The sequence below is a fragment of the Ruegeria sp. C8 genome, assembly GCF_056537565.1.
On the sequence record NZ_JBQFRV010000004.1, the window covers coordinates 1 to 56,336 of the forward strand.

General features: G+C 59.2%; 53 protein-coding genes, 1 tRNA gene and 1 pseudogene (1 of these 55 running past the window's edge). 19 read left to right on the top strand and 36 right to left on the bottom strand.

Translation table 11 applies throughout. The features are described 5' to 3' along the window. Positions 1-314 (top strand): annotated as a pseudogene (glyA, locus tag ACR0KL_RS06915) (serine hydroxymethyltransferase); the annotation flags it as partial. A 72-nt stretch (positions 315-386) separates the two neighbouring features. On the opposite strand, the gene ACR0KL_RS06920 reads toward glyA, so the two are convergent. Next, on the bottom strand, positions 387-761 hold the full coding sequence (locus tag ACR0KL_RS06920) for a hypothetical protein (RefSeq protein ID WP_170677271.1): 375 nt from the start codon (positions 759-761) through the stop codon (positions 387-389). Positions 762-850: 89 nt separating this feature from the next. Between ACR0KL_RS06920 and ACR0KL_RS06925 the strand changes: the two genes are divergently transcribed. Beyond that, a complete protein-coding gene (locus tag ACR0KL_RS06925; RefSeq protein WP_170677269.1) occupies positions 851-1,609 on the top strand; it encodes an alpha/beta fold hydrolase in 759 nt (252 codons plus the stop codon). A gap of 9 nt (positions 1,610-1,618) precedes the next feature. Here the strand turns inward: ACR0KL_RS06925 and ACR0KL_RS06930 are convergent, their stop codons facing one another. The 5 genes from ACR0KL_RS06930 to ACR0KL_RS06950 form a co-directional block, all read right to left on the bottom strand. Beyond that, positions 1,619-1,996, bottom strand: coding sequence for a rhodanese-like domain-containing protein (locus ACR0KL_RS06930; protein WP_170640219.1), 378 nt, complete (start codon positions 1,994-1,996; stop codon positions 1,619-1,621). A gap of 72 nt (positions 1,997-2,068) precedes the next feature. Next, positions 2,069-3,421, bottom strand: a complete 1,353-nt coding sequence (locus tag ACR0KL_RS06935) for an HlyD family type I secretion periplasmic adaptor subunit (protein ID WP_170378100.1) — start codon at positions 3,419-3,421, stop codon at positions 2,069-2,071. A 2-nt stretch (positions 3,422-3,423) separates the two neighbouring features. Continuing rightward, positions 3,424-5,640 carry a type I secretion system permease/ATPase gene (locus ACR0KL_RS06940; RefSeq protein ID WP_170677267.1) on the bottom strand — a complete coding sequence of 739 codons (2,217 nt, stop codon included), beginning with the start codon at positions 5,638-5,640 and terminating at the stop codon, positions 3,424-3,426. A 38-nt stretch (positions 5,641-5,678) separates the two neighbouring features. Beyond that, positions 5,679-7,610 (bottom strand): type I secretion protein, encoded by a 1,932-nt coding sequence (locus ACR0KL_RS06945; RefSeq protein ID WP_480776815.1) that lies wholly within the window; start codon positions 7,608-7,610, stop codon positions 5,679-5,681. A 132-nt stretch (positions 7,611-7,742) separates the two neighbouring features. Beyond that, positions 7,743-10,325, bottom strand: coding sequence for a beta strand repeat-containing protein (locus ACR0KL_RS06950; RefSeq protein WP_480776816.1), 2,583 nt, complete (start codon positions 10,323-10,325; stop codon positions 7,743-7,745). Positions 10,326-10,927: 602 nt separating this feature from the next. Between ACR0KL_RS06950 and ACR0KL_RS06955 the strand changes: the two genes are divergently transcribed. Beyond that, positions 10,928-11,680 carry a helix-turn-helix domain-containing protein gene (locus ACR0KL_RS06955; protein ID WP_480776817.1) on the top strand — a complete coding sequence of 251 codons (753 nt, stop codon included), beginning with the start codon at positions 10,928-10,930 and terminating at the stop codon, positions 11,678-11,680. After that, positions 11,655-12,170, top strand: coding sequence for a hypothetical protein (locus ACR0KL_RS06960; protein WP_170691295.1), 516 nt, complete (start codon positions 11,655-11,657; stop codon positions 12,168-12,170). Before ACR0KL_RS06955 ends, ACR0KL_RS06960 begins: the two co-directional genes overlap by 26 nt. A gap of 11 nt (positions 12,171-12,181) precedes the next feature. Here the strand turns inward: ACR0KL_RS06960 and ACR0KL_RS06965 are convergent. The 5 genes from ACR0KL_RS06965 to ACR0KL_RS06985 all read right to left on the bottom strand — a co-directional run bounded on the left by ACR0KL_RS06965 (position 12,182) and on the right by ACR0KL_RS06985 (position 16,096). Next, positions 12,182-12,267, bottom strand: a tRNA-Leu gene (locus tag ACR0KL_RS06965). Between the two features lie 120 nt (positions 12,268-12,387). Then, entirely contained in the window at positions 12,388-13,506 is a 1,119-nt protein-coding gene (locus ACR0KL_RS06970) for an alanine racemase (protein WP_480776818.1), read from the bottom strand. Next, positions 13,503-14,750: a D-arabinono-1,4-lactone oxidase gene (locus tag ACR0KL_RS06975; RefSeq protein WP_170677257.1), complete on the bottom strand. Its 1,248-nt coding sequence runs from the start codon at positions 14,748-14,750 to the stop codon at positions 13,503-13,505. The genes ACR0KL_RS06970 and ACR0KL_RS06975 overlap by 4 nt, the downstream gene beginning before the upstream one ends. 88 nt (positions 14,751-14,838) lie before the next feature. Then, the gene (locus tag ACR0KL_RS06980) at positions 14,839-15,360 is read right to left on the bottom strand and encodes a DUF2478 domain-containing protein (RefSeq protein ID WP_170677255.1); all 522 of its coding nucleotides are present in this window, start codon (positions 15,358-15,360) and stop codon (positions 14,839-14,841) included. A gap of 70 nt (positions 15,361-15,430) precedes the next feature. Then, positions 15,431-16,096, bottom strand: coding sequence for an NnrU family protein (locus ACR0KL_RS06985; RefSeq protein ID WP_170677253.1), 666 nt, complete (start codon positions 16,094-16,096; stop codon positions 15,431-15,433). A 162-nt stretch (positions 16,097-16,258) separates the two neighbouring features. On the opposite strand from ACR0KL_RS06985, the gene ACR0KL_RS06990 reads away from it, so the two are divergent. After that, on the top strand, positions 16,259-16,924 hold the full coding sequence (locus tag ACR0KL_RS06990) for a hypothetical protein (RefSeq protein ID WP_480554766.1): 666 nt from the start codon (positions 16,259-16,261) through the stop codon (positions 16,922-16,924). 4 nt (positions 16,925-16,928) lie between these two features. Here ACR0KL_RS06990 and ACR0KL_RS06995 read toward each other — a convergent pair whose 3' ends face one another. Beyond that, on the bottom strand, positions 16,929-17,333 hold the full coding sequence (locus ACR0KL_RS06995) for a c-type cytochrome (RefSeq protein WP_170665542.1): 405 nt from the start codon (positions 17,331-17,333) through the stop codon (positions 16,929-16,931). Positions 17,334-17,431: 98 nt separating this feature from the next. Between ACR0KL_RS06995 and ACR0KL_RS07000 the strand changes: the two genes are divergently transcribed. Beyond that, positions 17,432-17,869 carry a DMT family transporter gene (locus tag ACR0KL_RS07000; protein ID WP_170461979.1) on the top strand — a complete coding sequence of 146 codons (438 nt, stop codon included), beginning with the start codon at positions 17,432-17,434 and terminating at the stop codon, positions 17,867-17,869. Here ACR0KL_RS07000 and ACR0KL_RS07005 read toward each other — a convergent pair. From ACR0KL_RS07005 to ACR0KL_RS07015, 3 genes are all read right to left on the bottom strand, one after another. Beyond that, complete coding sequence (locus ACR0KL_RS07005) at positions 17,853-18,539, bottom strand: ABC transporter ATP-binding protein (protein ID WP_170677232.1); 687 nt, start codon at positions 18,537-18,539, stop codon at positions 17,853-17,855. The two genes, ACR0KL_RS07000 and ACR0KL_RS07005, sit on opposite strands and share 17 nt — an antisense overlap. After that, entirely contained in the window at positions 18,532-19,827 is a 1,296-nt protein-coding gene (locus ACR0KL_RS07010) for a lipoprotein-releasing ABC transporter permease subunit (protein WP_480776819.1), read from the bottom strand. The genes ACR0KL_RS07005 and ACR0KL_RS07010 overlap by 8 nt, the downstream gene beginning before the upstream one ends. A 79-nt stretch (positions 19,828-19,906) precedes the next feature. Continuing rightward, positions 19,907-20,893: a DUF6492 family protein gene (locus ACR0KL_RS07015; RefSeq protein ID WP_170677228.1), complete on the bottom strand. Its 987-nt coding sequence runs from the start codon at positions 20,891-20,893 to the stop codon at positions 19,907-19,909. 331 nt (positions 20,894-21,224) lie between these two features. On the opposite strand from ACR0KL_RS07015, the gene ACR0KL_RS07020 reads away from it, so the two are divergent. Next, positions 21,225-21,581, top strand: coding sequence for a hypothetical protein (locus tag ACR0KL_RS07020; RefSeq protein WP_170677226.1), 357 nt, complete (start codon positions 21,225-21,227; stop codon positions 21,579-21,581). Here ACR0KL_RS07020 and ACR0KL_RS07025 read toward each other — a convergent pair. After that, on the bottom strand, positions 21,578-22,459 hold the full coding sequence (locus ACR0KL_RS07025) for a glycosyltransferase family 2 protein (RefSeq protein ID WP_170677224.1): 882 nt from the start codon (positions 22,457-22,459) through the stop codon (positions 21,578-21,580). The two genes, ACR0KL_RS07020 and ACR0KL_RS07025, sit on opposite strands and share 4 nt — an antisense overlap. Next, positions 22,443-23,783, bottom strand: coding sequence for a proline--tRNA ligase (proS, locus tag ACR0KL_RS07030; RefSeq protein ID WP_170677222.1), 1,341 nt, complete (start codon positions 23,781-23,783; stop codon positions 22,443-22,445). Before proS ends, ACR0KL_RS07025 begins: the two co-directional genes overlap by 17 nt. A gap of 168 nt (positions 23,784-23,951) precedes the next feature. Here proS and ACR0KL_RS07035 point away from each other — a divergent pair, with 168 nt between their 5' ends. The 5 genes from ACR0KL_RS07035 to ACR0KL_RS07055 all read left to right on the top strand — a co-directional run bounded on the left by ACR0KL_RS07035 (position 23,952) and on the right by ACR0KL_RS07055 (position 29,737). Continuing rightward, positions 23,952-25,316, top strand: a complete 1,365-nt coding sequence (locus tag ACR0KL_RS07035) for an FAD-dependent oxidoreductase (RefSeq protein WP_480776820.1) — start codon at positions 23,952-23,954, stop codon at positions 25,314-25,316. After that, positions 25,316-26,290: an isopenicillin N synthase family oxygenase gene (locus ACR0KL_RS07040; protein WP_170677218.1), complete on the top strand. Its 975-nt coding sequence runs from the start codon at positions 25,316-25,318 to the stop codon at positions 26,288-26,290. The genes ACR0KL_RS07035 and ACR0KL_RS07040 overlap by 1 nt, the downstream gene beginning before the upstream one ends. 89 nt (positions 26,291-26,379) lie before the next feature. Beyond that, complete coding sequence (locus ACR0KL_RS07045) at positions 26,380-27,453, top strand: AI-2E family transporter (protein WP_170378059.1); 1,074 nt, start codon at positions 26,380-26,382, stop codon at positions 27,451-27,453. Further along, positions 27,454-28,143, top strand: a complete 690-nt coding sequence (locus ACR0KL_RS07050) for a GTPase domain-containing protein (RefSeq protein WP_170462002.1) — start codon at positions 27,454-27,456, stop codon at positions 28,141-28,143. A 49-nt stretch (positions 28,144-28,192) separates the two neighbouring features. Then, positions 28,193-29,737 (top strand): Ppx/GppA family phosphatase, encoded by a 1,545-nt coding sequence (locus ACR0KL_RS07055; protein ID WP_170677216.1) that lies wholly within the window; start codon positions 28,193-28,195, stop codon positions 29,735-29,737. A gap of 7 nt (positions 29,738-29,744) precedes the next feature. On the opposite strand, the gene ACR0KL_RS07060 is transcribed toward ACR0KL_RS07055, so the two are convergent. The 6 genes from ACR0KL_RS07060 to scpA all read right to left on the bottom strand — a co-directional run bounded on the left by ACR0KL_RS07060 (position 29,745) and on the right by scpA (position 35,328). Next, complete coding sequence (locus ACR0KL_RS07060; protein ID WP_480776821.1) at positions 29,745-30,119, bottom strand: hypothetical protein; 375 nt, start codon at positions 30,117-30,119, stop codon at positions 29,745-29,747. A 37-nt stretch (positions 30,120-30,156) separates the two neighbouring features. Beyond that, entirely contained in the window at positions 30,157-31,149 is a 993-nt protein-coding gene (locus ACR0KL_RS07065) for an endonuclease/exonuclease/phosphatase family protein (protein WP_480776822.1), read from the bottom strand. Between the two features lie 3 nt (positions 31,150-31,152). Then, positions 31,153-31,833, bottom strand: a complete 681-nt coding sequence (locus ACR0KL_RS07070; RefSeq protein WP_170677212.1) for a TerB family tellurite resistance protein — start codon at positions 31,831-31,833, stop codon at positions 31,153-31,155. A 9-nt stretch (positions 31,834-31,842) separates the two neighbouring features. Further along, entirely contained in the window at positions 31,843-32,367 is a 525-nt protein-coding gene (locus tag ACR0KL_RS07075; RefSeq protein ID WP_170677210.1) for a GNAT family N-acetyltransferase, read from the bottom strand. After that, positions 32,364-32,966 (bottom strand): VOC family protein, encoded by a 603-nt coding sequence (locus ACR0KL_RS07080; protein WP_480776823.1) that lies wholly within the window; start codon positions 32,964-32,966, stop codon positions 32,364-32,366. Before ACR0KL_RS07080 ends, ACR0KL_RS07075 begins: the two co-directional genes overlap by 4 nt. Before the next feature lie 235 nt (positions 32,967-33,201). Then, complete coding sequence (gene scpA / locus ACR0KL_RS07085) at positions 33,202-35,328, bottom strand: methylmalonyl-CoA mutase (protein WP_170471781.1); 2,127 nt, start codon at positions 35,326-35,328, stop codon at positions 33,202-33,204. A gap of 165 nt (positions 35,329-35,493) precedes the next feature. Here scpA and ACR0KL_RS07090 point away from each other — a divergent pair, with 165 nt between their 5' ends. After that, positions 35,494-35,940, top strand: a complete 447-nt coding sequence (locus tag ACR0KL_RS07090; RefSeq protein WP_170677206.1) for a DUF4174 domain-containing protein — start codon at positions 35,494-35,496, stop codon at positions 35,938-35,940. A 76-nt stretch (positions 35,941-36,016) separates the two neighbouring features. Here ACR0KL_RS07090 and ACR0KL_RS07095 read toward each other — a convergent pair whose 3' ends face one another. Together ACR0KL_RS07095 and ACR0KL_RS07100 are read right to left on the bottom strand one after the other, a co-directional pair. Continuing rightward, entirely contained in the window at positions 36,017-38,062 is a 2,046-nt protein-coding gene (locus ACR0KL_RS07095; protein ID WP_170677204.1) for an acetyl-CoA carboxylase biotin carboxylase subunit, read from the bottom strand. 116 nt (positions 38,063-38,178) lie between these two features. Then, positions 38,179-38,382 (bottom strand): hypothetical protein, encoded by a 204-nt coding sequence (locus ACR0KL_RS07100; RefSeq protein WP_170677202.1) that lies wholly within the window; start codon positions 38,380-38,382, stop codon positions 38,179-38,181. Positions 38,383-39,032: 650 nt separating this feature from the next. On the opposite strand from ACR0KL_RS07100, the gene ACR0KL_RS07105 reads away from it, so the two are divergent. Next, positions 39,033-40,205 (top strand): DcaP family trimeric outer membrane transporter, encoded by a 1,173-nt coding sequence (locus tag ACR0KL_RS07105; RefSeq protein WP_170677200.1) that lies wholly within the window; start codon positions 39,033-39,035, stop codon positions 40,203-40,205. 81 nt (positions 40,206-40,286) lie between these two features. On the opposite strand, the gene ACR0KL_RS07110 is transcribed toward ACR0KL_RS07105, so the two are convergent. The 3 genes from ACR0KL_RS07110 to ACR0KL_RS07120 form a co-directional block, all read right to left on the bottom strand. Continuing rightward, complete coding sequence (locus tag ACR0KL_RS07110; RefSeq protein WP_170471789.1) at positions 40,287-40,637, bottom strand: hypothetical protein; 351 nt, start codon at positions 40,635-40,637, stop codon at positions 40,287-40,289. A gap of 130 nt (positions 40,638-40,767) precedes the next feature. Then, the gene (locus ACR0KL_RS07115; RefSeq protein WP_480554784.1) at positions 40,768-41,145 is read right to left on the bottom strand and encodes a DUF6497 family protein; all 378 of its coding nucleotides are present in this window, start codon (positions 41,143-41,145) and stop codon (positions 40,768-40,770) included. Positions 41,146-41,358: 213 nt separating this feature from the next. Continuing rightward, positions 41,359-42,891, bottom strand: coding sequence for an acyl-CoA carboxylase subunit beta (locus tag ACR0KL_RS07120; protein WP_170471793.1), 1,533 nt, complete (start codon positions 42,889-42,891; stop codon positions 41,359-41,361). A gap of 181 nt (positions 42,892-43,072) precedes the next feature. Between ACR0KL_RS07120 and ACR0KL_RS07125 the strand changes: the two genes are divergently transcribed. Continuing rightward, on the top strand, positions 43,073-44,278 hold the full coding sequence (locus ACR0KL_RS07125) for a multidrug effflux MFS transporter (protein ID WP_170677198.1): 1,206 nt from the start codon (positions 43,073-43,075) through the stop codon (positions 44,276-44,278). Positions 44,279-44,344: 66 nt separating this feature from the next. Next, positions 44,345-45,745: a helix-turn-helix domain-containing protein gene (locus tag ACR0KL_RS07130; protein WP_170378023.1), complete on the top strand. Its 1,401-nt coding sequence runs from the start codon at positions 44,345-44,347 to the stop codon at positions 45,743-45,745. Positions 45,746-45,801: 56 nt separating this feature from the next. Here the strand turns inward: ACR0KL_RS07130 and ACR0KL_RS07135 are convergent, their stop codons facing one another. The 6 genes from ACR0KL_RS07135 to ACR0KL_RS07160 all read right to left on the bottom strand — a co-directional run bounded on the left by ACR0KL_RS07135 (position 45,802) and on the right by ACR0KL_RS07160 (position 51,575). After that, positions 45,802-46,041: an HP1242/YdcH family protein gene (locus tag ACR0KL_RS07135; protein WP_170639396.1), complete on the bottom strand. Its 240-nt coding sequence runs from the start codon at positions 46,039-46,041 to the stop codon at positions 45,802-45,804. Positions 46,042-46,120: 79 nt separating this feature from the next. Next, the gene (betA, locus tag ACR0KL_RS07140; protein WP_170639395.1) at positions 46,121-47,779 is read right to left on the bottom strand and encodes a choline dehydrogenase; all 1,659 of its coding nucleotides are present in this window, start codon (positions 47,777-47,779) and stop codon (positions 46,121-46,123) included. A gap of 82 nt (positions 47,780-47,861) precedes the next feature. Further along, a complete protein-coding gene (gene betC / locus ACR0KL_RS07145) occupies positions 47,862-49,370 on the bottom strand; it encodes a choline-sulfatase (RefSeq protein WP_480776824.1) in 1,509 nt (502 codons plus the stop codon). Next, a complete protein-coding gene (betI, locus tag ACR0KL_RS07150) occupies positions 49,367-49,939 on the bottom strand; it encodes a choline-binding transcriptional repressor BetI (RefSeq protein ID WP_170378015.1) in 573 nt (190 codons plus the stop codon). The genes betC and betI overlap by 4 nt, the downstream gene beginning before the upstream one ends. 87 nt (positions 49,940-50,026) lie before the next feature. Beyond that, positions 50,027-50,935: a DMT family transporter gene (locus ACR0KL_RS07155; protein ID WP_170691254.1), complete on the bottom strand. Its 909-nt coding sequence runs from the start codon at positions 50,933-50,935 to the stop codon at positions 50,027-50,029. A gap of 40 nt (positions 50,936-50,975) precedes the next feature. Further along, the gene (locus ACR0KL_RS07160) at positions 50,976-51,575 is read right to left on the bottom strand and encodes a LysE/ArgO family amino acid transporter (protein ID WP_170677190.1); all 600 of its coding nucleotides are present in this window, start codon (positions 51,573-51,575) and stop codon (positions 50,976-50,978) included. 86 nt (positions 51,576-51,661) lie between these two features. Between ACR0KL_RS07160 and ACR0KL_RS07165 the strand changes: the two genes are divergently transcribed. After that, positions 51,662-52,579: a LysR family transcriptional regulator ArgP gene (locus ACR0KL_RS07165; protein WP_170677189.1), complete on the top strand. Its 918-nt coding sequence runs from the start codon at positions 51,662-51,664 to the stop codon at positions 52,577-52,579. A gap of 4 nt (positions 52,580-52,583) precedes the next feature. Next, a complete protein-coding gene (locus ACR0KL_RS07170; protein WP_480776825.1) occupies positions 52,584-53,273 on the top strand; it encodes a nitroreductase family protein in 690 nt (229 codons plus the stop codon). Positions 53,274-53,290: 17 nt separating this feature from the next. On the opposite strand, the gene ACR0KL_RS07175 is transcribed toward ACR0KL_RS07170, so the two are convergent. Together ACR0KL_RS07175 and ACR0KL_RS07180 are read right to left on the bottom strand one after the other, a co-directional pair. Beyond that, complete coding sequence (locus ACR0KL_RS07175; RefSeq protein ID WP_480776826.1) at positions 53,291-54,571, bottom strand: MFS transporter; 1,281 nt, start codon at positions 54,569-54,571, stop codon at positions 53,291-53,293. Positions 54,572-54,726: 155 nt separating this feature from the next. Beyond that, on the bottom strand, positions 54,727-55,467 hold the full coding sequence (locus tag ACR0KL_RS07180) for a YebC/PmpR family DNA-binding transcriptional regulator (RefSeq protein ID WP_170352472.1): 741 nt from the start codon (positions 55,465-55,467) through the stop codon (positions 54,727-54,729). A 110-nt stretch (positions 55,468-55,577) separates the two neighbouring features. Between ACR0KL_RS07180 and ACR0KL_RS07185 the strand changes: the two genes are divergently transcribed. Next, positions 55,578-56,336, top strand: partial view of an SLC13 family permease gene (locus tag ACR0KL_RS07185; protein WP_170677185.1) — the start only. The gene runs 1,014 nt beyond the window's last position; only the first 759 of its 1,773 coding nucleotides appear in the window; the start codon lies at positions 55,578-55,580; the stop codon falls past the right edge of the window.

Here is a 56,336-nt window from a genome sequence, read left to right on the forward strand (position 1 = left end):
ACCTGCGCCCCAAAGGCGTGAAGGGCAACGCGACCGAGAAGGCCTTGGGCCGCGCGCATATCACCTGCAACAAGAACGGCGTGCCGTTTGACCCTGAGAAGCCGACCATCACCTCGGGCATCCGTCTGGGCTCGCCCGCCGGCACCACGCGCGGCTTTGGCGAGGTCGAATTCCGCCAGATCGCGGATTGGATCATCGAAGTGGTCGACGGCCTCGCCGCCAATGGCGAAGACGGCAACGCCGAGGTCGAGGCCAAGGTCAAAGCCGAAGTCGCCGATCTCTGCGCCCGTTTCCCTATCTATCCGAACCTGTAATTCTTACCGGAAACCGAAAAAGAAAACGGCGCCAGAAAAATGGCGCCGTTTTTATTTGCAATATCGTTTTGGTCAGATGTACCCGCGCCAGCGCAGCACAATCATCGCCAATGCCGCCAAAGCGATCAGGCCCAACGCGACCGAGCCAAGAAAGCTCAGAAACCAACCCAATCGACGGTCCGCCAAATTGATGGCATTCAGATGGTTCTGCACTTCATCCGAGGCTTTCTCAAGCTTCGGCCCGTCCAGAACCAGACGCAGTTTCGGATGTTCTGCCATCGGTTCGGCTTGCGCCAACACCATGGCCTGCTTGTAAACATTGCGCGGCAAACGTCGCTTGGCGCGGCGTACCGAGGCGATCAGCGTCTTGTCCTTGACCCCCAGTTTCTTGCGCAGCAACTGAATGGTCTGCGCAATCTGGGTCTGGATGTCTGTTTCCTGGGTCATCGGCGCCTCCTGACGGGACAACTTAACCGCCCTGCGAAGGGGCGACAATGGGGCTGGTTGTTCGGTGCAGTCGCGCGTATCACAAGACTATGCTGAATACGATCATCCATGGCGACCCGACGGACAACCCACCCCTGTTGATTGCGCACGGGCTTTATGGCTCGGCCCGCAACTGGGGCGTTATCGCGCGGCGGCTTTCCGACGAGCGGCAGGTGATTGCCGTCGACATGCGCAACCACTCGCAGAGCCTGTGGAGTGATGAGCACGACTATCCTGATCTGGCGTCCGATCTGGCGGAAGTGATCGAGAGCCTTGGCGGATCAGCCGATGTGGTGGGGCATTCGATGGGTGGCAAGGCGGCCATGATGTTGGCTTTGCAACACGGGGATCTGGTTCGAAAAATGGTGGTCGCCGATATCGCGCCAGTGACCTACGGCCATAGCCAGATCCAGTTCATTGAGGCGATGCGCGCGGTCGATTTCTCGCGGGTTGCGCGCCGGTCCGACGCGGCGGAACAGCTGGCAGAGCAAGGGGTTGATCCGGCATTGCAAAGCTTCTTTACCCAATCACTGGATATCGAGGGGAAACGCTGGCTTCTGAACCTTGATGCTCTGGCATCGGAGATGCCCAAGATTATGGGGTTCCCCGAAATAGACGCCCATTGGGATGGCCCAGCGCTGTTTCTGGCCGGGGCCAATTCCGACTATGTTCTGCCCGAACACCGCGACAAGATCAAAACCCTGTTTCCCGCCGCGCGTTTTGCCAAAATCCCGGGGGCCGGGCATTGGCTGCACGCCGAAAAGCCCCGTGAATTTGAGGCCGCCGTCAGGGCTTTCCTGAACGCATAACCTGCGCCTTTAGGCGGACACAGTCTCGCCGCCGCCATTGACCCAATCTGCCAGGCCGCCAAGGTTGTAGACCTCGTCATAGCCCATATCCTTGAGGAGCTTCCCTGCCAGCGCCGCACGCCCTCCGGCGGCGCAATAGAGGATAGTGGCCCGGTCCTTTTGCAGCTCGGGATCATGGGATTTCAGCGTGTCATCGGCGCGGAACTCAAGCATGCCGCGCGGGATGTGATGCGCGCCGGTTGCACGACCCGACTGCTGAAGCTCGACCACGTCACGGACATCAAGCAGCAACGCGCCGTCCCCGATCAGCGCGTTGGCCTGATCCACACCGATACGCGGGACTACGGCATTAGCCGCTTCCATCATATCCTTGACTGTTAGTGGCATTTGCACCGGCCCCTAGTTGCCTACACATGCAAGGGTTAGCATGCGACGACGGGTTGGTGTAGCCAAATCGCCCTATTGCTCGCGAAATGCCCGAGACATGCTGTCTGAGACAGGTTTGGCGATATAGGCGGCAAAAGTGCGTTCTTCGGTCTGGATCATGATCTCGGCCGGCATACCCGGAGTGGGCACGAACCCCCGGACGCGTTTCAATTCCTCGGGTGTCAGTGAGATGCGCGCCAGATAGACCTCTTGCGGGACGCCTTGAGAATCCTCGACCAGCGCGTCGGCTGAGACATAGAAGACCTGACCGCTCAGAACCGGGGTTGTGCGCTGATTGAGCGCGATCAGGCGCACCGTCGCGTCCTGGCCGGTAACGACGCTGTCAATCTCGGTGCGGGGTATCTGCGCCTCGATAATCAGCGGGGCGTCGGCGGGCAGGATCTCGGCGATGGGCTCGCCGGTTTCGATCACGCCGCCGGGTGTGTGGTAGTGAAGGCGCACAACGGTTCCGGTGACGGGCGCGCGCACGACCGCGCGGGCCAGAACGCTGCGGGCTTGTCGGGATTTCTCACGCACACTTTCCAGGTCGGCTTCGATAACTCCCAGCTCATCTAGCGCTGCCTCGCGATAGGCTGAACGGGTGCGGGAGATCTGTTCCTCGTATTTCAACAGCATCTGGTTAATCTCGGCGGCTTCGGCCTGCAGGCGGGCCTGCTGACCATCGGCCTCGGCCTGAACTCGGCGGATCGTGTTAAGATCGCCTTTGCGCACCAACCCTTTTTCGAACAAGGCTTCCTTTGTCTCGAACTCTTCTTGCAAGATCTCCGAGCGTCTCTGCATGCTTTTCAACTGAGCCTCAAACCCGCTGGCGCGGATCCTTAAAGCCTCCATGTTGCGCGCCAGAAGCGCGACATCGTTCAGCAGCGTTTTGCGCGAGACATCAAAGCTGAGCCGTTGGCCATCGAGGATCGTCATCACCTCAACATCATTTGATGCCTCAATCAGGTCGGGGGAGAAGTTGAGCTTTTCGCGCTCGCCATATTCTGCCAGCAACCGCTCGGTCATTGCTTGCAGGCGGATCTTGCGAATGAACAGCTCTCTCTCATTGGCCTCAGCTGAGGTCTGATCCAGCGTCATAAGTACCTGACCGGCCTGCACGGCCTCACCTTCCGAGACTTTGATATCCTCGATAATCCCACCCTCAAGGTGCTGGACGATCTTGTTCCGACCGGTGGCAACAAAGCTGCCTTGCGCGATGACGGCGGCCGCCAACGGCGCGCTGAAGGCCCAGACGCCGAAGCCACCGAAGCATACGACAAGCATCACGAACCCCACCACGATCAGACGATTGATTGAGCGCGGCACTTCGGAATACCAGACGGTCGGCTCGGACGGAGACGTATTGACGGGTACGATATCGTTCATGATCAGCCCCCCTGCTGGCCTTCAATGCCAGGTTGTTTTCGTGGCGCATTCAGTTGCTGCAGTACCTGTTCACGCTGGCCGAACAAGGCGACACGCCCATCGGTCAGCAGCATGATCTTGTCCACCACATTGAGAAGTGTCGGCTTTTGCGTAATCACAACGACAGTGATCTTGCTGTCCTTGGCCTGCGCAATCGCCCGTGCCAGCGCCTGATCCCCCGCCACATCGAGGTTCGAGTTCGGCTCATCCAACACCACCAGACGCGGATTGCCAAAGAAGGCGCGCGCCAGAGCAATGCGCTGTTTCTGCCCGCCCGACAGGGGCGATCCGTCAGCGGCGACCACGGTTTCATATCCTTGCGGCAGGGTTGCGATCATGTTGTGGACATCGGCCAGAACGGCAGCGTCGTGGATCTGTTCGTCCGTCGCGTCCTCTCGCATCCGACCGATATTGTCCTTGATGGTACCGGGGAACAGCTGCACGTCCTGCGGCAGGTAGCCGATGCTTTCACCAAACTGGCGCGGGTCCCAGTTGCGGATGTCCATCAGGTCCAGCCGCACACTGCCCGAAGTCGGCAGGATCGAGCCCACAAGCGTCTTGCCTAGCGTCGTCTTGCCCGCGCCGGAATTGCCGATGATCGCCAGCGTCTCACCGGGATTGAGCGCGAAGGTGATCCCGTTCAGCACGACGCGTTTAGTCCCTCCGGGAACGTAAAGCAGGCGTTCGACATCCAACCGCCCTTCGGGACGCGGCAGGCGCAGTTTTTCGAACTGAAGCGCGGAATTGGACAGGAGCGCGTTGATCCGCCCATAGGCCCCACGGGTTAGCAGGAAGCCGTTCCACCCTTCAATCGAGCCTTCAATAGGAGCAAACGCGCGCCCGGCGATGATCGAGGCTGCGATGACCATGCCGCCGGTGATCTCACCTTGCAGCGCCAGAAACGCCCCCCACCCCAAGATGGCGATCTGAGTCAGCAGACGCACGGCCCGCGAAATGGCGGCGAAGATCACGTTGCGATCCTGCGCACGCACCTGCCAGGTCAGCGATTGCGCGGTGTCGCGGCCCCAGATCCGGACGGCCTCAGGGATCATCGCAAGCGCGTTGATGATCTGACTATTGCGCGACATCGAATCCAGATGCTGGTTCGCCATGGACTGGGCCTTATTAGCCTCGGCAAACGGTTTCGCGGTCGTTTTCTGGTTGATCAGGGCAATCGTCATCAGCAACAGGGCCGTTACGACAACGATCATGCCAAGCTGCGGATGCACCAAAAAGATCATCAAGATGAAGAGTGGTGCAAAGGGCACATCAAGAAATGAGATCAACGTGCCCGAGACCAAGAAACCTCGCACCTGCTGCAGATCACCCAGCGTCTGATACTCGCGCCCGTTCCCATGCAATGAGGCATGGGCCGCAGCGCTCAGCACCGGGGCACCCAACCGTGCGGCCACTTCTACCGCCGTGCGCATCAGCATGAACCTACGGACCGCATCAAATGCCGCTTGAAAGATCACCGCACCGGCAACGATCGTGGTCAGCATGATCAGCGTATCTAGGGACCGGCTGGTCAGGACCCGGTCGCTGATCTGAAAAAGGTAGATCGGAATAGCAAGGATCAAAATATTGGTGGCACAAGTCAGCACCAGAACGAACACCAGATTACGGTAGATCGCGCGCATCGAAACCCGCAACGTGCGCCGGAAATCCTCGGGCGGGGTTCGCTTGTGAAAGGTGTGGGGTGGCCCATTGCCGTCACCACCACCAGATTTGGTCGGCGGCAACGGCTCGTTTGCCTTGGCCTCAATCGTAGTGCCTATGCGATCCCCACCATCTGTGCGCGCAGAGGGGGTCTTACGCGCTTTGGGTATGTTGGTGTCAAAAGGATCAGAGGCCTCGGCTTCGGCCACCCCAGCGCCGCCACCTTCAGAGGTCGTATCTTGCGAAGGTTGCGGCTGTTCGCGCCGAAGGGGAGAATCGGCGCGGTGAGTGTTCTTTGGTTCTGCAGTACAAGACTTAGCTGCCATTTGCTCCTCGCCCCGCGACGCGTCTGGCGTATCGACGCGCAGCGCATCATGCAGCAGAAGCAGGGTTGAATCTTTGGGTTCTTGCGGCGTATTCGATCCCTTTTCGGTACGCGGCGCCTCGGACACGGCAACGCCGCCATTTCGATCCAAAGGGCTGGAACAGATGGTGCGGCGCGACGAAAACACAATCGACATAAACTAACCTTTCGGTCACTCGCTAAAATTACGGGAAATCACGCCAGCATGGTCTGCAGGCCGTCGTCAGCGCCCGCCATCTCGGTCGGGGCTGTTTGTTTGGCGACGGTTTCGTGGATCTTGGCCAGCTCGCTATTGGCCTCTTCCATCAACACGGCGATGGCATCATTTGTCAGCTCAGAGACGCCCTCCTGATCCGGCACATCATACAAGCTGGCCTGATGCAGGAGCAGATCTGAATAGGTCTCCTCAGCCGCCATCACCACCGAGTCGATCCCGGCCTTGGCAACATTCGCCGCATTCAGCAGAGCATTGCTGCCCGCGGTGATTTCCGTCTCGGCAGCCTTGGGCCCGGACACATGCACATCGTCCTGATCCAGCAGCATGGTGACCTGTTCCATGATGTTGACTTGCAGCAGATCGCCCTCGATTTTCAGGGCACGGATCTGCTCCATCCCTGCGAACATGGGATCGTTGAGCAATGCGTCCTCAAGCGCGTCCATGTCTGCTTCACCCAGCGCCATGGCATTAGCCATATCCTGGTGCAGCTCCTGGTGGCTGTCCTCACCCGTTTTCGACACCGAGGCCTCGTTCATGACAAGGTTTTCATCACCCTGCGCCGAGATCGAGCCGCCCGTTACGATATCGTCATCCACTAACACGTTGGTCTGGAACAGCATATCGACGGATATCATATTGCCGCCGATCATGATCACATCATAGTAGCTGCCCAGCTGGACAATCTCGGTGACGTTGACCATCTGGTTGTCGCCCATCGCATAAAGCGTCGTGCTTGCCGAGATTTCGGCCTGTATGTGGTCGATATCCGTGGCGTCGATCTCTTGCTTGATGAAATTCGCAACGACCAGATCGCCGCTGATCCAATCGACCGAGGCAAAGGCGGGTTGCCCTTCGGCCCCCTCGGCCTGGTTCAGCCAAAAGGCAGCTTTCGCTTCAACGCCGACCGAGGCTGACTGCACCACCTTGGTTCCGCTGCTACCGCCTTCTTCGATCTGGTCCCAATCGGAAATCACAGCGACCTGGCTGATCACAGTCAAATCCATCGCCTTGCCGCCTACGGCTATGTAGGGCGCATCAATCCAGGCAATCGTTGCCGCCACTTCGTTGACCGCAAGGTTGCCGCCCGCGATGACCATATGGCCGTCGGCAAATTCTTCGTCATCCGAGCGGTCCCATTCTACGGGCAGCATATCCGGCGTTTCGGTTTCCTCATCTGGGTGGTGATAGGCCGGAAGCAGGTCGTCCCATTCCAGAGCCTCTTCAACCTTTTCGCCGTTTATGATCACACCGACGGCGTCTTCGCCGTGGAACTGGTGAACCGTGACACCTTCGATCTCGGAGTTCATCGGGTTCACAATCTGCTCGGCAATCTCAGAGAGCAGTTCAAGCGACGCATAATCGGCCAACGCAAAGGACGGCGCCGCCACCGCATGGAATGTCAGGGCGGCCTCGAGCATGTCCTGCCCTGCACTGATCAGGGCGCCGACATCGCGGAACTCCCCTTCTCCGACGACGTCATTGTCGCGCAGGAACAGTGTTTGGAACGTGTAGGTAACTGCTGAACCAATCAGTTCGTTCTGAACCTGGAACAGCATCAAAGGCGGTGCTTCCGACGGACCCAATGCCGCCTCGCGTACCGCCTCAGAAGGACCCTCTGGTGGGTCGAGGAAAATGTTTGTCTCATAGTTCGGGCCGTTTGTCGGGGGTGGTGGTGGCAGTTCGGCCGGAGGTGTGTTGAATTTGAAAGGGATCGGGGCATAGTCGCCCGGATCGGCCTTCAACGTGGCCTTGACCTCAATTCTTGTGGGGTCTGACAGATCTTCAAGTTCGACTTTCCGCCGTAGCGCGGTGAACTCTTCATACTGGTCTCTCAATCGTCCTTGTTCGATTGTCAGCTCAAAAGTTCCAACAAAATGTGCAATCGTTTCAGTAATACTGTCGAGGGACATATTAAGGTTCCTTGTCACCCGCTACGGCCGAAAATTTCCGCTTTGGGTTTGCTAAGCCGGGGCCACGTGGCGCGCCCCCGGCGGTTTTGAAAAAAGCTCGGGCTCTGAAAATGGCAGAGCCCGAAACGGGTCTTAGACCTCGGTATCGTCGCTGGCGTAGGACGACGTCATCGAGCCGCCGACCATGGTCGTATCGACCGAGTTACCAAGGACGTTTGCGCCCATGACGATCGACTGGTTGAACGCCGCCGTATCCACAACAGCCGCAGCCGAGGCATAGGATTCGCCGTTCACAATGCCATCGCCACCGTTGTCAGAGCCCCAGGTACCGGCGTTTCCGCCTGCACCACCTGCGCCAGAATTGGCGCCCGAGGCTTCGCCACCGGTATTGGTTGCACCGTTTGTCATGCCGCCGGTCGAGCTTCCCATGACCGCGCCGCTGGTGCCGCCAGCCGCTGTGGCCGCTCCACCATAGCCGCCGTCACCGGACATTGCCGATCCCGTCGCGCTGCCGGTTCCAGTCGAGGTCGCATCGTTGTCAGCAGACCCCGCGCCGCCATACCCGGCAATCGCTTCGGCCAGACTGTCAGCGGTTCCATCGGTGTCAGCTTCTGCAAACACCTCATTGTCACCACCATCGCCAGCGGTATTGGTCGCATCCGCAGATCCAGCACCACTACCGGCCGAGCTCGACGTCGGCGAGGTCATCCCACCTGCACCGCCAGTACCTTCGGCGGTCGATTCACCGGTTCCGGTTGCTTCGGCCGTGCCATCGGTCGCATTGCTGCCGCCGCCGCCGCCCGATCCGTCCGGGGTTTGCAGGTTGTTGGTTGCACCTGTCACGTCACCCGGGCTTTGCGAGATGTCAGGACCTGTCGCAGACTGATCACCAACGCCTTGCGCGTCCGAACTTGTGTCAACGCGGCCACCGCCTGCACCACCAGCACCTGCACCGCCGGGACCATTCCCGCCCATGCCCATGCCACCGGTGCCTGCACCGCCCGGACCATTGCCGCCCGAACCCGCACCGCCAGGACCATTTCCGCCGGCACCTGTGCCGCCCGGACCGTTACCGCCAGAGCCTGCGCCACCGGGGCCATTGCCGCCAGAGCCTGCTCCGCCAGATCCGGCGCCACCGGTTCCAGTTGCATCTCCGGCTGTGCCGCCACCGCCCGTTGTCGGATCAGGATCGGCCAGATTCAGACCAAGACCAAGATTCTGCTGGTTCAGTGCAGAAAGTGCGCCCTCGGCTGTTCCAGAGGCTCCGCCAGAGCCTGTGCCACCTGGGCCAGCACCACCCGGACCATTACCGCCGGAACCTGTGCCGCCCGGTCCGTTACCACCGGTGCCCGAACCGCCCGGTCCGTCGCCACCAGTGCCAGATCCGCCCGGCCCGTTACCGCCAGTCCCGTCACCGCCCGGACCGTTACCACCGGTCCCAGTACCACCGGAGCCGCTACCGCCCGGACCATTGCCGCCATCAGCGTCATTGGCCCCCATAGCGCCAGCACCCGCGATACCCGCAGCATTGTTGCTGCCAGCGGTCGCGCCGTTGGCCTGGTTGCTGCCAGAGCTTGTGTTGTCGGCACTACCGCTGGATTGTGCATTGCCGTCGCCAGCGTTCGAGCCTTGTGCAGACGCATCAGTGCCCGCCAGACCAAGGCCAGTTCCCATCGAATCGGAGGTATTGTCGCCGCCATCCGCATTGCCGCTCGCGTTCGAGCCGGACAGACCAAGACCAACACCAAGGCCCAGAGATCCAGCCGCGCCGCCTTCTCCACCATCGCCAGAGCTGCTTGCACTGGACGTTCCGGAGTTCGTCGCGTTCGAGGTGCTGTTGGCGTTGCCGCCAGCGGCGCCAGTACCGTCACCATCCGACTGCGCCCCTGACAGGCCTAGACCGATGCTGCCGTTATTCGCTTCGCCCGAGCTTGCGCCCGCACCACCGGTTGCCGCGCCGTTTGCATCTCCGGAGTGGCCACCGAGGGCCATCGAAGTGCTGCCATGGGTATCACCCCACGCATCACCGCCATGGCTGGTGCCACCGCTGCCAGACGCTCCACCATCGGACGATGTGTCGATACCCTCTTCTGCAGTCGCGGTGCCGCCATTGGCATCACCATTCTGTTCGAAGGTACCGGAGTTGGACACGGTCGCACCGTTCAGCGTGTCATTGTCCGTCAGGCTGGCATACTGGTTGTTGAACGAGGCCATGTCATTGCCTTCGCCGTTCAACGAAATATCCAGGTTCAGATCGTCACCGGGATCATAGTTCACGTCGTCTCCGGCCGTGATCACGTCACCGGTCGAGGCATCGTCGCCGATGTCCACGTCGACCTTGTCATCGTCGCGCGGAATCCACTCGCCTTCACCAAAGTCGATATCGACCCGGTTCACGTTGTCATTGGTGCTGTTGCCATTGTCGCGAACGGTATTGCTGTCATTGCCACCATTGGTGTTGCTGTCATTGCCACCGTTCGTGTTGCTGTCGTTTCCACCATTGGTGTTACTGTCGTTGCCACCATTGGTGTTGCTGTCGTCACCGCCGTTTGTGTTGTCGACAGACTGTTGTTGTTGCTGTTGCTGCTGTTGGGCGTTTTCAGCCATCTCCAATTCAGGATCTTCAACACCCGGGTCTTCAACGACCGGGTCCATGTCTTCAACATCAATTTCTTCGACGGTTGTGACTGGGGATAGAATTCTACGGTCAGACATATTGATTTCCACTCTATTGGCGCACCTGACCACCATTCATCTCAAAGGTGGTTACTCGTGCGGTTGAAACAAAAATCCGCACGGTATGCCTACGCGCATATCCCTGCGGTCTGTTGGTTCCGAGCTTTCTGCACCTCCTTTCCCGGCTAAGCCGACGTCCCCGCTGAAAAGAGATTCGCGAAAATGCGCGAAAAGCGGGCGTTGAAGGAAAAACCTTCGCAATCTGAAGTAGAGGAAGCGTCGCAGCCTTTGACAAAGCTGCCAAGCTATCGAAAAGCTCTAGAACGTCTAGCCTGTTGAAATCCGGGGATATTGCGAGAGTGGTCGGAATTTTCGCTAAAAATTCCGGCCTAAAACCCTACCGATTGGTCTTAGACGAAAGAAGCCGTTGAATTCCCTCTACTTACCCGAAATCACCGGAACACAACCCTAATCAATGGTTCTAGGACCAAGTATCAAATCCGAATATCCGGTTGCTGACCCCCTACATTTCATCTACAATAAGTCTATATTTTTAAGACTATTTCGGCTTTCGAACTGCCCGAATTACTTGTGTGAAAAACTGCGAATTGCAGTTCGGTTTTTTAGTGGGGGGGACAGTAATGATTGACTCGTCTGAGCGTGACTACACCTACCAGAATATCAAGACCGAAGACCTTTCAATTCACTTCATTGGTCGAGAGCTTTTTCTCTCCAATCAGACCCTCAGAAGCGTCCAGAACGAATTTGACGTTCGCGCATCGCGTTTCGATTCACTGGACGACCTAACATCTGCCAAAGCAAATGCTAGCCGCGTTCTGGTCGTAGATCAGGTCATGCTGGAGGATCTGCTGGAACGGCCAAGTAAATACGCGGCACAGGTTCCGTTTGGATGCCTCGCGTTTTCTTATCGCAAGGACGCCGCAGCCCGGCATCTGTTTGAACGCTGGGATCGCAGCCGGTACGGCGAGATCGGCTTTCTGCCTATGAACGTCGCCCCTGATGTGTGGCGGTCGATCCTGAGGCTCCTTATGCATGAGCAGCTTCACCTGCCCAGCTTCCTCGCCGATTGTGTCGCAGGCCCTCAGGCGAACCCGTGCAAGGCACCGGCGTCATCTGTAACGCCCAAGCCTGCGGACACACAGCAGGTTGAACTCTTCGACAAGCTGACTAAACGGGAAAAGGAGGTTCTCAGGCTGGTGTCTCAAGGGCAGAGCAACAAGGTCATCGCGGCCGGGCTGGGGATTACGGAACATACCGTCAAACTGCATATGCACAATGTGGTCGGCAAAATCGGGGTCAGCAACCGGACCGCCGCCGCTCATTTCTATTTCGAGGTTGCGCCGTTTGATGCGCAAAGCCCCCGTGTTGGCTGATCTCGTGGAAGAGCGGTTTGATCGGCTGATCCTGCTGGTGGGGCGGTTGAACTATATGTGGACCAACACCGAAAGCCTGCTGATCCACCTAATTGCGGGTCTGGCGGGAACCAGCAAAGACTCTGCCGTAATCATATTTCTGACCCTGAACACGACCCGCGCCCGGATTGATCTGGTTGAGCGGCTCGCGAAAATGGATGGCCGCCCCGAGGGCATTCGGGACCCGATCCTGGAGCACACCAAACGGCTTGGAAAACTGTCCGGCATTCGCAACCGGTTCAATCATTGCATCTATTCTTTCGATCCAGAAAGCGGCAATCCCAAGACCATTCTGATGCGCATTGCGGATCGGAAAACAGACATAAAAATGGGTCGCACGGATACTCTGGACGGTGAGGCCCTGCGCGAGATCGAACAGGTTGTCGAAGACCTGTCCACCCTGAACCGAGATATCTGGCAGCTGATCACAAGGCTCGACTATCCGGTCTAAGGAGCTGTGTGTGGTACCCGCGGCCGGACTCGAACCGGCACGGCCTTCCGGCCCAGAGATTTTAAGTCTCTTGTGTCTACCATTCCACCACGCGGGCAACCTGTGCCGACACGTGGTCGGCACGCGTTGAGACCTACGCCCATAGCTTTGCGAATTCAATGCGCTTCGCGGTGAAAAACGGTCGAAAAATTGCACAAGTATCGCTGCGCTATCGGAGTCAATTCGGCAAGCATGGCCATTCCGCGATCACCTGCCCCTCTCGCACTGCCAAAACCGATCCGAACAGGTTCAGAACAGCCTCGCTTTGGCTCGGGCGGATCAAGGCGATGTCACCGGGTTTGACGGCATGGCTAGAGCGGCCAGTCCAAACCTCCTGATTGCTCGACCGCCCGAAGACCGAGGAATAGGTGAACCCGCCGGGGTGTACGGGTTGGCCGGGGAAATGCCCTCCGAAGATCGCGATATGGGTTTTGCGCTGGGGTAGGAATTCCAATCCGGGCAGAGGGTTTGACGGCATGGTCTTGAGGACAGGGGTGGCCAGAAACGCAGCTGGTTGAAAGCCAGTAGTGGTCGCGTGGTCGAAATCGGATGGCTTCACGAGGATCGAACCAAACGCAACCTCGGTGGCTGGCCCTGGTGCGCGGTAGCTCTGGAATGTAAGGCTACCGCCAGTGTTCAGGCAATAGTCCGCACCTTCAGGCAGCGAAGCCACGGCTTGAGCAAACGCCTTAGCGCTCGAATTGCTCGCGCGGGACTTGAGGAAACCAGGCAGCTTCGCCAGATGCGCCTCATACCCCATAAGCCCGCTTAAACGCGCGTTTGGATGCGCCGAGATCACCCGTGCGAGTGCGGCAACCTGATCCACCTTCAACCCGCCACGGTGCAGACCAATATCCACCTCAAGCGACAAACGCAGCGCCGTTTTGCTTGTCTCCGCCAAGGTTAGATACTCGCGCAAGCGTTCAGGGGTGTCGATCAGCCATTGCACTCGGTCTGCGGCGCCCGGACAAGACTGCAACACACGCGCGGCAGAGGTGACGGGTAGCGGTTTTCCGATCAGATGATCTGTCTCTTGTTCTGCCTGCAGCAGAGCCGACAGCATCGGTTCGGAAAAGCTCATCAGGCCTGAGCTGGGAATCAGCCTGCGGATATGATCCAGCAACGGCAGACAAGGCAGAGATTTTGCGACCAAGCGCCGGTCCAGACCTGGGTCAGCTGCGGCCTGTGCTGCCCGGCAATTTGCCTCAACACGATCCAGGTCTACTGCGACGACCGGCTGGTCGACCTCGTACTTGCGCAAAGTCTCGGACAACCGGGTGAGGTAGGGATCGTTCATGGCCGGAACAACCGGGCCAAGGCGGGCGTCATGAATTTGCCCTGTGGGTCCAATTCCTCACGCAGGGCGCAGAAGCGATCGAAATCCGGGTAGAGGCCGGACAAGTCTTTGTAGGAAAGACTGTGCATCTTGCCCCAATGCGGGCGCCCTCCAGCCTCAAGAAACAATGGCTCTAGCGCGTTGAAATAGCGGCTGTGATCTTCACCCGCATCCGTGTGCAGTGCGATCGAGATCCGCGGGCCGCCCTGAAACGGTGACAGGCAGGCTGTGTCACCTGCTGTCTGGCGCACTTCGATCGGAAAATAGATGTCCTTGTGGTCACGCTCCAGACGACGAAAGACCTCGGCCAACACATCACCAGCGATATCGGCGGGTAGATGATACTCCATCTCCTTGAACCGTATATGCCTGTCGCTGCACAGCACCCGCCAGCTTTCGCCCACGTAGTCTTCATCCGACTGGGCCAGCGTGAGCAGGTTTAGCAAAAGATTGCGCAGGCCGGGACTGAAGCGTCCCGCGTTTCGGGCGAGCTTCAGCACCTTGACCGCCAGCATATCCAGATCGCGCGGTGCTTTGCTTTCGGGGGCATCGGTGAGGGCGTGGCGCAGCTCGACCGCTTTGCCGGTGAAGGGGATGTAAAAGAACTCGAAATTCCGGTTCTCGGCCCAGTTCTGATGCATGTTGGCCAAGACATCCGGCAGATCGGTCAGCGTGACTTGACGGCGCAGACTGTATTTCGGCACGACATTGATCCGCGCCTCGGTCAGAATACCCAGCAAGCCCAGCGTCACCTGCGCCATCTCCAGCGGGATTTGCGAAGTGGTCAATATGTCACCGCTCGCACCGATGAACTTGGCATCAGTAATCTCGGCCGCAAGGCAGGGCAAAGTGCGACCAGTGCCATGAGTAGCCGTGGACGCGGCCCCGGCCAGAGACTGCGTGTTGATGTCGCCCAGATTGCGGAACGCCACACCCTGCTCGGCCAAAGCAGGAGAAAGATCTCGCAAACGCGCATTTGCGTTGACCCAAACCTGCCCATCTTCGACCGGTCCAACCGTAGGCAAATGCAACTCCGACAAATCCAATATCCGCTCGGCGCCGCCTACGATTGGGGTAAAGGAATGCCCTGCCCCAACGACCCGCACGTTTGCAGGCTCCGCCACCGTCGCCTGCAGCTGTTCCAATCCCACAGGGCGCGCAATCGGAGCTGTGGCGGTTTCGTTCCCGGCCCAGTTTGACCACATGCTTATTGTCCTCCCAGAGAGAGGATTGCAGCCAAGGCACAACCAAACAAGTCAGGATATCAGCGCATTACGCTACGTGAGGCTGCCCTTATGCGGCATCCGCCCGCTGTGCTGAGACCTTTTCGAACCAGCTGACAATCGCTTCAATATCCGGCGTCAGCTGTTCTGCCGCCCCGCCCGTGAAGGCCTGAAACTTCTCATCATTCAACCCGTTGACGCCCAGCAAAACGGGGATGTCCTGTGCCAGAGCCTCGGCGATGACGGGGCGGAAACCGCGCCCGTCGGCCTCGTGCTTGCCGAACTTGTTGATGATCATCAGCTGCGGGTCATTGGCAAGCGTTGCCATGACCTGTCCTACAGCCTGCTCGAGCGCTGCAGGGTCCAGACGGCAGCCGCGCGCATGCTCGCCCAGGGATTGCGAGATACGGATGGTCTCGCCATCGGGCAGAACCTGCACATCCATATCGCATTTGCTGCTATCGGTGCATTCCGTGTTGGTCTGCACGACCCCCGCCAGTTTGGCACCACGCGCCAGCAGGTGTGCGGCCACGGCGCTTAACAAGCGGTCAGTCGCGCCGCGATCAGTGGTGGTAACATAGGCCAGATGCATTTTTGGACCTCACAAGTCAGACTTCGGCATATCAGATAGCACGAGATATGCGGGTCGACCACTCCTTGCGTCAGGGAAGTGGTGAGACGCCGATCACAGCACCGTGCAAGGCGATCAGAACGGTAAAGACGGCAAGCGAAGCAAGCCAAACGCGCATGGGCGGCCAAGGTAAGGGCGCGCGTAGCGAAAACCGTGCGGTATTGCGCGACAGGCGAGGCCAGTCCTTGCCTAATGACCGGGCCGTCCGGCGGTCGATCAACGTCATGCCCAGCGCGGCAAAAACGGCGAAAAGGCCAAACAGGATCACATGAGACAAACTGCCATTCGCCAGAAGATGCGCCCCGGCCCACAGCATCAGCGCCGCCAAAAGCGGATGGCGGGTGGTGCGCAAAATACCGGGGCGGTCCGGATCAAAACCCGCCTTTCCCAGCCCACCAAACGAAAACGGGTTACGGATGGTCAGTCCGGCCATCGCGAGCCAGCACACCACCGGCATCACGACCAACGGCACCCAACGCAGCGCAGGCCACGGAGGGATGACCTCGACATAGGGCGCGTTTGCTGCGGCCACGAGTGGCCATGAAAGGACAATGACGGACAATGCCGAATACGCCAGCAGATACCCCTTTTGCCCCAGAACCTTTACCAATCTGGCCCGCACCGGTGCCCGCGCGGGAATGGCGTGGCTTAGGAAAAACGCCGTCAAAGCTGATATGAATGGCACCCAACTGGACATGGACTCTCCGATAGATCTTTCGACCCGTGTAAAGGTATCGTGCCGATTTGGTCTTGTGCCAGATCAAGTACCGGCTGCGGCCCGGCCACGTCTACGTGAAATCGCCTTGCGCAACGCAAGTGACGCACTAGGGTTGACCTCATGGCCTTGCGCATTCTGTTTATGCTCCTTTTGCTTCTGTCCTCCTGCGGGCGTCCCCTGACCGAGCAGGAGCGTGGCTTTGCAAGCGCGGTGCAAGGCACGACCTTGGATCTGGATAGCGTCCGGCTGGTAAAAGGGGCCCCAGTCGTGCCAGTCACCTATTTCCGCGAAGCGCGCCCGCGCGAGGCCTGTCGGGAACGTATCCTGCCCCCTGTCGAGGCTGGTGTGGTCACCGGAAAACCGGCCGCCGTTGCCCTGTTCAACAAAGTCTATTTCGCGCGCGATTGGTATCTTGACGATTACATGTCCGACTACCCTGAAGAGATGAACCTGATCGCCGCCATGCTGCTGGCCCATGAACTGACCCATATCTGGCAATGGCAGAACCGCGAGACCACAGGCTATCACCCCCTGCGCGCCGCAGCGGAACATGGCGGGCGCAAAGATCCGTATTTGTTCGATCTGGAAACCTCGCCCGATTTCCTGTCCTACGGGTTCGAACAGCAGGGCGCGATTGTAGAGGAATATGTCTGCTGCCGCGCGCTAGACCCTCAGGCGCAGCGCACCAAACGATTGCACGACATGTTAGGGGTACATTTCGAACTGTCCCCGCTGCCGCAGATCGGCCGCGAGCGTGACATCGCGATCCCGTGGAGCGAGGCAAAGGTAGAAGGCATTTGCAGCTGAACGCTTAGCCGTCCTGCAGGGTTTTCAGATACTCCACCAGATCCACAATGGGCTGGCTGGTGAGGATCGGCTGCCCATCGGGCGTTTTGATCGCCGTGTCCTGCCCTTCGAAATACGGGCCATAAACTGGCATCGGACTGCCATGGCTCACCAACGGATCACGCCCGTCAATCCGCCCCACCACGCGGGCCGTAGGGAAAACACCGTCTGCATTTGCCAGTGTCTTCAGGTTGGTCGGCTGAATGACAAGCACTCCGGCCATCGGCCCATGGCCGGTTGCATCAATCCCATGGCAGGTGGCGCAATAGTGCTGGTAAAGCTCGGCGCCTTTCTCTGCATCCTGCGCCCAGAGGGGGACAGACATGGCAAACAGAGCTGACGCCGTTGCAAAACAAAGCTTTGTGATCATCGCATCCTCCTACCACAATTGCTGTCAACAGGCTTGCCCGCTGCGCGGCTTGGCGCAATGATCCAGATCAACGAATACGGGTAAAGAGGGTTCGGGCCATGACACAATACGCAGCCATCATGTTGGCCGCCGGGATCGGAGTCCCAATCCTTGCAGCTTTGAACGCGGCGCTCGGCAAGCTTATCGGCTCGCCGACCACAGCGGCTGTGATCCTGTTTGCCATCGCCTTCGGGTCTTCCGCGCTGGTGATGGTGGTCTTTCCCGGTTTTGAGGCGCTGTCAAAAGTGGCGCAGGCCCCGAAACACCTGTTGCTCGCGGGCGTTCTGATCGCCTTCTACGTCCTGTCGATCACCCATGTCGCGCCGCATTTCGGCGTCGGCAATGCCGTGTTCTTTGTCCTTCTGGGGCAATTGATCAGCACAGCCGCCATTGACCATTTCGGCCTGTTCGGCGCGCAGGTCACGCCACTTACCCTGATGCGCGCAGGAGGAATTGCGGTGATGGCAATCGGAGTGGCGATCACTCAACTGGCTTGAGCACCCCACCTTCCAGCCTGACGATGCGGTCCATCCGCGCGGCCAGGTCCAGATTGTGCGTGGCGATCAGCGCCGACAGGCCTTGGTCGCGAACCAGGGTCATCAGGGCCTCGAACACTTGATCCGATGTATCCGGGTCAAGGTTGCCTGTCGGTTCATCCGCCAGCAGAACGCGCGGAGCGTTGGCCAGAGCGCGACAGAACGCGACCCGCTGCTGTTCCCCTCCAGACAACGCCGCCGGACGGTGATCGGCGCGTTGGGCGACACCGACACGGTCCAACAGGGACATCGCCCTGTCCTGCGCATCCCGCTCAGACACACCGTTGGCGAGTTGTGGCAGGGTGATGTTCTCGAGCGCTGTAAACTCGGGCAGCAGGTGGTGGAACTGGTAGACGAACCCGACATCCTGACGTCGCACGGAGGTGCGTGTACGGTCGCCTTTTCCTGCAAGATCCTGACCCGCAATCTCAACGTTGCCACTGTCCGGCGTGTCCAGCAGCCCGGCGATATGCAACAGGGTCGACTTGCCCGCACCCGAGGGCGCAACAAGCGCGACGGCCTCGCCCGCCTGCAACTCCAGATCAATCCCGCGCAAAACCTGCACCTCACCCGGAGTGCCCTTCAGGTAGGTTTTCGTCAGGCCGTTCAGCCGCAAGCTCACATCATTCATAGCGCAGCGCCTCAACCGGGTTCAGCCGCGCGGCGCGGCGGGCGGGGAAATAGGTGACAAGGAAAGACAGGCCCAGAGACAAACCAATCGCCTTCAGAACATCGCTGAGGTGAAGCTCGGCGGGCAAGGCGTAGATCCCTCGGATCGACGGATCCCAAACACCGCCGCCCATGGCGTAATTCACAAACGAAAAGATAGGGTCGATGTAGAGCGCGAAGAGGCAACCTAGGATCACCCCCATGACCGTGCCGATGATGCCCGTGAAGGCGCCGCAGATGAAAAACACCCGCAGGACCGAGCCCTCGCTGAGACCAATGGTGCGCAGGATACCGATGTCTCGGCCTTTGTTTTTAACCAACATAATCAGGCCTGAGACGATGTTCATTGCCGCAATGAGGACAAGGATCGACAGGATGATGAACATCACGTTGTCCTCGACCTCCAGTGCCCTCAAGAACCCGCCCGAGGCATCCTGCCACGTCCAGATCTGGCTGCGCTCGCCTGCGGCTTCAAGGATGGGGATCAGGATCGGATTGAGGTCTTCGGGGCGTTCAACCATGACCTCGATCTCGTCAGCGACGCCCTCACGATTGAAGAAACTCTGCGCCTGCGAGAACGGCATATAGACCCGCGTGCGGTCGATATCGTAGCGCCCGGCCGAGAACACGTAAACAACGCGATAGGCGTTTACTCGTGGTGAGGTTCCAAAGGCCGTCTTGACCCCGTTCGGCGAAGTCAGTTTGACGGTGTCGCCAACGGTGGCGCCAATGCTGCGCGCCACGCCTGAACCGATGGCGATTACGTCTTCGCCCGTCTGGAACTGAGCCAGATCGCCAACCGCTTCCTCGCTTTCCGCAATACCCGGCAAATCGCGCAGATCGTCCGGTCGCATCCCGAAGACCTGAACCCCACTGCTGCGGTCGCGATTGGTGATCAGCACCTGCCCTTTGACCAAGGGGGCGACCCGTTCAACGCCGGGCACCTGCGCCAAACGCGCAGTACGTTCCTCAAAATCTGCAATGGTCCGGTCAACCCGCCCCTGCGCGTCGATCTCACCGGAGGAATAGACCGTCACATGTGCGTTTGCCCCCAGAATGGTGCCGACGAATTCCGCCCGGAACCCCGAACGTACCGCTAGGGTCGCGATCAGCGCAAAAACAGCCAGCGTGATCCCGGTCAGCGAGATCCAGGTCATCACGCTGACGCCGCCCTCGGCCCGACGCGCGCGAAGGTAGCGCCAGGCGATCTTCCATTCAAAAGGGGCGAAAGGCGGGGGTGTTTTGGCCATGCCTGCTCCGGGTCATTTTCTGGTTTGGCGCGACCCTCTCGGCATTTCGCCCGAGGGTCAAGCCGCTTGTCCTTATGGGTCAGCTCGAAAGCGCGGAAGTTTGCTGCAGAACCTCTTCGGTCACCTGGCGATCGCATATGCCACGCGTTTCAAGGGCCGCATAGACTTGCCCGCGCAAATCCTCTGGCAAGTTTGCAACCGCCCTGTTGTGCAACCCGAGGGTCAGCGATCTGTCGTCCTGCAGCCGCGCGACCAGCTTGGCCAGTTCATCCGTGGAATAAGTCGGCCACATCCCAATATGCGCAGGGTCAGCGGGTTCGAACCACGGCGCATAGCCATCACGTGACTTCAGACAGAACGCGTTCATCAACATGAACTCCGATGGCCGCCGTTTAGACGCGAACAGCGCCTGAACCGAGCCGTAGCGTGTATTGATCTCATCAAGCAGCGAAAGGATCAGCGTCCGGCGTACCGGAAAGGGCGTTGAAAACGTCGTGGTACGCAGGTCGTCCGTCAGCGTTTGTTCAACACCCAAAGCTTCAAGGCTCTGGAGCAACCAATTGCGGTGATAGTCGCTTTGAACTGGCATGAACTGAATACGTGCTGGTCCTTGGGGTGAGAAGAACTCGCCTTCTTCGAACGACCGCAGGAACAGGTTCTTGGTATCGAGAATGACGATGTTCTCGGCCTCTGCCACCCGCGCCGCGCCCAGTTTCAGTACCTGTTGCATGCGGTAGCCATTGTTGCCCCTCCATCCGCCTTTGCGGATCAGGGGAAGGCGATAGCGGTTTTCGATAAGGATACGATCTTTCAGCGGCCGCCGGGCAGTGTGCCTCTCACCCAGCAACACCTCTTCGCCCTTCAGAATCCGCACCTTAGGGCGCAGCGGGCCGTAGTACTGCAGCATCGGTTCGATCTTCGCTGCCAACCCGGCCTCATCTACATCGTTCAGAATGACATGGATCGAGGCCACCTGATCCGGCGCAACAAACCGGGCCATAGACATCGCCTGAAGCCTGAGCAGCGGAAAATCCTTGGAATAGACGATAGTGGCGAAACTCAGCACGAACCTGCGGCCTTTCTCTGGGGCGTGCCCTCGTCTATCAGCAAATCTGCCGAGGTCAAATTGCACTGCCTCCAGATCGAAACGAATCACTTAACGGTCCTTTGGCAGGGTAAAAGTAGTCTTGCCCGCCAATTGGTTACACCAGAGGTTGTGACGACCTTCACAGACAGGCCGCTATTGTTTCAGCTATGAAGTCAATATCGGCATTGCGTGAGGCACTGAACTCAAAATGCCACAACAATTGAGCAATTTTATTTCGCTTTTTGCTTAATATCAGAAACTTTGTCACCCTGACTTTGGGGGAACACATTTGAAAGAGCGGGGGTCGCTCATGAATATTCAAAATACAAAACTTGGGACGGGCCCGATTTTGGCCCACAAACCTTCATCAGATTTGGATTGTGAGACTGCAGCACTGCTTCGTGCGGCGATCCGTCCGATCTTTGCGAGCGCAGTTAGCTGGAACAATTTGGCCGAGGTCCTGAGGGACAAAGGCTATCGCCTTGCCTTTCGCGAAGGGCGTCTTTGCGTAACCGACCGCGACACCGGCGCACGCATCTGCGGGATCCGGTTTCTGGGCTTTGAGCTTCGCGAGCTGGTGCGCCGCATGGGGCGTCCGATCGTTGTGGCCCGCGGGAACGACGCAGACGGCGACATTCTGACTGCGCGGCCGGTCGTACGGGCCTAAAAACTGCGCCAGAATTGAACGGACCGGCGCAGGGTTTTTGCCAGACTGTGGCGCGCGGCGATCTTGATCGGCTCGGGTGTGTCGGGTCGCCGTAAGAGCTCCCAGATCAGACGAGCCGGCATGTGGCCACGTCGATAGAACCCGGCGAAATCATCCAGACTGAGGGCTTTCGCGGATTTGAATCCCGCGTAGTAATTCATCCAGACCCGAGCGTAATCCTTGCCAGTCGCGTCCTGATCACTGGTCGCGCCACGATCCCAGAATAGTGAGATCGGCTCATCCATACGCTCACCCTGATAGCCCGAACCAATCAGGCGCAGCATCAGGTCATAGTCGGCAGCAATACTGAACTGGCTATCGTGCCCGCCCAGAGCCTGAAACACATCACGACGAATGAAGACCGAGTTATGGCAGAACGGCATGCGCTGCAGGATAGCTTTCAGCGACATGCGCTTTTCCATCGTCTCACCGCCATCCTCATAACGGCGCAGCGTTGAGCCATATAGGAAATCAGGCTTGGTCGCCTCCAGCCGATCTGCGGCTTGGTTGAGAATATCATCCGAGGCCAGCGAGTCGTCTGAGTTCAGGAACAAAAGGTATTCACCCTTTGCTGCCTGCGCGCCCTTGTTCATCGCGTCATACAAACCGCCATCCGGTTCACTGATCACACTCGTGCGCGGCATCCCTTCGGTCAACTCGTGCAACAGAGCGACGGTGCCGTCGGTTGAGGCACCGTCTTGAATTATATGCTCGGCCCGCGCGCAATTCTGGCGCTGCATGCAATCAACAACGCCTTTGAAACTGTCCTGCCGCCCTTGAGACAGCAGGTTGTAGGTCGCGGTGATGACCGAGATCAGCGGATTAGGCGATCTGCTCATAAATCCCGGCGATTTTGGTGACGGCGGCTTCGGGGCTCAGCTCTTCGCTTTCGCCTGTGCGGCGGCAGGTCAGTTCGACCACACCGTTTTTCAGGCCGCGCGGTCCGACGGTGATGCGCCATGGCAAGCCGATCAGGTCCATGGTGGCGAACTTGCCCCCTGCCCGCTCGTTGCGGTCATCGTAGAGGGGCTCAAGACCCAGAGCGGTCAGGGCGCCATAGAGCTTGTCACAGGCCGCGTCCGCCTCTTCATCACCTTGCTTCAGGTTGACGATGCCGCAATGGAACGGAGTCACACCCTCGGGCCAGATGATGCCTTTGTCATCGTGGCTGGCCTCGATGATCGCGCCGATCAGGCGGCTGACACCAATGCCGTGGCTGCCCATGTGAACCGGAACCGGCTTGCCATCGGGACCTTGAACGGTCGCGCCCATGGCTTCCGAGTACTTGGTGCCGAAGTAAAAGATCTGCCCCACTTCGATCCCGCGCGCCACGCGGCGGCGCTCTTCTGGGATCTGGTTGAAAAGCGCCTCATCATGGGTTTCGTCCGTGCGCGCGTATTTCGAGGTGAACTCTTCCAAAATCGCCTGACATTGCGCGCGGTCATCATAGTCGATCTGACGGTCGCCAAAGGTCAGATCAGTGACGGCGCTGTCATAGAAGACCTCGGATTCACCAGTGTCGGCCAGAACCAGGAACTCGTGGGTGTCATCGCCGCCGATGGGGCCGGAATCGGCGCGCATCGGAATAGCCTGCAGGCCCATGCGTTCGTAGGTGCGCAGGTAACTCACCAGATGGCGGTTATAGGCGTGAAGCGCGTCTTCTTTGGTCAGGTCGAAATTATAACCGTCCTTCATGTAGAATTCGCGCCCTCGCATCACGCCGAAACGCGGGCGGATTTCATCGCGGAATTTCCACTGGATTTGGTAGAGGGTCAGCGGCAGGTCCTTGTAGCTGCTGACATGGCCGCGGAAGATGTCGGTCACCAGTTCCTCGGCCGTCGGCGTATACAGCATGTCGCGACCGTGACGGTCCTGCATCCGCAACATCTCTTGCCCGTAGTCATCATAGCGACCGGATTCGCGCCACAGATCCGCCGATTGCAGGATCGGCATCTGGATCGCGATATGGCCCGCGCGCGCCTGTTCCTCATGCACGATGTTTTCCAGCTTGCGCAGGACTTTGAAGCCCAGCGGCAGCCAGGAATAGATCCCGGCAGCAGCCTGCTTGATCATCCCGGCGCGCAACATCAGCCGGTGGCTGACGATCTGGGCCTCGGAGGGGTTTTCCTTGAGAACGGGCAGAAAGTAACGGCTAAGGCGCATTGGGTGACCTTCAAAGGTGGATTTGAGCTTTTCAATGTGATTATGCCAAACCCCCGCCGGGGGCAATCGGCCATTGGTGATTTTGCGACCTCAGGTCCGTCGCATTTTTTATTGACCCGCCAATCAGGAACCTGAAGTGTGACGGAAATGTAAAATCATGAGGCCCCGATGCAGACAATCTCGGAACCCGCCCGTCAAATCCCTGTTGTTCACCAGACAGATGTTCTGGTCGTCGGCTCCGGCCCGGCAGGGCTAGCCGCCGCCTTGGCCGCCGCGCGCGCCGGGGCCGAAGTGTCGCTGGTCGATCGTTTCGGCTGTATGGGCGGCAATATCACCGCCGTGGGCGTGGAAGGATTCGCCTGGTACCGCCACGAACAAACGGTCGAGGCTGGCGGCATCGGCATGGAGTTCGAGACCCGAGCGAAAGACATGGGCGCCGCAGTGCCGGAAAGCCAATCGCTCAGCTATGAGCTGGACAGCGAAGGCTTCAAACTGGTGGCCGACAAGCTGGTCGAAGAGGCGGGCGTGCACCCCATGCTGCACCGTCAGTTCGTCGCCCCCATCATGGAGGGTGACCGGATCACCGGCATCATCACCGAATCCAAAGCTGGGCGCGAAGCGATTTTGGCCAAGGTCGTGATCGACGCGACCGGAGACGCCGATGTCGCCCACCGCGCTGGCGCCCCCACCTACAAGACCGCGCGCGAGGATATGATGGCCGCCTCGGTCATGTTCCATCTCGCCGGCGTCGACAAACGCGCCTTTATGGAAGGCGTCAAGGCTGACCCGCAGACCTATAAAGACTGGGGTGGCGGAGGCGAATGGAACATCGAAACCTCAGGCAAAGAGGACGACATGTTCTCTCCCTTCGTTCACAAGCCGTTCCAGCAGGCAATTGATGAGGGGTTGATCCCGCCTCATCTGAACACGATCGCAGGGACCTGGGGTGCGATGCACGACACGGGTGAGCTGACCTATATGAACCTCATCCATCTGGCTGAAATCGACGGCACCGACCCCGACAGCCTCACAAAGGGTGAGATCGAAGGCCGGCGTCAGTCCATGCTCGCCATCGAGGCGCTGCGTCGTTTCATGCCCGGCTGTGAAAACGCGCGCCTGCGGAATTTCGGGATGACCATCGGTATCCGCGACACGCGCAAGATCGACGCGGTCTACAACATGACCGAAGAGGACGCGCGCCAGCAGGGCCGGTTTGAGGATACGATTGGTATCTATCCCGAGTTTATCGACGGCTACGGCATCCTGATCCTGCCGACCACTGGCCGCTATATGCAGGTACCCTATCGCTCGATGCTGCCCAAAGGTGTCAAAGGGCTTTTGGTTGCCGGACGCTCGCACGGGGCCGACAAGGTGGCCCATGCGGCCACGCGTAACATGGCGTGCTGCGCGGTCATGGGGCAAGGGGCCGGCATCGCGGCAGCCTTGTCACTGAAAAGCAACCAGGAGCTGCACAGCGTGAACCTTGCCCCTGTTCACGCAGAATTGGACCGGCAAGGCGTAAGGATTCACTGATGGACTACATTCCGACAATCGACCTCAACCCTCTGCGCGACGCCACGCATCCCGACCGGGACCAAACCGTGCAGCAGATCATGGAAGCCTGCACTGAGATAGGATTTTTATCGATCACGGGCACTGGCATTTCCCAGGCAATTGTTGATGAAGTGCGCGACATGTCTCGCGCGATCTTTGCGGTTGAGGAGGCCTCTAAATGGCAACAAGCCATCACCCGCGAGAACTATCGCGGGTTCATCCCGATGGGGTTCTTCACGCCCAATGACGGCTCAGGCAAAGCCGACAAATACGAAGGCTACAAGCTGCATCACGAAGTCGACGTCGAGGCTGCGATCCGTCAAGATTGCGGGCTTTATGGCCCAAACATCTGGCCGGTCGAAGTGCCAGGGTCTCGCGATGTCATCCTGACCTACTGGTCGATGCTGGATGACGTGGCAGACCTTCTGCTCGCAGCGCTCGAAACCGGACTGGGTTTGCCGGAACGCCAATTGCGCGACGCGTTCCGAAACCCGATGACCAACATGACCCTGCTGCACTACCCTCCGCAGGAGCCGGATGAGGGCGGCTATGGTATCCACCCGCACAAGGACACCGACGCGCTGACCATCATCGCACCAGATCCCGTCGGAGGGCTGGAGGTGCAAACCCGCACCGGTGACTGGATCACACCCGACTGCCCGCCCGGTGGCTTCGTCGTCAATATCGGCGACATGCTGGAACTGTGGTCGGGCGGTCGATTGAAATCCACGCCGCACCGCGTAGTCAACCGATCAGGGCGCGAGCGGTACTCATTCCCCTATTTCGCCGTTCCACGGCACGATGTGGTTGTTGAGCCTCTGCTACCCGCCCTGCCCGGCTTTGACCGCCCCGCCGTTCATTGCGGCCATTGGTCCGCCGAAATCTGGCGCACCAACTGGCCGGACGAGACCGCGACGGGGGATACTCCGGAACTGGGCACGCTGACCGACTGACCCGCAGAAACCGAGGCCCATGAACCGCTTGCATCGCCGCGCGTCATGGGCCAAGAACATGGCAACGCTGTGCAACAAAGGGATGCGCCATGGCTTTGCCGGTTAAGGATCAGCTGAGATACTGGGGCATCGCCACGGTTGTCTTTGTCGTGATCCTGTGGGCTTTGGGCGATGTGCTTTTGCCCTTCGTGATCGGCGGCGCAATTGCTTATTTCCTCGACCCCGTCGCCGATCGGCTGGAAAAGCTGGGGCTGTCGCGGATGGCTGCCACCGGGATCATCACCGTGGTCGGCGTCCTTGGATTTGTGCTTGCGATTCTGATGGTTGTGCCAGCTCTGGTCACACAGTTGATCGACCTGGTCGACATAGTGCCCAGCCTGTTCCAGGAGCTGCGCGCCTTCATCGAGAAGCAATTCCCGTCGATTCTAGACCGCGAATCCAGCTCGCACCAGTTCCTTGTCGGGCTGGGTGAAACGCTAAAATCCAAGACTGGGGATGTGCTGGAATCCGTTGTGGCCTCGCTTGGCTCGGCAATCAACGTGGTGGTGCTGCTTGTCATCGTGCCTGTCGTCTCGGTCTACCTGCTGCTGGATTGGGACCGCATGGTCGCCCGGATCGGAGAGCTGCTGCCCCGCGACCACGCCCCCACGATCAAACGTCTTGCCGGTGAGATCGACAACGTGCTGGCCTCATTCGTGCGTGGCATGGGCACGGTCTGTCTGATCCTTGGCACCTACTATGCGGTTGCCTTGATGCTGGTCGGGCTGCAATTCGGCCTGATCGTCGGATTCATTGCCGGGCTGGTGACCTTCATTCCCTATCTGGGCGCGTTGATTGGCGGCACGTTGGCTATCGGCCTGGCGTTGTTCCAGTTCTGGGGGGATTGGGCGCATATCGGGCTGGTCGCAGGTATCTTTGCACTGGGACAAGTGACCGAGGGCAACTTCCTGACGCCCAAACTGGTCGGCGACTCGGTTGGATTGCATCCGGTCTGGCTGTTGTTGGCCTTGTCGGTCTTTGGTGCACTTTTCGGCTTTGTCGGGATGCTGGTCGCCGTTCCGGTTGCCGCAGCTTTGGGTGTGCTGGCTCGGTTCGGCACGTCGGTTTATCTGGATAGCCGCCTTTATACCGGCCTCGAAAGCCAGGATCAGGACAACGCGTAAATGGCCCGACAATTGAGCTTCGATTTGCCCGCCAAAACCGCGCTTGGGCGTGAGGACTTCTTTGTCTCCCCGGCGAACGCGCTTGCGGTTGCGATGATTTCGGCCACCTCATGGCCCGGCAACAAACTGGTGCTGAGTGGCCCGGCAGGAGCAGGTAAGACCCACCTGGCCCATGTCTGGGCGGCTGAAACCGGCGGGCGCATCATCAAAGCCGAGGCGCTGCGGTATGAGGACGTGCCCGATCTAGCGCGCAGCCCGATTGCGGTTGAAGACGTTCCGATGATCGCAGGTGATATCGAGCAGCAGAAAGTGCTGTTTCACCTGCACAACCTCGTTCTGGCTGAGGGTCACGCCCTGCTGATGACCGGGCGTCTGGCGCCGAAATTTTGGCAATTGCCGCTGGCGGATCTGCAAAGCCGGGTCGAAGGCGCGCATCACGTTGCGCTTGATCCACCGGATGACGCGTTACTATGCGCAGTGCTTGCGAAACTGTTTGTCGACCGGCAGCTGAACCCCGGCCCCGAGGTGATTGCCTATCTAGTCAAGCACATGGATCGACGCTTTGAGACCGCCGCCGATGTGGTCGCGCAGCTGGACGATTTTGCATTGTCCGAGAAACGGGATATCACGCGCGCCCTGGCGATCCGGGTCTTGAAAATGGACCCGGATGAAGGCGAACCGAATGATTGACCCACGCGCGCCAATTGCGCATTCTGACAGCGAAATTTCTGGGTAAGACATGGACCAGACCGTCGAAACCGACATTCCTGATTGGGGGCCTTTCGGAAGACCTCTGTTCGACGACCCCGGCACAAGGGCGCTGTCACGTGTGGGCGTGGTCGATGTCGGATCGAACTCGGTCCGAATGGTGGTCTTTGATGGCGCGGCGCGGTCACCTGCCTATTTCTACAACGAAAAGGTTATGTGCGAGCTGGGCGCGGGGCTATCCGAGACCGGCCACCTGAATCCCCGAGGGCGTGAGAGGGCGATGGCCGCCCTGCGGCGCTTTCAGCGGATCGCAGAGGACCTCGGCCTGCCGGGGCTGCACGTCGTGGCTACCGCCGCTGTGCGTGAGGCGAAAGACGGGCCCGATTTCTGTCAGGACGTCAAAGCAAAAACCGGGCTGCATGTGGCTGTGATCGACGGTCAGGAAGAGGCGCGCCTATCAGCCCAAGGCGTTATGCTGGGCTGGCCCGGAGCGTATGGCCTGATCTGCGACATAGGCGGCTCGTCTATGGAATTGGCCGAGATCGGAGGCGGCGATGTTGGCCGTCGCGTGACCTCGGCCCTTGGTCCGCTGAAGCTGCGCGATATCAAGGGCGGGCGCCGTGCGCGCAAGGCCCATATCAAATCCACTATGGAAGAGTTGCACAGCCAGATGGGCCAACAGCGCGACCGGCTGTTTCTGGTGGGCGGCAGCTGGCGTGCATTTGCGCGACTGGACATGCTGCGGCGGGGCTATCCTCTGAACGTCCTGCACGAATACCGCATGACCACCAAGCAAGTGCGCGAAACGATCAAATTCATCGACGCGAACGATCATGACAAATTGCGCAGCCAGGCCGGGGTTTCAAGTTCTCGAATGGCGCTGATCCCTTATGCGATGGACGTGCTTGCGCGGCTGATCCGCACCTTCAAACCCAAGGATATCGCGATCTCAAGCTATGGTATCCGCGAAGGCCTGCTGTATGAGCAGATGTCGCAGGAACAGCGCGACCGCGATCCCTTGATCGAGGCCAGCCGGTTTTCCGAAGCGAAAGACGCACGCCTGCCGGGTATGGGCCGCACGCTGTTCGATTTTGTGATGCCTCTGTTCAAATCTGCGCCTGCGACGCAAGTCCGTCTGATCAAGGCCGCCTGCCTTTTGCACGATGTCAGCTGGCGCGCGCATCCTGATTACCGGGCCGAGGTCTGTTTCGACTATGTCACCCGCGCTAATCTCGGGGGGCTGAAACACTCAGAACGCGTTTTCATTGGCCTTGCGCTGCAACATCGCTATCGCAACAAGCGCGAAGGCAACCGATTTGCGCCACTCTACGAGTTGCTGGATGAAAAGGGCCAAAAACAGGCCGAGATTCTGGGCAAGGCTATGCGGTTCGGGGCCATGTTGTGCATGGACAGCGACGCACATGTGGGCAAGCTACGCTTTTATCCCAAAAAGCGTGAGCTTGATCTGGTGCTGCCCAAATCCGTGCAGCCCCTGTTCAACGAAGTCGCCGAGTCCCGTCTGAATTCACTGGCAAATGCCCTGAAATCCGAAGTGCGTGTGGTCATCAAGGGCTGAGCTGCCCCTAGATGTCCGTGGCTCCGTCCGGGGCCTCTGGCAAAGCTTCGGGTGTTTCAGGCGCATCTTCGGTCTGTTTCTTGCGGATTATGATGTCGCCATTGGGCAGGATTTCGGGCATCTCGTAGACGCTCCAATCCTTTACCTCGGCGGCGAGCTCTGCCAGCGCGGGTCCCATCTCCTGCATGAAAGAACGCATCGCGGGGCCAAATTGATCTGCAAGGCCAAGCAACTCATCCAAAGCCGGCTCCATCTCGCGGCGCAGGCCCTCGAAAAACAACTCGGACCCCTGCTCCATCAGCGTTGGGGCATCTTCTTCCTCGGCCGTTGCAGGCAGCGCAAAAGCGGCTGTCATCGCGCCGATCATCAGAATATGTTTCATATGCTGAATGTAAGCCTTTCCGCGCCCAGTTGAAAGGTCACAGCTCAAAATCCAACGTGACCGGAAAGTGATCCGACGCGGTCAAAAGGGCCTCTCGTAGGTCAGGTTTGGCCCAGCAGGCAGCATCTCGAAACGGATGCCAGATGCGCCAGACGGGTCGCCGAGACTGCAAATCCTCGCTGATCATGATGTAGTCCAGCAACGCCTCAAGGAACGTGCCGTTCTCGGGCCGCGCAAATCGTGCGGTAGCAGGCACAGATCCGGGACGCGGCCCATACGCCGTAGCCGCATGGGGATCATAGAGACCCGCCTGCAACAGAATCTCGGCCGAGGAGCGCCCGAACAGATGTTCGAACTCATCCAGACCGGGGCCGTCATTTAAGTCGCCCAACAGGATCACTGGATCATCCTCAGCCAAGTGATGCGCGACCCGACGGGACAACCAGATCGCCTGTGCCAACTGCTTGCGGCGGTTGGCGATCGAGATACGGATCGCCTCATCCCGTGACTCCGCCCCATGCGGAGCCTTGGATTTCAGATGCGCGCCGATCAGGCGAAACTCAAACCCCGCTTTGGTCTGGACCGACAGCTCCATTGGCGGCTTGGAGAACCGTACCACGTCCTGCGTCGCATCCACGTCCAGATCTATGCGAAACTCCGCGTCAAAGCGCGGGGCGTCATCTGCCGCCCTTGGATCATGGCGCACCGACAGAATCTCCGGGTCGTAGAGAAGCGCCAGTTCCTGATGCGTATCATTGGGGAATCCCATGATCGCCTGCGAGGTGCGGAGTTCAAAAACCTCGGCAAACGCTTGCAAGGCGCGTACCGTGTTCTGCCGCTTGCCCGTATTCGGCGCTTCGACGACAAGAACCGCATCCGCGTCAATCGCGGTGAGAACCTTGGCGATCGCCTCGACCTGCTGGGCTTTGGTCACGTCATGACGACCGGACCAGCTGTCATCGACGATCAGTCTGTCATTGCGATCAAACAGGTTGGCAAACCATTCGATATTGTAGGTCGCCAGACGCATCGCCTAAACCGTCGCGCCGTTGATCTCGTCCCAGGCACGGTTGATGTCGATCATCTTCTTCTCGGCCAGGCGGATCGCCTCCTCCGGGACTCCGCGCGACATCATCGCGTCGGGATGGGTTTCGCGCACCAGCTTGCGCCAGACCTTCCTGATCTCAGCGATCGACATGTCGCGCGAGACGCCGAGAACCACATAAGGGTCGTTCGGCGCATCCGGCACAAACCGCGCGCGCAGGGCCAGAAACTGAGCATCCGTCTGTCCGAAAATTCGGCTGACCTCTTCCAGAAACTCGTTCTCGTTCGGGTGATAGAACCCGTCGGCCATGGCGATATGGAACAGCCCCTCCATAAGATCGCACAGGGTGGTGCTGTCTTCCGAGAACATCCGAGCGATCTTGCGGGCATAGTCCTGATAGCCCGCCACATCGGTGCGAGCCATGTTGAAGACACGGGCCGCGCCCTCTTCATCTTCGCGCGCAATCTGGAACACGTCGCGGAAGGCCGTCACCTCATCCCGTGTCACCTGTCCATCGGCCTTGGCCATCTTGGCCCCCAGCGCAATCACCGCAATTGTAAACGCGACCGAGCGTTCGGGTGGCGAGCGCAGCTTTTCGAAAACAGCCGTCAGGCTCTCACCTTGGGCAAGAGCGCTCAGCGCGTCGGATATGCGGGTCCAGATCGACATGGCCGTACACTAGCGTCCCATTGCAGGACTGTCAGGTGCGATAGACCCTTCGGGCGAAAGAATTTTCTGCATCAGCACAAGGTCCAGATACTGCCCCCATTTGTGCCCAACCTCGGGCATGCGCCCGACCTCAGAAAACCCAAGCGCAGAATGAAAGGCGATCGCCCCCGGATTGGCCGAAGAAATCCCGGCCACCAGAACATGCACCCCTTCGCTGCCGGCCACTTGCTGCAACCGCCCCATAAGAGTGCGCCCAACGCCACGGCCCCGAGCATCGTCTGCCAGTTGAATCGAATGCTCACGGCACTTGGCATAGCCCGGCCCGGATCGGAACGGGGCATAGGTTGCGAAACCAATGACCCGCCCTTGATCCTCAGCCACGAGAAACGCCGCTCCGCGCGCCCGGATATCATCTGCAATCGACTCGACGCTGCGTTCATCGGTCGTGAAGGTCACCAATGTATCGCGAATAATCGCGTTGGTGATCAAAGCGATCTCTGCTGCATCCGCTGGTTGGGCCTGACGGACCCTCATCGCAGAATACGTACCCCATGAGGCGTTTCGATCTCGGCCTGCATTGACGCTGGCCCCGTGTCAAAAACGACCGGATCAAGCGGACCCAGCTGCTCCGCCAAGAGCAACGCGTCCGGGTGATAGACAATCAGACGTTTCAGGCGGCACCCATGATCCTCCAACATACGCGCGGGGTGAAGATCCCCCTGCCACTGGATCAGCGCCGGAAACAAGTTGTCAAAGGGCAAACGCCCGTTTGGCGGAACCGCCATACGCCACCGCAAAGCCCCTCGGGCCAAGTCAATCGGCGTCCCGACACCATCGGGAAACACGGATAGAGAAGCCTCAATATCGGGTACGCGGCAAATCCAGTTGGTCAGTCGTGGCGCACCCTCGAACCGGTCCAGATCGAACCACCGCGTCCTGTCGGGATGAGGCGCATCCGGGTCGATGGCAATCGCCTCCAGATACAGCCCGTCCTTCAGGCCAAGCAACCGATTATGCGTGCCAAATGCCTCATGCTTGCCACCTGCCTGAAGACTGACACCCAGCGCATCTTCCACATGCGCCGTGGCCTTTTCCAACGTGGCACCCGCCACCGCAATATGATCCAACTCCATCGCGCCCTCCACGATGACACCCTAGATCGCTTTGCGTTTGATTTGTATCAAAATACGCTGCCTCTCCCTGCGGTCGAACGCGCATTTCGATGCTTTTACCCTAAGTAAAACGCAAAACGCTCTAAGCACACCAAAAGGGCGCAAGCCAAACCCGCGCCCTTCTTCTGTTTGAAAATACCTTCGGGGGTGAATTTGCCGTCAGGCAAAGAGGGGGCAGACAGCCCCCTGCCCCGCCTCAGTCCCGCGCGTCGCGGATCAGGCGCAAGATGTCCTGTGCGGCATCGGGAATATTTGTCCCCGGCCCAAAGATCGCCTTGACCCCATTGTCATACAGGAACTGATAATCCTGCTGAGGGATCACCCCACCGCAAATCACGATGATGTCCTCAGCCCCGGCTTTCTTGAGTTCCTCAACAAGCTGCGGTGCCAGCGTCTTGTGGCCTGCCGCCTGAGACGAGATGCCCACCACATGCACGTCATTGTCCACGGCATCCTGCGCGGCCTCGGCCGGGGTCTGGAACAGAGGGCCAACGTCCACGTCAAACCCGATATCAGCAAAGGCGGTTGCAATCACCTTGGCACCCCGGTCGTGACCGTCCTGCCCCATCTTGACCACCAACAGGCGGGGGCGACGCCCCTCGACCTCGGCAAAATCTTCGATGGATTTCTGGATGGCGGCAAAGCCCTCGTCGCCCTCGTAGGCCGCGCCATAAACGCCCGCCAGGGTCTTCACCTCGGCGCGGTGGCGGCCGAACTCTTTCTCCATTGCCATACTGATCTCTCCTACCGATGCGCGGGCGCGGGCGGCCTCGACCGCAGCAGCCAGCAGGTTTCCGCCTTCCTGAGCGGCCTTGGTCAGCGCGTCCAACGCGGCCTGACAGGCGGCCTCGTCGCGGGTGGCGCGGATCTCTTCCAGCCGCGCCACCTGAGATTCGCGCACGGCCACGTTGTCGACGTCCAGAATGTCGATCGGGTCTTCCTGTTCCTTACGGTATTTGTTGACCCCAACGATCACCTCGTCGCCACGGTCGATCATCGCCTGACGCCGCGCGGCGCTTTCCTCGATCCGCAGCTTGGGCATGCCCGAGGCCACGGCTTTGGTCATGCCACCCATTTCCTCGACCTCTTCCATCAGGGCCCAGGCTTTCTCGATCAGATCATTGGTCAGGCTTTCCACGTAATAGGAACCAGCCAGCGGATCGACCACATCGGTCACACCGGTCTCTTCCTGCAAGACCAACTGTGTATTCCGCGCGATACGGGCCGAGAAATCGGTGGGCAGGGCAATCGCCTCGTCCAGAGCGTTGGTGTGCAGCGACTGGGTGCCGCCCAGAACCGCGCTCATCGCCTCATACGCGGTGCGAATCACGTTGTTATAAGGGTCCTGCTCCTGCAGCGACACGCCCGAAGTTTGGCAGTGTGTCCGCAGCATCTTGGAGCGTTCGGACTTCGCCCCGAACTCTGTCATCACGCGATGCCACAGAGTCCGCGCGGCGCGCAGTTTCGCGATCTCCATGAAGAAATTCATGCCAATGGCAAAGAAGAACGACAAACGACCTGCGAATTTATCGACATCCATGCCCGCATCCAGCGCAGCCCGCACATATTCGCGCCCGTCCGCGATGGTATAGGCCAGCTCCTGCACAAGGTTCGCGCCGGCCTCTTGCATGTGATAGCCCGAGATCGAGATCGAGTTGAACTTGGGCATCTCGTTCGACGTGTACTCGATAATGTCCGAGATGATCTTCATCGACGGCTCAGGCGGGTAGATGTAGGTGTTGCGCACCATGAACTCTTTCAGAATGTCATTCTGAATGGTGCCAGACAGGACCGATTTGTCGTGCCCCTGTTCTTCGCCCGCCACGATGAAGCTGGCCAGAACCGGGATGACCGCGCCGTTCATAGTCATCGAAACCGAGACTTTGTCGAGCGGGATACCGTCGAACAGGATTTTCATATCCTCAACGCTGTCAATCGCAACACCGGCCTTACCGACATCGCCGACAACGCGCGGATGATCGCTGTCATAGCCGCGGTGCGTTGCCAGATCGAAGGCGACCGAGACACCCTGCTGACCTGCAGCCAGATTGCGCCGGTAGAAGGCGTTTGATTCCTCGGCGGTCGAGAACCCCGCATATTGGCGAATGGTCCACGGGCGCCCGGCATACATCGTCGCCTTCACACCGCGCGTGAACGGGCCAAACCCCGGCAGAGTGCCCATATGCGGCAAATCGGCGGTGTCGTCCTGTGTGTAAAGCGGTTTGACGCTGATGCCTTCCAGCGTTTCCTTGGTCAGATCGTCCAGCGGCCGTCCGCGCAATTCTTTCTCGGCCAGCGCGCGCCAGTCATTCTTATCGGTCATCGAGGTGTCCTCTCGTCAGTTCGGCCTGCAGCAGCCTGCAATCCGTGCGTATCGTGGTTCAGCAGATGACGGGCATGGCCCACGCGCGACAAATTGAGCGTGTTATGCAATTCGCCGGTCGCATTCGCGGGCACAGAGGCTATATTCAACGGGACAGGAGGCCCCATGAACAAAACGCTTGCCCTTGTTTTCTCGGCACTTATCCCGCTGGCTGCCTTGGCCGCCGACGGAACAACACCTGCTGATGATGAATATGTTCGCCCTGTCGGCGACAGTGAGTTGAGCGATTTCATGTGGACCCACCGGCCCATTGTCGTCTTCGCCGACACGCCCGCTGATCCCCGGTTCCAGCAGCAGATCGACATGTTGCTGGAAGGCGAGGACGCGATGCGGGATCGGGATGTCGTGGTGCTAACGGATACCGATCCGTCCGCACGATCCTCGATCCGGTCCAAGCTGCGCCCGCGCGGGTTCCAGATGGTCTTTGTCGACAAGGACGGCGTGGTCAAACTGCGCAAACCGTCCCCGTGGAGCGTGCGCGAGATCGGCCGCTCGATCGACAAAACCCCCCTGCGCGAACGCGAAATCCGCGAACGGCGCGAGGGCGGCTGACCGCTTTTGCCACGCCTCAAGCCACCGGCGCAGAACGCCGGTGAGACCTGAGGATATGCCAAAAGCGCGGTCATGATCATTCGAACTCGATGATCACTTCGTCTACGGCAAGGCTGTCGCCCGGGCCTGCGTTGATCTTGGCAACGGTGCCCTTCTTCTCGGCGCGCAGGATGTTTTCCATCTTCATCGCCTCGATGGTGCACAGCGCCTGACCTTCCTGGACCTCCTGACCGACTTCCACGTCGATCTTCACGACCAGACCCGGCATCGGGCAGAGCAGCATTTTCGACGTATCCGGCGGCAGTTTCTCTGGCATCAGCTTGGCCAGCTCGGCCTGACGCGGACGGCGCACATGGACCTTCAAATCCGCACCCCGGTTGCGAATGCGAAACCCGCCCGAAACCTTGCCAACTTTCAGAACCAGAGGGCTTCCATCCACATCCAGCACTGCCAGCTGGTCGCCCGGTGTCCAGTCAGATGCGACGCGAACGGTCGAGCCGTCCTCGAACTTGACGGTCGCGCCTTCCTTGTCTGCATTGACCTGAACGGCCAGTTCTTGACCTTCCAGCGAAACGACCCAGCGCTTGCCGACCTTGCGTTCGTGGTTGTCCATCCGGCCCGAGACACGGGTCCGGCGGATCTCAGCAACCCTGTGCATCGCCGCGCATGAGGCCGCAATCCGACGCAGGTCGTCTTCGGGCAGCGTCACGCCTTCGAACCCGTCTGGGTATTCTTCGGCGATAAAGGCGGTGGTCATGTCACCGCTGACAAATTTCGGGTGATCCATCACCGCCGACAGGAACGGCAGGTTGTGGCCTATCCCTTCAACCTCAAAACTGTCCAGCGCCACGCGCATCGCCTCAATCGCGGCTTCGCGGGTTGGGGCCCATGTGCAAAGCTTGGCGATCATCGGGTCGTAATACATGCTGATCTCGCCGCCCTCATAGACGCCGGTATCGTTGCGCACGGCAGCCTCGCCCTCGGGCGCGTCGCCTTGCCATTTGCCATTGACCAGCATCGGACCTGCAGCGGTTTCCTGCGGCGGGCGATAGCGGGTCAGACGGCCGATCGAGGGCAAGAAGTTGCGATAGGGATCTTCCGCGTACAGACGGTTTTCAATCGCCCAGCCTGTCAGCGTTACGTCATCCTGCGTGATGGTCAGCTTTTCGCCATTCGCCACGCGGATCATCTGCTCCACCAGATCGACACCGGTGATCAGTTCCGTCACCGGGTGTTCCACCTGAAGACGGGTGTTCATCTCAAGGAAATAGAAGTTCTTCTCCCCATCGACGATGAACTCCACCGTACCCGCGCTGGAATAGCCCACGGCCTTGGCCAGCGCGACAGCCTGTTCGCCCATGGCTTTGCGGGTCTCGGGATCCAGGAAGGGCGACGGGGCCTCTTCCACCACTTTTTGGTTTCGGCGCTGGATCGAGCATTCGCGTTCGCCCAGATAGATGCCGTTGCCATGGCTATCGCAGAGAACCTGAATTTCGATGTGGCGCGGCTGAGTCACGAATTTCTCGATGAAAATCCGGTCGTCACCGAACGAGTTCGCGGCCTCGTTCTTGGAGGACTGGAACCCCTCGCGGGCCTCTTCGTCATTCCACGCGATCCGCATGCCTTTACCACCTCCGCCGGCGCTGGCTTTGATCATGACGGGGTAGCCGATGTCGTTCGAGATCTTGACCGCCTCATCGGCGTCTTCGATCAGGCCCATATAGCCGGGGACGGTGGAAACACCGGCCTCCTGCGCGATCTTTTTCGAAGTGATCTTGTCCCCCATACTTTCAATCGCACCGACCGGGGGGCCGACAAAGGCCACGCCTTCGGCGTCCAGCGCCTCGGCGAATTTGGCGTTCTCCGACAGGAAGCCATAGCCGGGGTGGACAGCCTGCGCGCCACTCTGGCGGATGGCATCCATGACCTTGTCGATCACGATATACGACTGGTTGGCAGGCGGTGGGCCGATATGGACAGCCTCATCCGCCATCGACACGTGCAGAGCGTTCTTGTCCGCGTCCGAATAGATGGCAACGGTGCCGATACCCATTTTGCGGGCGGTCTTGATAACCCGGCAGGCGATCTCGCCCCGGTTGGCGATCAGGATCTTATTGAACATGGAACGTCCTTTGGCTTGGTGTTCTGGAAACGCAAAAAGCCGCCGCAGGGAGGGCATCCCCACGTCGGTGCAATGCGTGACGACGGACGGGGCGGCTTGCGCCCCGAAATTTCGCGTTAGTTACAGGTGTTCTGCGTCTTACAGTACAGCACGTTGCCTGCGGCCCCGACGGCCGCACCGACCAACGGATCGGCACTGAGAACGGCTGCCCCGACAGCGCCCGCGCCGCCGCCCAGGATGGCCTGTTCGCCGAGAGTATCGCCGCACGCCGAGAGGCCCGCACAGGTTGCCAGTGCAAGGAACATTTTTGAAATACGCATGATGTCTGCCTCGTGGTTTTTTGTGTTGCTCTTAAAGGCAGATGCAGGAACTCAACACCGTTATTCAATAACAACGAGGTAAAATCAGCGTTTTGCGCAGGTTTATGCCCATTCAGGCCAGTTTTTTGTGCAAAGAAAAACGCGGACAGGACGATGTGGGGAACACAAGCCTGCCCGCGCAAGGAAGGGGTACGGAATAGTAGGTGCATGTGCGACGCAGGCAAAGTAGTGTCGCACGGCTGGATCAAAATGCACTGCACAATCTTGTCTGCAAACAAGTTATTGTTTCCACCTAAGATTCCGGCCAGAATCTGCCCAACAGGCGAAACTCCGCGCAAATTCATGCCGACAAGAGTTGTGCGATTTTGCTGCGTCGACCCCGCCCAAACCGTCACAGTTTCGTTACATTTCTCTGCCGTTACCTTGATTTCTGCGCCTGCAGCATCACGGGCATTCACACCTGTTCGCAGATTATTTTGGCGCACATGCCGTGGGTTAACCGATCTGTTCACCCTACTGTGAATCACGAGCTTGTTTTCAGCACAAATACTTGAGCAAAAACGCGTTTTCAGTCCCTCTTTCGTGATTTCCCTGATCGCTGGGCGCGTGGAACTTTGGCCACGCACACTCGCAAACAAGGAAACACCCACATGTTTACAAAGAGAAAAAAGGCAATCCTGCTTGCTGCCACTGCGTTTAGTGTGACCAGCACGCTTGCCTTTGCTCAGGACGCTCAAACACAGGCCGAGCTTGATGCTCTGCGGGCTCGGGTCGAAGCGCTCGAGGCTTCCAGCGCCGGTCCGGCGAATGGCGATTTCCGCCTTGGGAACACCAGCCTGGACCTTTACGGCTACATCAAAGCCGACTTCTTTTATGATTTCGACTTCGACCAGGGCGACACCGCGTTCGTGAACGTCATCGGCGAGCCTTCGACCGCAACCAGCGGAACCTTCGGCAGCACCGTACGCCAGTCGCGCATCGGCCTGCGCACCAGCACGCCCAGTGCCCTGGGTGACATCGGCGGTCAGTTGGAGCTGGACCTGTTTGCCTCCAACGGCACGGCCGAACTGCGTCTGCGTCATGCCAACATCACCATTGGTGACAATTGGCTGATCGGTCAGTACTGGACAAACTTCCAGCCGCTGGACACCTACCCTACGTCGGTTGAATTCAACGGCCCGGTTGGCATCGCCTTCGCCCGTCAGCCGCAAATCCGCTATACCAACAGCTTCGGCACGAACACTGATTTCAGCGTTTCGCTCGAGGAAAACGTCAGCGGCTCGAACTCGAACGACCCGGTTTTGACCGCGGCGGCTGAATACAATGACGGTACTTACGTCGCGCGTATCTCGGGCCTCTACGGTAAAGCCGAAACCAGCGATGGTGCCACCGAAGTGGACCAGTGGGGCGTGACCCTTTCGGGATCGGTTCGCCCATGGGAGGGCGGTCTGTTCCAGGTCAACTACGTGACTGGTCAAGCGATCGGCCCCTACCTGATCGGCCTTGGCAACGCCATCGTCAACGGCCAGGCCAATGACGTTGACGGCTACACGATTGAGCTCCGTCAGGATCTGGGTGCGAAATGGAATGTCGGCATCGCCTATGGTCGGGAAGACTACGATCTGGCGACCAACAGCTTCTCGGACGGCAGCGGATCCCTCAACTTCACCGAGTTGGAGACAATCCACGTCAACGCCTTCTATCAGGCGACCGACAGCCTGACGCTGAGCGCCGAGTACATCTATGGTGAGCGCAACGACGCAACAACCGGTGACACCTTCGACGGCAGCCGGGTTCAGGTCGCCGCGCAGCTGAACTTCTGACGCCATATACCCGCCCTGCCCGTCTTCGGGCAGGGTTTTACCCATGCGGGCAAGGATATGAGGCACAGGGTGGATCACCGCTCAGCCCACCCCGAAAACTTCGGGAAAAGACGCACGTGCCGCGTCCAGATCAATGACCAACAACGCATCATAGCTAGCCGGGTCGAAGGGATCTTCGGCTGGCACGACCTCACGCTCAAACAGCCAGCTCAGCCGCCCTGCATCCAGATTGCCGCGTTCAAAGGGCTGATCCCCGAAGTTCTGCCAAAGCGCCTCCATAAAGGCGGCATCTGCGCGACGGTCCGCAGGTTTGCGGTCGCGGAACCGCTCACGCCGGGTGATCGGCGTCACGCCCTTAGGGTTGGCACGGCGGATAGTGAATTGAAAATCCGTCCCCGGCAGACGGCCCGGAAAACCCCGATGCTTCAACATCCTAGCACCTCGTTGACCGCTGTCATCGGGAATAAGAATTCGCACCCGAAAGGGGAAAAAGTCATAGCGCGCACCTCCAAAGCCGCATCCGTTGTCTGAGATGCTCTGCTTTCATGACGACAAATCATGGTCAGAGCCCCTCCCAGATACACCGGGACTGCTCCAGCCGGTAGGCTTCGAAAAACTGAGTTGCATCGGGGGCGGCATCGCCGAATTGGATCGGGCGGTCGGACAGTGAAATTACCACCAGGGCCGGGTCCAAATCATGCTGGGCGACATAGGCAACCGCCAGCGTCTGGCACAGATGCTCCATATCGTTTGAGGCCACGTCGTACCCGATCCGCCCCACCGTCGCGCCGATCTTTGGGGCGATGAACCGGAACCGCACCCACAGCTCTCCCGGGTTGTTGTCCAACAGAACGTCGCTCAGATGCACGGGTTGGCCTGAAGGCACGGGCAGAGAGGTTTCGGCCACTGAAATGCTTGGCAGAGACAGGATACTAAACATCAGACCCAAGGCGCGACCCCGGACCCGCCAATGGCAGGCTCCTCCTTCCGGGATCGCGCGCGCAGTGCTATGTGCCCGCGCGGTTCTATGTCTGATGGATCGGATCATTCGACGATTTTTCGCTCGTTGTCAATTCTGCCTTGAATTCGGGCAAACCGCGGCGGAGTACCGCAATTTTCGGCGGATTTGGGTGGGTCGCCCCACCCCGCACACTCAGAGAGGGATGTTGTCGTGCTTTTTCCACGGGTTTTTCAACTGCTTGCCGCGCAGGCTGGCAAAAGCCCGTGAGACACGACGGCGCGTTGATTGCGGCATGATCACCTCATCCACAAAGCCGCGTTCAGCCGCCACAAACGGGTTGGCGAAACGGTCTTCATAGTCGGAGACATGCTGCGCGGTCTTCTCAGCGTCGCCGAGGTCAGCGCGGTGGATGATCTCGGTCGCGCCTTTCGCACCCATCACCGCGATCTCAGCCGTGGGCCACGCATAGTTGAAATCGCCACGGAGATGCTTCGAGGCCATCACAACATAAGCGCCACCATAGGCCTTACGGGTAATCACGGTCACTTTCGGTACGGTCGCCTCACCGTACGCATAAAGCAGCTTGGCACCATGCTTGATCACGCCGCTATATTCTTGCTGCGTCCCAGGCAAGAAGCCGGGCACGTCCACCAGCGTCAGAATCGGGATCTCGAAACAGTCGCAGAAGCGCACAAAACGCGCCGCCTTGCGTGAGCTGTCGATATCCAGACACCCAGCCAGAACCATGGGCTGGTTCGCCACAACACCCACAGTCTGTCCTTCCAGACGGATGAAGCCAGTGACGATGTTCTTGGCGAAGTCTTCCTGAATCTCGTAGAAATCGCCTTCATCCGCAATCTTCGTGATCAGCTCCTTCATGTCGTACGGTGTGTTTGGATTGTCCGGTACCAATGTATCCAATGAGGTTTCGACACGGTTGGGATCGTCAAAGAAAGGCCGAACCGGAGGTTTTTCCTGGTTGTTGAGCGGCAGGAAGTCGACCAGTCGGCGCACCTCGGCCAAAGCTTCGACATCGTTTTCAAAAGCGCCATCCGCGACCGAGGACTTTTTGGTATGCGTTGAAGCCCCACCCAGTTCCTCAGCTGTAACGACCTCATTCGTGACGGTCTTCACCACGTCCGGGCCGGTGACGAACATGTAGGATGAGTCCTTCACCATGAAGATAAAGTCCGTCATCGCCGGGCTGTATACCGCGCCACCCGCACAGGGGCCCATGATCACGCTGATCTGAGGTACCACGCCGGACGCGGTGATGTTGCGTTGGAACACTTCGGCATAACCCGCGAGCGAGGCGACGCCTTCCTGGATTCGCGCACCACCCGAGTCGTTGATCCCGATGATCGGCGCGCCGTTCTGCACGGCCATATCCATGATCTTGCAGATCTTCTGGGCGTGCGTTTCCGACAGCGAACCACCAAACACGGTGAAATCCTGGCTGAACACATAGACCATACGGCCATTTATCGTGCCCCAGCCGGTGACCACACCATCCCCGGCAGGCTTTTGTTTTTCCATCCCGAATTCGGTGCAACGGTGGCTGACGAACATGTCGAATTCTTCAAAACTGCCTTCGTCCAGCAGCAGCTCGATCCGCTCGCGCGCGGTCAGCTTGCCCCGCCCATGCTGCGCGTCGATCCGTTTTTGCCCACCACCCAGACGGGCCGCGTTGCGGCGTTCTTCAAGCTCGGAAAGGATGTCTTTCATGGCGATAGTCCCCTGTGAAATCTGACCGGACCCTACAGTTAGCTACCCTTCAGCCAAAGGTATTTTCGGCAAATTTGCAAAGTTTTGAAAATCTCGTTTGCTCAAACTGTAAATTTGCGAATTTCTACCAACAGCATCAAGCGTCTGGCCTTTGCCTACTCAACAGCTATACAAGCGAACCATGCAGTTCAGAACGTCGTCGGCTTATCGCACACCACCCACAATCGGCACTTTGGTTCTTCTCTCGGGACTGTCGGCGCTGAGCATGAATCTATTCCTGCCAAGCCTGCCGAACATGGCCCTACATTTCGACACGCATTACAAGGTCATGCAACTGTCGATCGCCCTTTATCTGCTGGTAAACGCGGTCCTGCAGATCATCATCGGGCCAATTGCAGACAAGGCGGGACGACGCCCGGTTTTGCTTTGGGGACTCGCACTCTTTCTGCTGGCGACACTTGGCTGCATCTATGCACCGACAGCCGAGGTGTTCCTACTTTTCCGCATGTGTCAAGCGGTCGTGGTGGTCGGGATGGTCCTCAGCCGGGCCGCGGTTCGCGACATGTATGATCAGGATCAGGCGGCCTCGATGATCGGATACGTCACCATGGGAATGGCCGTAGTCCCGATGATTGGCCCGGCCATAGGCGGGTTACTGGAAGAGAGCTTTGGCTGGAAAGCCAATTTCTGGCTGCCCTTCGCTTTGGGCGCCCTGACCCTTGCCTTGACCTATGTCGATTTCGGGGAAACCTCAGCCAAAAGCGGTAAAACCCTGCTGCAGCAATTTCGCGAATACCCTGAACTGCTCATGTCTCCCCGGTTCTGGGGCTACTCCCTCTCCTCTGCGTGCTCGTCCGGCGCGTTCTTTGCCTATCTGGGCGGCGCACCCTTCATCGGAACCGAAGTCTTTGGCATGAGCGCGGCCGAAGTCGGTATCTATTTCGGCGCACCCGCGTTGGGCTATTTTTTGGGGAACTTCTTCAGCGGGCGGTATTCGGTCAGGTTCGGCATCAACCGCATGGTACTTTGGGGAACCTGGCTGAACGCCGCCGGCGTCGCCCTGTCTGCCGCTTTGTTCCTGACAGGCTTCGGAACAGCGCTCAGTTTTTTCGGCTTCATGACGTTCGTCGGATTGGGCAATGGGATGACGATCCCAAACGCAACATCCGGTGCCCTGTCCGTTCGACCACATCTGGCCGCCACCGCCTCGGGCCTCAGCGGCGCAATCATGCTGGGCGGAGGAGCAGGCCTGAGCGCACTGGCAGGGGCGCTACTGACCGTCGAAACAGGCGCAATGCCCCTGCTCTGGCTCATGCTGGTCACGGCGATCCTTGCCATCGCAGCGATCTGCTCGGTCATTTGGCGCGAACGGCAATTGGGCCTCTAAGACGCCTTGCCCAAGAGGGTTTGCAAAGTTAACGTGCCGGAATAGAAAAGTTGCAAAGGCACTTCCATGGCCACCCAAAAACTCTATGCCGGCGCCAAACTGCGCGAAATGCGCACGCGCTTGACGCTGACCCAGAAGGAATTTGCCACAAAACTGGGTGTTTCCCTGCCCTACCTGAACCAGATGGAAAACAACAACCGGCCGATCTCGACCACCGTTGTTCTGGCGTTGGCGCAGGAGTTCGGCATGGACGTGACCGAGCTAAGTACGGGCGATAGCGAGCGGCTGGTCTCGGATATGCGTGAGGCGCTGGCCGATCCGGTCTTTGCCGACGATATCCCCCCACTAGCTGATCTGCGCCTAACCGCCTCAAACGCCCCAGCTCTTGCCCGTGCTTTTATCGAGTTGCACCGAAGCTATCGCCAAACCCACGAACGCCTCGCCTCACTAGACGAAGCGCTAGGCCGCGAAGACTCCCGCACCCAAGCCAGCCCATGGGAGGAAGTTCGCGACTTCTTCCACTATTGCGACAACTACATCGACGCGGTTGACCGCGCCGCCGAACTGTTTGCCAAACGCGCCGACGGCCCGGGCGGCATCCGTCAGGCCGCGCTGCAAAGCCTGGAAGAACGCGGCATTCAAGTGATCTTCTCAGACATCAACCCGTTGCGCAGCTACGACAAGGAAAGCAGAACCCTGCGCCTGTCCTCGCGCGCTGCACCGCAAACGCAGGTCTTTCAACTGCTGCTTCAGGTTGCCCTCATCAGTCAGGACAAGCTGTTAGAGGCCACGCTCGATTTCGCCAAATTCCAGAGTGAAGAGGCCCGCGCCATCGCCAAAATCGGCCTTGCCAACTACTTCGCGGGCGCGTCCCTGATGCCCTACAGCGCATTTCTGGCCGCCGCCCAAGAGGACCGGCATGATCTGGAAATGCTGAGCAACCGCTTTGGCGCCTCAATCGAACAGGTCGCGCACCGCCTGTCCACTTTGCAGCGGCCCGGCGCAAAAGGCATCCCGTTCTTCTTCGTCCGCGTAGATCAGGCCGGAACGATTACCAAGCGCCACTCGGCCACGCGGCTGCAATTTGCCCGCTTTGGCGGTGCCTGCCCGTTGTGGAACGTCCACCGCGCCTTTGAAACTCCGGGGCATTTCCTGCGGCAACTGGCGGAAACGCCCGATGGTGTCCGCTACATTTCGCTGGCGAGGGATGTTTCAAAACCCGGCGGCTCATTCGGTGCGCCGGTGCGTCGCTATGCCATTGCATTGGGCTGCGAAACCCGCCACGCCGAAGCATTGGTCTATGCAGATAATCTGGATATCAACAACGCCAGCGCCTACGAACCGATCGGCATTTCCTGCCGCATCTGTGAGCGCGCAAATTGCCACCAACGCTCGGTTCCGCCACTGGAACGGCGCTTGGCCATCGACACTCATACCCGAGGCACACTGCCCTATGAGGTCACTTGATCGTCATCTGGCCAAAATATCCCGGGGGTGCGGGGGCAGAGCCCCCGCTGTTGGCGTTAAACCTTGGACACGATCGCCCAGATTTCATCCTTAAGCGCGGCGCGTTTCTTACGCATCTCGCCCTCGGCCAGTTCTTCCACCGGCTCGATATTGGTTTCGGCGCGGTGAACGCGGCGGTTAATCTCGTGATACTCGTCAGCCAGCCGCGCAAAATGAGCGTCCGTCTGCTTGAGCTGGCTCATCACCTCAACTTTGTCCGGAAACTCTTCGGCCAGTTCATGCGGGGTGTGGGACATTCCTGTTCGCTCCTGAATAAATGTCGTTGCGATTCAGGTTTATCGGATGTCACCCCACCCCACTTTGACGCGGATCAAATCAGCGCTGCGCCACCTCCCATTGCGGGTGAATCCACGGGCGGTCATTGGCCTTCGGCAGCGCGTCCTTGCCCAGTATGTGATCCGACATCTTCTCACCCACCATGATCGACGGCGCGTTGAGGTTACCATTGGTGATCTGCGGGAAGATCGAGCTGTCCGCCACGCGCAAACCATCCACACCGATGACACGACCTTCGGGGTCGACCACGGCGTTCTTGTCATCCGCGCGCCCCATCCGGCAGGTGCCACAGGGGTGATAGGCGCTCTCGGCATGCTCTGCGATGAAGGCATTCAGCTCCTCATCCGTCTGCACCGAAGCGCCGGGCTGGATCTCTTTGCCCGCATAAGGTTTGAAGGCGTCCTGACCAAAGATCTCACGGGTGAGGCGGATGCATTTGCGGAAGTCTTCCCAGTCTTTTTCGTGGCTCATGTAGTTGAACCGGATCACCGGCGCGTCTTCAGCCTTGTTCGACCGCAAAGTCACAGCCCCACGCGACGGAGACCGCATCGGCCCCACATGCGCCTGGAACCCGTGCCCCTCGGCCGCGGCCTGACCGTCATAGCGCACTGCAATTGGCAGGAAGTGGTACTGGATGTCGGGGTATTCCACACCCGGGTTCGACCGGATGAACGCCGCGCTCTCGAACTGGTTCGAGGCCCCAAGACCGGTTTTGGTGAACAGCCACTGCGCGCCAATCAGACCTTTGCTGAACAGGTTCCAGTGCTTGTACAGCGTGATCGGCTGCAACGAGGCCTGCTGGATATACAACTCCAGATGGTCCTGCAGGTTTGCGCCCACGCCGGGGCGGTCGGCGATCACGTCAATGCCGTGCTCTGCCAGATGTGATGCCGAACCGATCCCCGAGAGCATCAGCAGTTTGGGCGAATTGATCGACGAAGCGGCCAGAATAACCTCACGCCGGGCACGAATGACCTCTTTCTTGCCGCCACGCACCAGTTCTACACCAACTGCGCGACCCTCTTCCATCACAACGCGCGACGCCAAACCTTTGACAAGGTCGCAGTTGGGACGTTTCAGAGCAGGTCGCAGATAAGCATTTGCAGCTGACCAGCGCCGTCCTTTCCAGACGGTCTGCTCCATCGGGCCAAAACCCTCCTGCTTCTCGCCGTTATAGTCGCCCGTGACTTCATAGCCCGCTTGCTGTCCAGCATCGACGAAGGCTTGGAACAACGGGTTTTTGCGCGGACCGCGTGACACATGCAGTGGACCATCCTTGCCCCGCCATTCCGGGTCACCGCCATGGCCGCCATCATGCCAGTTTTCCATGCGTTTGTAGTAAGGCAGCACATCCGCATAGGACCAGCCATCCGCCCCCATATCCGCCCAAGTGTCAAAATCCCGCGCGTGGCCGCGCACATAAACCATCCCATTGATCGAGGAAGACCCACCGATCACCTTGCCACGCGGACAGGCCATCCGGCGGTTGTTCATGTTGGGTTCGGGTTCCGAGCTGAATCCCCAGTCATAAAGCGACATGTTCATCGGGTAACTCAGCGCCGCGGGCATCTGAATAAATGGCCCGGCATCCGTGCCCCCATGTTCGATCACCAGAACCGAGGCCCCGGCCTCACTCAGGCGATAGGCCATCGCACAGCCGGCAGAGCCAGCACCCACAATGACAAAATCTGCTTCCATTTCACGTCTCCATAGATCCGCCGTGAGAGGTTTCGAAACCTGCTCTGCCTCCGGCGGGCGTATTTTCAAAAAGAAGAAGAGGTCACTCGCCGCGCGGGAACCGCTGGCTTTCCTCGACGATATTCAGGTCCATGTGGTTGCGCATGTAGCGCTCGGATGCCTTTTGCAGCGGCTGGTAGTCCCACGGGTAGTACCCACCCTGCCGCAACGCCTCGTAGACAACCCAGCGGCGCGCCTGGCTGGCGCGGACATCCGCATCAAACCGGTCCAGATCCCAGCGCGCCTCGGACTTGGCGCGCAGGGTTTGCAAGGTTCCGGCATGCGCGGGATCATCGGCGAGGTTGTTCTGTTCATGCGGGTCGGCCTCAAGATCAAACAGCTGATCGGGATCCAGCGCGCACCGATTGTATTTCCACTTGCCATAGCGCAACGAGACCAGCGGCGCATAAGAGGCCTCGGCCGCGTATTCCATCGCTACAGGGGCTGTCCGCTCCTGCCCTTTGGCCAGAGGCACGAGGTCTTCGCCATCCGTCCATGGGGCAATCTCGGCCATATCAACACCGGCCAGCGCGCCCAGCGTCGGGGTCACGTCGATGGTCGACACAGGTGTTTCGATCAGGCCTGCAGGCAAATCCGGCGCCGAGATCATCAACGGCACGCGCGACGAGCCCTCGAAGAACGTCATCTTGAACCACAAGCCACGTTCACCCAGCATGTCGCCATGGTCCGAGACAAACATGATGATCGCCTCTTGGCGTGTCGTCTCCAGCACTTCGATGATCTCACCGATCTTGTCATCCAGGTACGAGATATTGGCGAAATACGCGCGGCGCGACTTGCGGATATCTTCTTCGGTGATGTCGAAGCTGCGCCAGTCGTTGGCGTCGAAAATACGCTTGGAATGCGGGTCCTGATTGTCATAGCCAAGATCAGAGATCTCGGGTAGCAGATGCTCGCAATCCTCATAGAGATCCCAGTACTTGCGACGCGCAACATAGGGGTCGTGAGGGTGCGTAAAGCTCACGGTCATAGCCCAGGGACGGTCGTCATTTCCGCGCGCGAGATCATAGAGCTTGGCCTTTGCGTGATAGGCGACCTCGTCGTCATACTCCATCTGGTTCGAGATTTCCGCCACACCCGCACCGGTGACGGAACCCATGTTGTGATACCACCAGTCGATCCGCTCACCCGGTTTACGGTAATCCGGAGTCCAGCCGAAATCAGCGGGGTAGATATCGGTGGTCAGGCGGTCTTCGAACCCGTGCAACTGGTCGGGACCAACAAAATGCATCTTACCCGACAGGCAAGTGTAGTAACCCGCGCGGCGCAGATGGTGTGCATAGGTCGGGATGTCGCTGCGGAACTCGGCCGCGTTATCGTAAACCCCTGTGCGTGAGGGCAACTGACCCGACATGAAGCTCGCCCGTCCCGGTGCGCAAAGCGGTGAGGCCGTATAGGCATTGGCAAAACGGGTCGAGCGTTCGGCCAGTTTCTTCAGGTTCGGCGCATGCAACCAGTCGGCCGGACCGTCGGGAAACAAGGTGCCGTTCAGCTGATCCACCATCAGGATCAGAATGTTTGGTTTTGTCATTTTTCGCCCTCGAGCAGAGTATTCAGGACGCGCAAGGCGTGATTGGCAGCCAGCTGAGGTTCTTCCGGGGCGCTCAGCGCCGAGTGGATATACAGCCCGTCGATCAAGGCAATCATGGTCTCGGCCGCGTTGATCGGTTCGGCAATTTGGGGGCGCAGCGCATGGATCAGGTTCGAGCGGATGCGCGCCTGATAGACCTTCCACAGCCGCAGGGCATCATCGTTTGTCTGCGCGAGGACATAGAATGTCATCCACGCGGCAATCACGTCCGGGGTGAAGCATGAATGGGCGAAACAGGCGCGGATGATGGCTTGCGCCCGTTGGTCAGGGGCTGCGGCGGCCAGCTCGGTCCGGGCTTCCTTGCCGAAATCCGTCAGGATTTGCCGCATGGCGGCCAGAAAGATCTGATCCTTACCGCCAAAATAATGGTGCGCCAGCGCGCTGGACATGCCCGCGCGTTTGGCGATCTGGCTGACGGTCACATCCAGAGATTTCTGTACGCCCAATTCGGCAATCGTCGCACGAACGATCGCATCACGGCGTATAGGCTCCATTCCGACTTTTGGCATCGCGTCCCCCTGGGCAACAGGATTTCCCGACGACGCTAGGCGCTTTTTATTGACTCGTCAATCAATCTCGTTTTCGGACGCATGTTTTCATGCTTTGGGTGCAAAAGCCGATGGTGTCACATCGCGTTTGTTCAGCACCGCTTCGCGCCAGGAAATGAAGCTGACGGCGGTCAGGATCAGCGTACCGCCAGCCACGACCCAGATGTCAACGCTTTCGTGGAACACCAAGGCTCCGACAGTCGTCGCCCAGATAAGCTGCAGGAAGGTGACCGGCTGGGTCACCGCAACCGGCGCGGCCTGCAGCGCTAGCGTCATGAAATAGTGCCCTGCCGTTGCAAAGCTTGCGACCAGAAACAGCACCCCAATGTCCCGCAGAGTAGGCGGCGACCAGACCGCGATTGCAAAGGGGATCAAGGCCAGCGTCACCCAGATCGACAGATGGGCCACCACGACCGAGGGCGGGATATCCCGCACCAGCAGTTTGGCCAGCAGGTAGGACCCACCCAGCGTCAGCGCTGTTCCCAGCATGGCGAGATGCCCGCTGGAAACTTCGCGAAATCCGGGGCGCAGAATGATCAACACGCCGATCAAGGCGACCAGAATGGCGGCCAATCGGCGAAAGGCCAGCTTCTCACCCAGAAATAGGGCCGCGCCCAGCGTGACATAGACCGGGGTCATGTAGTTCATGGCCGTCACCTCGGCCAAAGGAATGCGGGTCATCGCGTAGAACCACAGCATGACCGCTACCCCGTGGATGACCCCTCTTAGCCCGAATAATGAGAGATCGCGCTTGCTCAACCGCGTTGCCAGGATCGACCGCAGAGCAGGCAACAGAAACACCAACCCAAGAACGTAGCGCAAAAACGCAGCCTGAATCGGGTCCATAGTCGAGCCGAGTGATTTCACCAGCGCCGTCATCACCACAAAGGCCAGACCCGCAGCGAACATCCAGAACATTCCCACTACGGGGCGCGAAGGGGCGGAAGCTGTTGTCATGGTCCCGGTTGAACACCGAATTTACCGGTAGAACAACCCTTCACATGACAAGTAACTTCCACGCAATTCCCAGCATCACAATCCCAATCAGCGCGTCCAGCACCTGCCATGCGCGTGGGCGCGCGAAAAACGGCGACAATATCCTGGCCCCGTAGCCCAGCGTGAAGAAGAAAACAAAGCTTGAGGTCACGGCCCCAATGGCAAAGCTGAACCGGTCCTCATACTGGGCCGAAATCGAGCCGATCAGCACCACGGTATCCAGATAGACATGCGGATTCAGCCAGGTGAAGGCCAGCACGGTCAGCATCGCCGACCGCAGGCTTGTGCGTTGGCTCTCGCCCATTTCCATCGCCGCCCCGCCCTGCCAGGCTGACCGAAGGCTGCGTAATCCGTACCATGTAAGAAACGCGGCGCCGCCAAAGCGCATGACAGTCTCGAACCACGGCGCGGCCTGTGCCAGCGTGCCAAATCCTGCAATCCCGGCGGAAATCAAAATCGCGTCCGATACGGCGCAAGTCAGGCACAGGATAAACACATGCTCGCGCCGCAGACCCTGCCGTAGGATGAACGCATTCTGCGCACCAATGGCCAGAATCAGGCTGAAGCTAAGGACAAAACCAGCGATGAGGGGCGCTGACATGAAACCTCCTGTCGTTTGAAGGTTTGACTAGCGGCTTCGCCTCGGCCTATCAAATTAAAGATACTGAACAAGATTAAATCTGACTAATGTTCATCGATCCACATCACCTGGACGCGCTGGCCGCGATTCTGCGGCACGGGAGCTTTGACGCGGCGGCCTCTGAGCTGTCCGTTACGCCCTCGGCAATTTCCCAGCGGATCAAAGCGTTGGAGGATCGCATCGGCACCAGCCTGATCAATCGCGGCTCTCCCTGCACCGCCACGCCTGCCGGGCTGCGGATTGCCAAACATGCCGAGGATATCGGACTGCTGGAGTCCCAACTTGCACGCGAATTGACCTTGGAGAGCGGCCCCGGTCCGGCGCGGGTGCGCATCGCCCTTCCGGCAGATGTTCTGGCTGCGTGGTTCATCGATGTGATGACGCAGGTGCCGGACCTGTTGTTCGATCTCGTGATCGACGATCAGGAGCATTCGGCAGACTGGCTGCGCCGTGGCGAGGTCAGTGCTGCAATCACCGTCGGAGGGCAACCTGTCACCGGATGTGATTCCCATGCCCTTGGCGCGATGCGGTATCTCGCGACGACCAGCCCGGAATTTACCAAGCGCTGGTTCAGCGCGGGATTGACCGCACGATCGCTGGCAAAAGCGCCCTGCCTTGTATTCAACCGCAAGGACAGCCTTCAGAGGGTCTGGATGGCGGCCCAAACCGGGCAGCGACTCTCACCGCCTTCGCATTTCGTCCCCTCATCCCATGGGTTTGTCGATGCCGCTATTGCTGGATTGGGTTGGGGCATGAACCCCGAGCCCCTGGTGCGCGACGCTTTGCAGGATGGCAGGCTTTGCGAAGTCGCGCCCGATGCGCCTTTGGACGTACCCCTCAATTGGCAGGTTGGTCGCGTTTTGGCCTCGGCTCTGACCCCCTTGACCAAAGCCGTAAAACGGGGCGCTGCAAAGGCCTTGATCCCGGATGCCGACCGCCAGATAAAGAGCAAAAATCCGGAGTAAGACCATGTTCTCACGCGATGCGCTCAGCTATGATCCGATACCCCTGCCCCATCGAAGCGAGATGAGCGATGCCGAGATGCAGCAGGCCGCTCAGGCATTCTACGACAAGATGCGCCAGCGCCATACCATCCGAGATTTCATCGACCGCCCCGTTGATCGCCAAGTGATTGAGGCCTGCTTGCGGACCGCAGGCACCGCGCCATCCGGGGCCAACCACCAGCCATGGCATTTTGCCGCCATCGCTGACCCGGCTTTGAAACAGCGCATCCGGGAAGAGGCCGAGGAAGAAGAGCGTCGCTTCTATGCTGGCGGCGCAGGGGACGAGTGGATCAAAGCGCTTGAGCCCATCGGAACCAACGCAGTCAAAGAACACCTGACCATTGCCCCTTGGCTGATCGTGGTTTTCGCCCAGCGCTGGGGTGAGTTCGAAGATGGCACGCGGTACAAAAACTACTACGTCCCCGAAAGCGTCAACATCGCAACGGGCTTTCTTTTGGCCGCCCTACATCACGCCGGGCTTTCGACGCTGACGCACACGCCGAACCCGATGAAGTTCCTGAATGACGCGCTGGGACGGCCGGCATCGGAAAAGCCCACAATGATTATCGCCGTTGGTCACCCATCAGAGGCCGCGACTGTCCCCTCCGTTGCCAAGATGAAGAAACCTCTGGACGAGATTTCGTCGTTCTTCTGATTGGGCCTCTGGTGACTTCAGCCGCCCTGCGAATCAGGTGTCGCTGGCTTGGGCAAGACGACCATGTAACAGGCAGCGGTTGCGACCAGACTGCACAGAACAATGAACGCAACCGCCAGCGAAACCTCATGCATATGCGCGACCGCTGCCAAAGCGGCTGACATGGCAACAGCGGTCAGGCGTGCGATGCTTTTGATCGCGGCAGAGGCCTGAACCCGCTGCTCTTTCGGGGCGACGTCAAGAAAGTAGAGCTTGCGCGCGCTGCTGATCCCCGTGACGGCAACCGTTGCGATGAACAGGGCAATCGCATGCAGGTGAACTTCGTGGTCGATGCCCAGATAGTGAAACGCCAAAAGGACGATCCCCGTGATCGCCACCATCAAAGTCCCTGCGACCATAACGGTACGATGGGATTTCATGTTCAACAGCTGCCAAAGCGGGGCCGAGACAAGATAGCCAGACGCCGAAGACACAATCATAGCGGTCAGCCCCTTGGCCGAGCTATGATGCGCCTCGGCCGCAATCAGGGCGAAAAACGGCACCGACAAGGACACCACGACAAGCGGCATGCGCATGACCAGGTAGCGGCGAAACCAGGCATGGTCGAACATGCTGAAAATGGACTTGATATTGGCCTTCAGAGACAGGCCCAAGTGTTTGGCTTCATTGGATTCTGAACTGTTGGCCTTGCGGATCTCAAACATCGCAAGGATCGACAGGGCAGACAGTAAAAAGAACGTGGCGGAGACAGCGATGACGGCTGAGTGGCGCGAAAACGGCGGATTGTCCTTGGTCAACTCATGCAACAAAAGTGCCAACCCTATGGCGCCCAGTCCACCGGCCCCCAATTGCAAATACTGCATCATCATTCGGGATTTCGAATGCACATGATCGCCCAGTAGATCGGTTAACATGAGGTTCTGCACCTCATCGATAAGCCCGATCAGGAAAAAGACTGCAATGAAGGCAATGGCAATCAACGGCACGACGCCTGTGGCGGCCACTCCCATGGCGACCAAAAGGCAGGTTCCGATTGCAATTTCGGTCATCGCGATCCCGCGTTTCTTCTCGGGCCGCGCGGCAATCGAACGCGCCAGAAAGAAATCCGCGATCATGCTGCCGACCATGCGAACTGAGACCAACGCCCCAGCGATGAACATCGGCAACTCGAATGAGACCGCCAGAAACGGTAAAACCACCGACGGACTGCCTAAGGTCCACGCGACCTGAGACAGAATGCTCTGCCCGGCGAGAACCGGGACGTTGCGTTTTGCCAGATCTGACGGGTCACGCGCCATAAATCACTCTGGCATCAAAGCCAGCCCTTTTGTTTTCTCGCCCACATTTCAAAGAGTATTCGCTTGAGCCGGATCAGCCAAGCAACACTTCGGAAGCAAAAAACAAAAGCCCGACCAAACGGGCCGGGCTTTCAGGTACCAGTTTTTGAGTGCGATCAGAGCTGCGCCATGACCTCATCAGTCGCTTCGAAATTGGTTGTCACGCGCTGAACGTCATCGTCATCTTCCAGCGCATCGACCAGCTTCATCAGCTTTTGCATGTCTTCCAGACCCAGCTCAGTGGTCGTGGTTGGTTTCCAGACCAGCTTGGTGGATTCGGACTCGCCAAGTGCCTCTTCCAGCGCATTCGACACGTCGTTCAGATCGGTATCGGCGCACCAGATGATATGACCATCTTCCGAGCTTTCGACATCCTCGGCACCGGCCTCGATCGCAGCTTCAAAGATGGTATCCGCGTCGCCTGCATCCGCCTGATAAACCACCTCACCCTTGCGGTCGAACATGAACCCGACCGAGCCGGTCTCGCCGAGATTTCCACCGTTCTTGGAAAAGGTCGAACGCACGGTCGAGGCCGTCCGGTTGCGGTTATCCGTCATGGTCTCGACGATCACGGCAACACCGTTGGGGCCGTAACCTTCGTACCGGATTTCTTCGTATTCGTCGCCTTCGCCTGCAACCGATTTCTTGATCGCGCGGTCGATCACGTCCTTGGGGACCGAGTTTGACTTGGCCTCTTTCACCGCCAGACGCAGGCGCGGGTTCTTGTCGGGATCGGGGTCGCCCATCTTGGCGGCCACGGTGATCTCTTTCGACAGTTTGGAAAACAGTTTGGACCGCGCGGCGTCCTGACGTCCCTTGCGGTGCTGGATATTGGCCCATTTGGAGTGGCCTGCCATGGTGCGTCCTCGTCATCATGTTAGCGTATTCGGCGCTCATATAGACGTTTGCAGGGCAAAGGATCAAGAGAGCGGCTTGCGGGACGCCCATCTGAGGGTAAGGTGGCCGCATGACGACCGATCAAATCATTCTGTTTGCGCTTTTCATTACAGTCTTTGGAATGCTCCTTTGGGGCCGTTTCCGGTATGACCTTGTGGCCTTCACCGCCCTGATGATCGGGGTGACTCTGGGTGTTGTGCCAGTCGACAACGCCTTTGCTGGTTTCGGACATCCCGCAACGATCATCGTCGCCTTGGTGCTGGTGGTCTCGGCCGGGCTTGTCCGATCCGGGGCCGTGTTCCTGATCACGCGCACCCTCGTGGATGCCTCGCGCGGGCTTGGCGCCCATATCGCACTGATGGGTGGGATCGGCGCAGTTCTGTCAGCCTTCATGAACAACGTGGCCGCGCTGGCCCTTCTGATGCCGGTAGACATACAAACCGCGCGCAAAGCGGGGCGCGCGGTGGGACTGACGCTCATGCCGCTCAGCTTTGCGACGATCCTGGGTGGCATGGCGACCCTGATCGGGACACCGCCAAACATCATCATCGCCTCGATCCGGGCCGAGACCTTGGGCGAGCCGTTCAAGATGTTCGACTTCGCGCCCGTTGGCGGGATTGCGGCCATCGCCGGATTGGCTTTTGTATCCCTCATCGGCTGGCGGCTGATCCCGAACCGAGGCGCGCAGGAAGAAGCAACCGAAGCGCTGGCCGAATACATCGCCGAACTCACCCTACCCCCCGAGTCGCCTCATATCGGCAAGCGTGTTAGCGAGCTGTACGAGGATGCCGAAAAGTCCGACGTAGCGATCATCGGCCTGATCCGAGAC

Bases quoted from the DNA above. Each gene is read 5' to 3' on its own strand.
- ACR0KL_RS06920 (WP_170677271.1), bottom strand. From the start codon at position 761: ATGACCCAGGAAACAGACATCCAGACCCAGATTGCGCAGACCATTCAG.
- ACR0KL_RS06925 (WP_170677269.1), top strand. From the start codon at position 851: ATGCTGAATACGATCATCCATGGCGACCCGACGGACAACCCACCCCTG.
- ACR0KL_RS06930 (WP_170640219.1), bottom strand. From the start codon at position 1,996: ATGCCACTAACAGTCAAGGATATGATGGAAGCGGCTAATGCCGTAGTC.
- ACR0KL_RS06935 (WP_170378100.1), bottom strand. From the start codon at position 3,421: ATGAACGATATCGTACCCGTCAATACGTCTCCGTCCGAGCCGACCGTC.
- ACR0KL_RS06940 (WP_170677267.1), bottom strand. From the start codon at position 5,640: ATGTCGATTGTGTTTTCGTCGCGCCGCACCATCTGTTCCAGCCCTTTG.
- ACR0KL_RS06945 (WP_480776815.1), bottom strand. From the start codon at position 7,610: ATGTCCCTCGACAGTATTACTGAAACGATTGCACATTTTGTTGGAACT.
- ACR0KL_RS06950 (WP_480776816.1), bottom strand. From the start codon at position 10,325: ATGTCTGACCGTAGAATTCTATCCCCAGTCACAACCGTCGAAGAAATT.
- ACR0KL_RS06955 (WP_480776817.1), top strand. From the start codon at position 10,928: ATGATTGACTCGTCTGAGCGTGACTACACCTACCAGAATATCAAGACC.
- ACR0KL_RS06960 (WP_170691295.1), top strand. From the start codon at position 11,655: ATGCGCAAAGCCCCCGTGTTGGCTGATCTCGTGGAAGAGCGGTTTGAT.
- ACR0KL_RS06970 (WP_480776818.1), bottom strand. From the start codon at position 13,506: ATGAACGATCCCTACCTCACCCGGTTGTCCGAGACTTTGCGCAAGTAC.
- ACR0KL_RS06975 (WP_170677257.1), bottom strand. From the start codon at position 14,750: ATGTGGTCAAACTGGGCCGGGAACGAAACCGCCACAGCTCCGATTGCG.
- ACR0KL_RS06980 (WP_170677255.1), bottom strand. From the start codon at position 15,360: ATGCATCTGGCCTATGTTACCACCACTGATCGCGGCGCGACTGACCGC.
- ACR0KL_RS06985 (WP_170677253.1), bottom strand. From the start codon at position 16,096: ATGTCCAGTTGGGTGCCATTCATATCAGCTTTGACGGCGTTTTTCCTA.
- ACR0KL_RS06990 (WP_480554766.1), top strand. From the start codon at position 16,259: ATGCTCCTTTTGCTTCTGTCCTCCTGCGGGCGTCCCCTGACCGAGCAG.
- ACR0KL_RS06995 (WP_170665542.1), bottom strand. From the start codon at position 17,333: ATGATCACAAAGCTTTGTTTTGCAACGGCGTCAGCTCTGTTTGCCATG.
- ACR0KL_RS07000 (WP_170461979.1), top strand. From the start codon at position 17,432: ATGACACAATACGCAGCCATCATGTTGGCCGCCGGGATCGGAGTCCCA.
- ACR0KL_RS07005 (WP_170677232.1), bottom strand. From the start codon at position 18,539: ATGAATGATGTGAGCTTGCGGCTGAACGGCCTGACGAAAACCTACCTG.
- ACR0KL_RS07010 (WP_480776819.1), bottom strand. From the start codon at position 19,827: ATGGCCAAAACACCCCCGCCTTTCGCCCCTTTTGAATGGAAGATCGCC.
- ACR0KL_RS07020 (WP_170677226.1), top strand. From the start codon at position 21,225: ATGAATATTCAAAATACAAAACTTGGGACGGGCCCGATTTTGGCCCAC.
- ACR0KL_RS07025 (WP_170677224.1), bottom strand. From the start codon at position 22,459: ATGAGCAGATCGCCTAATCCGCTGATCTCGGTCATCACCGCGACCTAC.
- proS (WP_170677222.1), bottom strand. From the start codon at position 23,783: ATGCGCCTTAGCCGTTACTTTCTGCCCGTTCTCAAGGAAAACCCCTCC.
- ACR0KL_RS07035 (WP_480776820.1), top strand. From the start codon at position 23,952: ATGCAGACAATCTCGGAACCCGCCCGTCAAATCCCTGTTGTTCACCAG.
- ACR0KL_RS07040 (WP_170677218.1), top strand. From the start codon at position 25,316: ATGGACTACATTCCGACAATCGACCTCAACCCTCTGCGCGACGCCACG.
- ACR0KL_RS07045 (WP_170378059.1), top strand. From the start codon at position 26,380: ATGGCTTTGCCGGTTAAGGATCAGCTGAGATACTGGGGCATCGCCACG.
- ACR0KL_RS07050 (WP_170462002.1), top strand. From the start codon at position 27,454: ATGGCCCGACAATTGAGCTTCGATTTGCCCGCCAAAACCGCGCTTGGG.
- ACR0KL_RS07055 (WP_170677216.1), top strand. From the start codon at position 28,193: ATGGACCAGACCGTCGAAACCGACATTCCTGATTGGGGGCCTTTCGGA.
- ACR0KL_RS07060 (WP_480776821.1), bottom strand. From the start codon at position 30,119: ATGAAACATATTCTGATGATCGGCGCGATGACAGCCGCTTTTGCGCTG.
- ACR0KL_RS07065 (WP_480776822.1), bottom strand. From the start codon at position 31,149: ATGCGTCTGGCGACCTACAATATCGAATGGTTTGCCAACCTGTTTGAT.
- ACR0KL_RS07070 (WP_170677212.1), bottom strand. From the start codon at position 31,833: ATGTCGATCTGGACCCGCATATCCGACGCGCTGAGCGCTCTTGCCCAA.
- ACR0KL_RS07075 (WP_170677210.1), bottom strand. From the start codon at position 32,367: ATGAGGGTCCGTCAGGCCCAACCAGCGGATGCAGCAGAGATCGCTTTG.
- ACR0KL_RS07080 (WP_480776823.1), bottom strand. From the start codon at position 32,966: ATGGAGTTGGATCATATTGCGGTGGCGGGTGCCACGTTGGAAAAGGCC.
- scpA (WP_170471781.1), bottom strand. From the start codon at position 35,328: ATGACCGATAAGAATGACTGGCGCGCGCTGGCCGAGAAAGAATTGCGC.
- ACR0KL_RS07090 (WP_170677206.1), top strand. From the start codon at position 35,494: ATGAACAAAACGCTTGCCCTTGTTTTCTCGGCACTTATCCCGCTGGCT.
- ACR0KL_RS07095 (WP_170677204.1), bottom strand. From the start codon at position 38,062: ATGTTCAATAAGATCCTGATCGCCAACCGGGGCGAGATCGCCTGCCGG.
- ACR0KL_RS07100 (WP_170677202.1), bottom strand. From the start codon at position 38,382: ATGCGTATTTCAAAAATGTTCCTTGCACTGGCAACCTGTGCGGGCCTC.
- ACR0KL_RS07105 (WP_170677200.1), top strand. From the start codon at position 39,033: ATGTTTACAAAGAGAAAAAAGGCAATCCTGCTTGCTGCCACTGCGTTT.
- ACR0KL_RS07110 (WP_170471789.1), bottom strand. From the start codon at position 40,637: ATGTTGAAGCATCGGGGTTTTCCGGGCCGTCTGCCGGGGACGGATTTT.
- ACR0KL_RS07115 (WP_480554784.1), bottom strand. From the start codon at position 41,145: ATGTTTAGTATCCTGTCTCTGCCAAGCATTTCAGTGGCCGAAACCTCT.
- ACR0KL_RS07120 (WP_170471793.1), bottom strand. From the start codon at position 42,891: ATGAAAGACATCCTTTCCGAGCTTGAAGAACGCCGCAACGCGGCCCGT.
- ACR0KL_RS07125 (WP_170677198.1), top strand. From the start codon at position 43,073: ATGCAGTTCAGAACGTCGTCGGCTTATCGCACACCACCCACAATCGGC.
- ACR0KL_RS07130 (WP_170378023.1), top strand. From the start codon at position 44,345: ATGGCCACCCAAAAACTCTATGCCGGCGCCAAACTGCGCGAAATGCGC.
- ACR0KL_RS07135 (WP_170639396.1), bottom strand. From the start codon at position 46,041: ATGTCCCACACCCCGCATGAACTGGCCGAAGAGTTTCCGGACAAAGTT.
- betA (WP_170639395.1), bottom strand. From the start codon at position 47,779: ATGGAAGCAGATTTTGTCATTGTGGGTGCTGGCTCTGCCGGCTGTGCG.
- betC (WP_480776824.1), bottom strand. From the start codon at position 49,370: ATGACAAAACCAAACATTCTGATCCTGATGGTGGATCAGCTGAACGGC.
- betI (WP_170378015.1), bottom strand. From the start codon at position 49,939: ATGCCAAAAGTCGGAATGGAGCCTATACGCCGTGATGCGATCGTTCGT.
- ACR0KL_RS07155 (WP_170691254.1), bottom strand. From the start codon at position 50,935: ATGACAACAGCTTCCGCCCCTTCGCGCCCCGTAGTGGGAATGTTCTGG.
- ACR0KL_RS07160 (WP_170677190.1), bottom strand. From the start codon at position 51,575: ATGTCAGCGCCCCTCATCGCTGGTTTTGTCCTTAGCTTCAGCCTGATT.
- ACR0KL_RS07165 (WP_170677189.1), top strand. From the start codon at position 51,662: ATGTTCATCGATCCACATCACCTGGACGCGCTGGCCGCGATTCTGCGG.
- ACR0KL_RS07170 (WP_480776825.1), top strand. From the start codon at position 52,584: ATGTTCTCACGCGATGCGCTCAGCTATGATCCGATACCCCTGCCCCAT.
- ACR0KL_RS07175 (WP_480776826.1), bottom strand. From the start codon at position 54,571: ATGGCGCGTGACCCGTCAGATCTGGCAAAACGCAACGTCCCGGTTCTC.
- ACR0KL_RS07180 (WP_170352472.1), bottom strand. From the start codon at position 55,467: ATGGCAGGCCACTCCAAATGGGCCAATATCCAGCACCGCAAGGGACGT.